The following is a 57671-nucleotide window of genomic DNA, read 5'->3' as shown; positions in this document are numbered from 1 at the left end:
TGTTAAAAATCAGTTATGAGGTGCGTGCCGATCACTTTGTGCCAGTGCTGGAACGGCTTGTCGGTCCATGGCTGGCTAAGGTGTATGACGTGTTAATTGTCCTTTATTTATTCACGACAACGACGGTCATGATTGCTGGCGGCGGGGTGACTCTTGAGATGTATCATGTGCCTTTTTGGGTTGGCATCGGCGCGTTCTGTTTGTTTTCATTTATGATTTTTTTCTGGGATGTGAAAGGGCTTTTATCTGTGAATGCTTTCATTATACCAATTTTGGTGGCGGGGCTCATCTATGCGTTTGTTTTTTATTATATGAATCATGATCATATGTGGCGTATTGATTTTGGGCAGCAGTACAATTGGCCTGCCAGCATTGTTTTTGCTTCTTTGAATATATTATCTGTTGTGGCAGTGCTGTCTTCGGTTGGGAAAGAAATGAAGGGGCTGGGGGAAGCCAAAGTGGCGAGTATATTAAGCGGTCTCATCTTTGGTGTGATCTCGTATGTGTATAACGAAATACTGGTTGATATTTCTAGAAGCCTTTCAGCAGAGGGAATTCCTTTGTTTACAGTATTAGAAGGGGCGCCGACGTCTTTGTTTGTGTTTATGACCATTGTCCTTTGTCTAGCAATTTATACGACGACGGCAGCAGGTTTATTTGGATTATCCAGCCGAATGCTTTCTTTTGTACGAATGCCCCGCTGGCTGGTTGTATTGGTGATGCTTCTTTTGATGGCCCCTTTGACATCTCTTGGATTTGCTGATTTGATTGCGTTCTTGTATCCAATTTATAGTTTGTTGAATCTTTATTTGCTCGTCTGTTTAATGCTGTATCCGATTTTAAGTAAAAAGATATTTTCTCGTCCTAAAAAATTATATTGATAAAATAAAATAAGCACCTCTCTTTTTTAGAGCTGTGCTTATTTGATCTGAATTGAATCAATAGCTTCTTTGATATCATCATAGACAGGCATTTGCTTGAGACGCTGGAGGCGATCCTCTAATTCTGAAATGGCCTGTCCCTTTAAATGCTGGGAAATGTGTTGTTTGACAATGGTCGTCTGGTTTATCATATCTTCTGTTTTAGACAATTGATATTCCAAGTGCACGCGAGTATTTGCTAATTCGTCGTGCAGCCGCATTTTGAGCAGCCGTTTTAGATCCTTTCGCTGTCCTTCTCTGCGCATGGCCTGAATGGCGGCGATTTCTTCAGGAGACTGTGTTTGTGTGTGTGGTGCCGATTGATTTTCGAATACAGACATGGAACGGCGGGCACTCACATTTTGCAAGAAACGCTGGGCGTCACTAGGAGGCTTATTTTGATTGATCATGCGATGACTCCTTTCTTAATGAATACCCATTTGCATTGCAAGGCGTCTATCTGCCTTGGCGTAGTCATCACCCATTGTGTACATATGTCTTGAAAGGGCAGAAAGCTCTTGTTCGTAATCCCTCAGGGTGTACAAGGCATTCAACTGTTTTTCGTGTGAATAAAAGGAGGAATGCGACTGTTCCATTCTGACTTCCTCTACCAGTGCTTCCACATCACTATGACTTAATAAATCATAGTGGCCAAAGCCGACGAGTCCTTTGAGTTCTTGTTTTACATGATGGACGGCGTCTTTTACGCTTTCATCAATTCCATCGATTTTTTCAAATACAGTGTGCACTTCATGTTCAATAATACTTTGCAGATCATAGGATGAATTTTTCAGTAAATGGGATTTTATGATAATTTCAAGTCCGTTTTGTGCATATGCACGTCCAGAATGAATCTCTTGCAGCAGCATGGCTGTAAAACTTGTATTATGATCAAGCTGTTCATCTAAAATACGGGCAGATCCATTTGGATGGAATGAATATCCATTTGCTTTGAATTCTCCTGAAACGAGAGCTAAAAAAGCATTTGTATCAAAAGATTCGTTCCATTCTATATTCATAGATGCAAAAGCTGATTTTAAAAAGGTGTCAATTTCTCTTTTTTTGTATTTTACGGATTCTTGGACTGAGTCTTGCTGCCGTGGCGGTACGGTGTACTTGATTTGTCCAACTCCTTGATCATGACGATTGAGTAAACCGACGTAATGACTAGGCTGAATATATTCAGTCAACATGCGTTTATATTGACCTTGCTGCGCCTTTTGCTGAATCGAAGGCGACAGGCTGCTCCATATATTTGGGCTGTCAAAGGTGACGGCTTTTTTGACAGCTGGCTGTTCTGTTGCAATATAAGCACAAACAGCACCGGCAAGTGCTTGTCCAGTGAGATGGATACCTGCATTCGGATGCTTCTGACAGACTTTCTCTATGTATTCCTTCCCTTTAAAAAAGACATGGTCTTGATTGCCATCAAGGGACTTTCTTTCAATTGGATAGGCATAGTCAGTTTTGAGCAATGACTGTGCTGCGTTGTGTACATCTTGCTTAGATGACACCGTCATTTGATGTGGCAGCGGGCAGTGAAAAGCGACGATGAATTCATCTGTTTGTTCCGGCTGCATTGTTAAACCATATAATTTTTGGTCGATCTTTAGAAAATCGTGGACAGTGAGTGTTTGCTGACCTATTTCTATTGTATGGTGCTGCTGGTAATTGTCGATATTTCCAGCATGATCGGATATGATTTTATATTCTTTATCAGTTAATCTATCCTTTCGATTGACCATCGTACCTGCTCCCTCACATAACATTTATGCAGATATCATAAATCAAAAAATATGGAAAAACCACCGCGTTCTACCAATAAAAACCTTTTGACCTACAGTGTTTGTGACAATATTGAAAAAAAACGGAGTTTAAGTAACTATTGGTCACAAATAAAATGATCTAAAAGAAGGGTTTTTTCTCTAAAAAAGAATAGGATGAACGATTGAAAGAGACTCTTTGTTTTGTGCATTGCCCTCCATCGCCGTTTTTTTGTACAATAGATTCAATGAAGTGAGCAAGAGAGGTGAAGGCTGATGGCAGACAAAGCGTTTGGGTTACATGATGTTGTAGAAATGAAAAAGCCCCATCCATGTGGTGCCAATCGGTGGAAGGTCATTCGTTTGGGCATGGATATCCGTATTAAATGTGAAGGCTGCGGACACAGCGTGATGATCCCAAGAAGAGATTTTGAACGAAAAATGAAGAAAATTCTCGTCAAGCATGAGGAGCCAACTGCTTAAGTAGGCCTCATGCTTTTTTCATTAAATTTGTCTTTTCTACAGCAAAGCCAGATGCAATTTCTCGTTTTGAAGCATTGATTTATTCTTTTTGACGATGTTTCTTCTATTGAAAGTGCATGATGGTTAGCTTGTCTTTTCATGTAAACCTACTTATAATTGCTCTAGGTTCATATTACGCAGTATAACGAGCACGTTTGATATAGAGGAGATGAAAGAATGGCTTTAACAGCTGGTATTGTTGGCTTACCTAACGTCGGGAAGTCAACGCTATTTAATGCAATTACACAGGCTGGAGCGGAGTCTGCTAACTATCCGTTTTGTACCATTGATCCAAACGTCGGAATTGTAGAAGTTCCTGACGAGCGTTTACAAAAGCTAACAGAATTGGTGCAGCCGAAAAAGACAGTTCCCACTGCTTTCGAATTCACTGATATTGCGGGTATTGTCAAAGGTGCATCTAAAGGTGAAGGTTTAGGGAATAAATTCCTTTCTCATATTCGTCAAGTAGATGCGATTTGTCACGTGGTCAGAGCTTTTGCAGACGATAACATTACACACGTAGCTGGTAAGGTTGATCCTGTAGCAGATATTGAAACGATTAATCTAGAATTGATTTTTGCTGATTTAGAAACAGTTGAAAAGCGTTTAGCTCGTGTGAGTAAGCTTGCAAAACAAAAGGACAAGGAAGCAGTAGCTGAATTTGAGATTTTGTCGAAGCTAATGAACGCATTTGAAGCTGGGAAATCGGCAAGGTCTGTAGAATTTACAGATGAACAGCAAAAGCTTGTGAAACAGCTTCATTTACTCACATCTAAACCAGTTCTTTATGTAGCAAATGTGAGTGAGGATGAAGTAGCGGATCATGAGGGCAACGAATATGTGCAGCAAATCCGTGAGTTTGCTTCTGGTGAAAACGCTGAAGTCATCGTCGTTTGTGCAAAGATCGAGTCTGAAATTGCAGAGCTTGAAGGAGAAGAGAAGCAAATGTTCCTTGAAGAGCTTGGTATTAATGAGTCAGGGCTTGATCAGCTAATTAGAGCATCTTATTCACTTCTAGGATTAGCTACGTATTTCACAGCAGGTGAGCAAGAGGTACGTGCTTGGACATTTAAAAAAGGAATGAAAGCGCCAGAATGTGCTGGAATCATCCACACAGACTTTGAGCGTGGATTTATTCGTGCTGAAACGGTTGCGTATGAGGATTTACTAGCTGGCGGAAGCATGTCTGCTGCTAAAGAAGCAGGAAAAGTTCGTCTAGAAGGCAAAGAATATGTAGTGAAAGATGGAGACGTCATTCATTTCCGTTTTAATGTATAGGTTCTTGTCATAGGCCAAGTGATTTGTTATAATATACAATTGTGAGTAATATAATTTATTGCTCCTTGCCCGTTTAGGGCCGCTTAGACCAAAAGGAGGTGCAATCAGATGAGAAAGTACGAAGTTATGTACATCATCCGCCCAACAGTTGACGATGAGGCTAAAAAAGCAGTTATCGAGCGTTTCAATAACGTGTTAACTTCTAACGGTGCGGAGATCACTGGAACAAAGGATTGGGGTAAACGTCGTCTTGCATACGAAATCAATGATTTCCGTGACGGTTTCTACCAAATCGTAAACGTTCAATCTGACGCTGCAGCAGTTCAAGAATTTGACCGCTTAGCTAAGATCAGTGACGATATCATTCGACACATTGTTGTTAAAGAAGAAGTATAAATCATTGAAATATATATTTAAAGGTGGTCTTTCAATATGCTAAACCGTGTTGTATTGGTCGGAAGACTAACAAAAGACCCTGAGCTTCGCTACACGCCTAATGGTGCGGCTGTAGCCACGTTTACTCTAGCTGTGAATCGTACGTTTACGAATCAATCTGGAGAGCGTGAAGCCGATTTCATTAACTGTGTTACTTGGAGAAGACAAGCCGAGAACGTGGCTAATTTCTTGAAAAAAGGAAGTCTTGCCGGTGTAGACGGTCGTTTGCAGACAAGAAACTATGAAAATCAGCAAGGACAGCGTGTCTTCGTGACAGAGGTTCAAGCTGAAAGTGTTCAATTTCTTGAGCCTAAGAGCGGCGGTGCTGGTTCAGGTGGATACAGCGGCGGTGGCAATAGCGGAGGCCAGTATTATGGCGGTAGCCAAAACGATCAGAATCCATTTGGAAATGAACCAAGTCAAAATCCATATGGCAATCAAAACAACCAAAATCGTAATCAGGGAAATAGCTTTAATGATGACCCATTTGCGAACGATGGTAAACCGATTGACATCTCCGATGATGATTTGCCATTCTAATTGATCTGAAAAAATGACTAAAGGAAAGGTGTGAAAACAAATGGCAGGTGGACGCAGAGGCGGTCGTGCGAAACGTCGTAAAGTATGTTTCTTTACTTCTAACGGTATCACGCACATCGATTACAAAGATGTTGATCTTCTTAGAAAGTTTGTTTCTGAGCGTGGTAAAATTTTACCTCGTCGTGTAACAGGAACTAGCGCTAAGTATCAACGTAAATTGACTTTAGCGATCAAAAGATCACGTCAAATGGCATTACTTCCATACGTTACTGGTGAGTAAGTCGTTGACTTAAAAAGCGGAGAGCCCCGAGCTCTTCGCTTTTTTTATTTTCCTCACTGTGAATCCCATCTATTTTTGCTAGAGTTGTTTTTGACAGTCAACCTAGGGGAAGTATGTAAAAGTGACAGTTTATTCTATACAAATATGAGGTTGATCTGTCATATTGGTAGTCTAGAAAATAATTGCAGTCAGGGCGTGGGAAGATGATTGAATTTAATAAGGTATCGATGCAATTTTCTGATGAGCGCTATGCCGTTCAATCTGTTGATTTGGAGATTCAGCAAGGTGAGTTTTTTGTATTGATTGGACCTAGTGGCAGCGGGAAAACGACGACATTGAAAATGATCAATCGTCTCATTTCTTCTACAGAAGGTGAGATTTACATAAAGGGTCAAAAAATAAGTGATTTTGATATGTATGAGCTGCGCTGGGATATCGGTTATGTTCTGCAGCAAATTGCGCTTTTTCCTCATATGACCATAGAAGAAAATATTGCTGTGGTGCCAGAGCTTAAACAATGGAGCCGGAATGAGACCAATCAGCGTGTCCATGAACTCATGTTGATGGTCGGGCTTGATCCTGCTATGTATCGGCATCGAAAGCCATCAGAGTTATCTGGTGGACAGCAGCAGCGTGTCGGTGTGGCACGTGCACTTGCAGCTGATCCTGAGATTGTCCTGATGGATGAACCTTTTAGTGCGTTAGATCCACTAACGAGGGAGAAATTGCAGGATGATCTGCTTGATTTGCAGCGCCGCATACAAAAAACCATTGTATTTGTGACGCATGATATGCAGGAAGCTATGAAGCTTGGTGATCGGATTTGTGTGATGAATGAAGGAAAAGTAGTGCAGATCGGACGTCCTGAGGAATTGGTTCAACATCCAGCCAATGCCTTTGTAAAGGAGTTTGTTTCAGGGGCTGCCCGCCATGTGGGACATCAAGCTTTTGAGCTGGAAACATTGGCCCAACCGATGGCTCACGAAGCTCTTTTCCTCTATGAGGCGGTCTCAGCAGATGCCACACTGGATGAAGCCTTGTCTCTATTGGCAAAGCACGAGGAATTGGCAGTTGAAAAGAATGGAGAGCGGATTGGACTAGTGAATCGTCAAGCAGTGATTCAGTTTTTAGCTGATTCTTCTAAAGAGAGGGGCGAGTCACATGAATGATTGGACCCGTGTGTTATGGGAACGCAAAGAACAATTGGGGCACGCTTTACTAGAGCATATTCAAATTTCTTTTATTGCTTTATTTTTAGCGATTTTGATTGCCATTCCATTAGGTATCTATTTAACGAGGGTTCCAAAGCTAGCGGAATGGGTCATTGGGGTGACGGCTGTCTTGCAAACAATTCCGTCACTTGCACTGCTTGGCTTGCTGATTCCTCTCGTGGGGATTGGGCAAGTGCCTGCGATTATTGCGCTTGTGGTCTATGCCTTACTCCCTATTTTAAGAAATACATATACAGGCATTCAGGAGGTCGATCCTTCCCTGAGAGAAGCAGCGCTTGCTATGGGGATGAATCATCGCAAACGGTTATTAAAGGTAGAGCTTCCACTTGCCATGCCAGTCATTATGGCGGGTATCCGAACCGGAATGGTTCTCATTGTGGGGACCGCCACTCTGGCAGCACTGATCGGAGCTGGGGGATTAGGAAGCTTAATTCTGCTGGGAATTGATCGAAATGATATGTCGCTCATTGTCATTGGTGCGATACCAGCAGCCTTACTCGCACTTTTATTTGATGTGGTGCTGCGAACCTTTGAGAAAATTTCCTTTAAAAAGACTGTGATCGCTGTGACTGTTTTTGCTCTCATTGCAGGAGCAGTTGTCGCTGCCCCCTCGCTGTTTCAGCAAGAAAAGAAAGAAATCACTATTGGCGGAAAGTTAGGATCAGAGCCTGAGATTTTGATCTCGATGTATAAGCTTTTAATTGAACAGGATACAGATATTCAAGTGAACCTGAAGCCCGGTCTTGGTAAGACGTCCTTTGTTTTCCAGGCATTACGCTCTGGTGATATTGACATTTATCCCGAGTTTACGGGTACAGCGATTTCTGAATTCCTCAAAGAAACAGCAAAAAGCACAGATAAAAGAAAAGTGTATGAGCAAGCGCGGCGTGGATTGGAATCGTCCTTTCAGCTCCGTCTTCTTGAGCCCATGGCATACAACAATACGTATGCTTTAGCCGTGCCGCAGTCACTGGCTGATCAATATGAGGTGTCCAACATTTCAGATCTAGGTAAGGTCAAAAACCGTATAAAAGCTGGATTTACCTTAGAGTTTTCTGATCGTCAGGATGGGTATCGAGGCATTCAAAAAGCTTATCAATTTTCCTTTGACGATGTTGTGACGATGGAGCCGAAGCTTCGTTATCGAGCGATTCAAAAAGGAGATATCAATTTGGTCGATGCGTATTCGACAGACAGTGAATTGAGACAATACAAATTAAAGGTGCTTGATGATGATCAGCATGTTTTCCCGCCATATCAAGGAGCACCGCTGCTCAGGCAGGAGACATTAACTGAATTCCCTGAGATTGAGACCTCTCTCAATAAGCTTGCGGGTCAAATCACAGACGATGAGATGAGAGAAATGAATTATGAAGTCAATGTGAAGGAGAAGGATGCATTTCAGGTAGCGAAGGCCTATTTAAAAAAGAAAAAATTGCTGCAATAATCAAGGGAAAGCAGAGCTGTTTCATGCAAAGCAGCTCTGCTTTTTTAAAAGAAAAACAAAAAACATTGACATTTATTTAAAAACATCATATCCTTAATTCGAGATAAATATATTTTTTTGATCTAATATCTCGAATTCGAGATAATATAAAGACGTCAGTAAAGACATAATGAATAGGGGTTTCTTACTTAAATTAGGAGGGCATGAGAAGTGAAAAAAACAGAAGGAATTCACCATATTACAGCTATTGTAGGTCATCCTCAGGAGAACGTTGATTTTTATGCAGGTGTTTTAGGACTTCGTCTCGTGAAGAAGACCGTGAATTTTGATGATCCGGGCACATACCATTTATATTTTGGAAATGAAGGCGGCTCTCCAGGGACAATTATTACGTTTTTCCCTTGGCCGGGGGCACAAAAAGGTAAAATTGGTGCAGGGCAAGTGGGCGTGACGACATATGTTGTACCGACAGGCGCTTTCTCTTTCTGGAAGGATCGTCTTGAGCAGTTTAATGTCTCTTATGAAACGGTTGAACGTTTTGGTGAAGCTTTTCTCTCATTTGAAGATCCGCACGGCTTATTGATTGAGCTGGTAGAGCGTGCGGAAGGAAAACAAAACGAGTGGACCTTTAATGGTGTCACACCAGATGTAGCCATTAAAGGATTTGGCGGAGCTGTTTTATTAACTTCGCAGCCGGAGCAAACGATGCAGCTGCTAGAGCAAACGATGGGACTTGAACGAGTCGGAGCAGAAGGAGACTATGTGAGATTCCGTTCGTTTGGTGAAATAGGCAATGTCATTGATGTGAACATCACACCTGTTCCACGAGGACGTATGGGTGTTGGAGTTGTGCACCATATTGCATGGAGAGCAACAGATGATCAGGATCAATTAGATTGGCAAAGATATATTGCACAAAGCGGGTATCAAGTGACACCTGTGCAAGATCGAAATTATTTTAATGCTATTTATTTTAGAGAGCTTGGCGGCATATTATTTGAGATCGCTACTGATCCTCCAGGGTTTGCACACGATGAATCAGTGGAAACAATGGGTGAAGCATTGAAACTGCCACCGCAATATGAGGCGCAGCGCAGCCAGATTGAACAAATTGTGTTTCCAATTGAAGTGAGAGAAGTTAAAGGGAAAGGAGATTCATGATGAAGCATCTTTTTCGAAAAGGAAAGAATGAACAAAGACCTGTCCTGTTATTACTGCACGGAACTGGCGGGACAGAAGAAGATTTATTGCCACTTGCAGAGATCGTAGATCCTGATGCATCTGTTCTTAGTGTGAGAGGGAATGTATTAGAAAACGGCATGCCGCGTTTTTTCAGACGTTTGGCAGAGGGTGTATTTGATGAACAGGATTTGATTGAGCGTACTGAGGAACTATATACATTTATCGGTGAAGCAGCTGATGAATATGGATTTGATCGTCACAATGTGGTAGCTATCGGATATTCCAATGGGGCAAACATTGCTGGAAGCTTGTTATTCCATTATGGGGATGCCCTAAAAGGCGCCATCCTGCATCATCCAATGGTTCCAAGACGCGGAGTTTCATTGCCTTCATTAGCAGGGAAACAAGTCTTTATAGCAGCAGGTGAAAATGACCCAATGTGCCGTCCAGAGGAATCACAGGAGCTGGAGCAATTGCTGCAGGGTGCAGGTGCATCGGTTACACTTCATTGGGAAAATCGCGGACATCAGCTAACGAGAGAAGAAGTCGATGCTGCGGCTTTATGGTATCGTCGTCAATTTTAAATAAGGTGGGGAATACAGGTGGGATTTTTACAGAAGCTTTTTGGGCAAAACAAACAAAAGGAGCTGGAACAAATGGAAAACGTAAAATTAGCGATTATTTATTATAGTTCAACAGGTACAAACTATCAGATGGCGAAATGGGCTGAAGCTGGAGCAAAAGAAGCTGGCGCAGAGGTCAAAGTATTAAAGGTTGCTGAATTGGCACCAGAAGCAGTTGTCGCTTCAAATCCAGCATGGAAAGCACATTTAGACGAAACAAAGGATGTGCCAGAGGTTCAATTAAGTGATTTAGAGTGGGCAGATGCCATCATCTTTAGCATGCCGACACGTTTCGGTAACCTGCCAGCTCAAATGAAGCAGTTCTTAGATACGACAGGCGGCTTGTGGTTCCAAGGTAAATTGGCAAACAAAGCAGTGAGCGCGATGACTTCAGCTCAAAACGCAAATGGCGGACAGGAGCAGACGGTTCTCAGCCTATATACGACGATGTTCCACTGGGGAGCCATTATTGCCGCTCCTGGATACACAGATGATTCCTTATACGGTGCAGGGGGCAACCCTTATGGCGTAAGTGTCACTGTTGACCAAAATGGAAAAATCCAAGAGGATGCAGAAGCAGCTGTGAAACATCAGGCAAAACGTACAGTCAATGTAGCAGAATGGATCAAAAAAGGTCAAAACGCTTAATAGATGTAAATAAAAAGAATGCAGCCTCGCCGCTGCATTCTTTTTTTCATTAATAAGGATCTGATGGTGTGCTGTTGTTGATGGCATCGTCCACGGCTTCGGCAGCGCCTGTAGAGCCGATAGGTCCGCTTGGCTGCTCTTGTTTAAAGGCTTTTAAGCCGTCAGCGACACGCTTTCCGTAATCAGGGTCTGCTTTTGTAAAGTTTTCGATCATTTGGTCTTGAATGTCCTTTTGACATGTGGCAAGGGTATTGACTAAGTTCTTAATCAGTTCCTCACGCTCCCAATCATTAAAACGGCGATACGTTTCTCCTGCTTGTCCAAAGTTGTTTGGGCGGTCAATGGCTTCTCGTTTGACTTCACCCTCTACAAAAGGCGTATGATCCTTTCCATCCTGTTTGGCTTCTTTTAATCCCCCGAGGATCGACGGTTCATAATTCACATGGGGATTTTGCCCTTTGCCTTGATCGACATGGTATTCCATTTGCCCGTCTCTCTGATTGGTGGCGACATGCTTTTTCGGTGCATTGATCGGCAGCTGTAAATAGTTTGGCCCTACACGATATCGCTGCGTGTCAGAGTAGGAGAAGGTACGGCCTTGAAGCAATTTATCATCTGAGAAATCCAAACCGTCTACGAGTACACCAGTCCCAAAGGCAACCTGCTCGACTTCTGCGAAATAGTTTTCTGGATTTTTGTTTAATACCATCCGTCCGATTGGTTTCCATGGGTAGTCATCCTTGTACCAAAGCTTTGTCGGGTCTAGCGGGTCAAAATCGAGGTGAGGGTGGGCATCATCTTCCATGATCTGTGCATATACCTCCCATTCAGGATGATCACCTTGCTCGATGGCTTCATATAAATCCTGTGTGGCATGATTGAAATTTTCTCCTTGGATCGCTTGCGCCTGTTCTTGGGTCAGGTTGCGAATGCCTTGTTTCGGTTCAAAATGATATTTAACCAGCACGGCTTTTCCTTCATGGTTTACCCATTTGTACGCATGGACACCTGAGCCTTGCATGTGCCTGTATGTTGCGGGGATGCCCCACGGTGAAAAGAGAAATGTCACCATATGCGTCGCTTCAGGTGATTGTGAGACAAAATCAAAAATACGCTCGCCGTCCTGACGATTGGTGACAGGATCTGGCTTAAAGGCATGAACCAAATCAGGGAACTTTAAAGCATCTCGGATAAAGAAAATCTTCAGGTTGTTCCCCACGAGATCCCAGTTGCCTTCCTCTGTATAAAATTTAATCGCAAAACCTCTCGGATCACGTAATGTTTCTGGCGAATGACCGCCGTGAATCACAGAAGAAAAACGAACGAAAACAGGCGTCTTTTTCCCTTTTTCCTGAAATAATTTCGCTCTCGTATAGGTGGAGATGGGTTCATCACCAAATGTGCCGTAGGCTTCAAAATAACCGTGAGCTCCAGCACCGCGTGCATGAACGACACGTTCAGGGATGCGTTCACGATCAAAATGACTGATTTTCTCTAGGAAATCGTAGTTTTCAAGCGTAGTGGGTCCTCTATTCCCAACAGTTCTCATATTTTGATTGTCTGTTACGGGATGACCTTGCCGATTCGTTAACGTTTCTTCTGACTCTGAAGATGATTTAGGCTGTTGATCTTCTTTCAATTCGAATCCCTCCTTCAATATCTCCCTAACAATATGGTCATGTTGCTCCCTATTTCATACAAGGATTGATATAATGATTGAAAACTTTCACGAGGAGCAAACCAGATGATTCGATTACACTGCCTTCACGCCCATCCATCCAATCAGTCATATATAGAAGATGTTTTTGGTGATACAGATGTTGATTTGCATCACACAGTCGATTCATCATTTATAGAACGCGCCACTCAAGATCCTGCATTTGATCAATACAAGCAGCAAACGTATGCTATCAACAGATTAAAGCAAGAAAGTGAAGCCGATCTCATTCTGCTCACGTGTACACAATACATTGCTGCTCTAGGTGATCAGCAGCACCATTTCAAACAACCGATTGTTCCGATCGATGAACCGTTATTTGAGATGATTTGTGAGAAACAAGGGCCTCTTCAACTGGTGTTTTCCAACCCAGATACAGTGGAAGGGACGATGCAGCGGCTTGAATCATATGCCACAGAGCGGGGCAAACAGGTTGAAGTGGAATTGGTTGTGATGGAGGATGCCTTTCATCTCTGTCTAAACGGTGATATGCAAGCCTATGATGAACAAATCAAGGAGCAGCTGAGAAGATGTATGAAGCAAAAAGGGAAAGACATTTGTGTGATGCAGCTTTCGATGGTTCATGCGGCACAGCAGATGGAGCAGGAGACAGGCGTTCCTATCATTCATCCGCTTTCTTCACTAAAACAGTTTGTTCATCAAACACTATCCGCTTGGAAAGAGTGAACCCATCAGGTTCGCTCTTTTTGTATAGGAACGTAATGCGATGACATGTTAAAAAAATAACCAAGCGCAAACTATTTTCAAAAGGTGCGCGTCTATCCAATGTAAGAAATAACAGATGCGCATTTAAGATAAAGGAGCTCTTTGTAAAATGAAGAAACGAAAAATAGACGATCAATTTGCGGATTACGTCATGGAACATAAACACAGTTTTTATCGGTTGTCCTATAGTTATGTCAAAAACCCAGAAGATGCTATGGATGTTGTTCAGGAGGCCATTCATAAAGCACTCAAATCTGTTCACCGATTAGAGGATGCGAGCAAAATGCATAGCTGGTTTTATAAAATCGTGGTGAACGCTGCCCTAGACTTTTTACGAAAGAAGAAACGGGTGCAGGTGACAGATGATGATACGCTTGAATTCTTATCTCAGGGCGAATCAGATGTATACGAGGATCAAGACGTCAAACGGGCTATAGAGGATTTGCCTGAGATGTATCGGGTCATCATTATTTTGAGATTCTTTGAAGATTTAAAACTAGAGGACATCGCCCAGATTCTCGATGAAAATGAAAACACCATTAAAACAAGATTATATAAGGCGCTGCGGCTTTTAAAAGTAGAATTATCACAGGAGGAAATATAAATGGATAAGTATTTGGAACATTTAAAAGATGAATATTTAGAAATCCCTATTCCACCGGAATATGATGCGATGGTTGAACGAACGTTAAAAAGAAAAAATAAAAAACCTCATTTTCAGCAATGGACAATAGGACTTGTTGCGGCGGCAGCTCTTTTTGTCACAACGGTTAATGTCAGTCCACAGGCAGCAAGAGCGATTTCAGAGGTGCCTGTCATTGGCGAGCTGGTGAAAGTCGTAACGTTTACAGAATTTAAAAAGAGCGATCAAGGAACGAATATTGATCTTAAAACACCACACGTTTCAGGACTTGGGGACGGAACATTACAAGACAGCCTGAATCAAAAATATTTAGCTGAAAACAAAAAGCTGTATCAAGATTTTGAAAAGGAAACAAAGGGGTATAAAAATGGTCATTTAAGTGTTGAGAGCGGTTATGAAGTGAGAACGAACAATGATCAAATCCTTTCACTAGGCCGATACAAGGTGACGACTCAGGCTTCTGCGGCAGAGGAAATGACATATGATACGGTTGATAAGAAAAACCATGTCCTCATTACACTACCAAGCCTGTTTAAAGATGACCGTTATATTGATGTAATTAGTGAAAATATTAAAGAACAAATGAAGAAACAGATGAAAGAGGATTCAAACAAAATGTATTGGATTGGCAAGCAAGATATGGCGGAACCATTTAAGAAAATTAAGCCGGATCAAAACTTCTATATCAATTCAAAAGGAAAGCTTGTGATTTCCTTTAATGAATATGATGTGGCACCTGGCTACATGGGTGTTGTTGAATTCACGATTCCAACAAGTGTGCTAAAGGATGTTCTCGTTAGTGATATGTATATTCATTAAAAAGAATATAGACAAAAAAGACTGCTGAATGATTCAGCAGTCTTGTCGTGTTGATTAAGAAAGTGCGTCTGTCAGCGCTGGTACGACTTGTTTCTTTCTTGATACAACACCTTTTAGTAAAGCTGTGTTGTTTTTAAGCGTGACGTTAAATGCTTTTTCTACTTTTGCTGCTTCAGCACCGAGTGCAAGAGCAAGGGAGTCATTTTCTAAAATGTCTGTGATGACTAAAACAAATAGATCAAGACCTTTTGCTGCAATGACTTCATTGATTTTCGCTTCAATGTCAGCCTGTCTTGCTGTCACTTCAGCAATATCTACTGTATTGACTTGTGCAATTTCGACTTTGCTTTTGCCTAGTGCGAATTCTTTTGCATCAAGTGTAATTAATTCTTGAACCGTTTTTTGGCTTAGATCAGCGCCTGCTTTGAGCATATCTAGGCCGTAAACTTCTGGATCTACCCCTGCGATTTTTGCAAGCTCATGTGCAGCATCAATATCTTGCTGTGTGCATGTTGGGGATTTGAATAATAAGGAATCAGAAATGATCGCAGATAAAAGCAAACCAGCGATTTCTTTTTCAATCGTCACTTGGTTTTCTTTATACATTTTGTTTAAGATCGTTGCTGTACAGCCTACAGGCTCTGCACGATAGTAAAGAGGTTCACTTGTTTCAAAGTTGGCAATACGGTGGTGGTCAATGACCTCAGTTACTTGTACTTGATCAATATCGCTTACACTTTGCTGGAATTCGTTATGATCGACAAGAATGACTTGCTTTGTTTCATTTGCAGCCGTTTCAATGAAACGAGGTGCTTCTTGTTTAAAGAAATCTAATGCGTATTGTGTTTCTCCATTGATTTCTCCAAGTCTGACGGCTTCTGCCTGAACGCCGATTTTGTTTTTCAGATCAGCGTAAGCAATAGCAGAACAAATCGTGTCTGTGTCAGGATTTTTGTGTCCGAATACGAGTGTTTTTCCCATGTGAATTCTCCTTCTTACATTTATTGATGATGTTTCTATTCTAACAGCTTTTGACCTTGAATTCAGGGTTTATAGCTAAGAATAATCTAAAAAATTGTAACATGCTGTTTGAAAACTTGCATGTTCGGTTCCCTATCGGTGTTCCACGTGAAACGCTCCCAGGACAGCCTGCATTTTACTTGAGATTTACCGCTATGGTAAAATAAAGGTTGGGGCAAGACATGATGGAGCTGACATCATACGTATACATAGAAGTACACATTGAGCAAGATATAGACAAAAGGATTGGATAGAGGTGAAGGTGTGAAACAAACAAAAGCGTTAGTAGAGGGCGCAATCATGATGAGTATTTTTGCGGTCATGATGCTGTTTTATTTGTATGTGCCGCTTTTATCTATTATTTTCTTTCTAGCTGCTCCGATTCCGATCATCCTCTATACAATCAGACACGGCTTGAAAAAAGGAATTGCTGCTGGCGCTATTGGCATAGTGATCAGCTTTTTAATTGGGTCTATGGCTGGACTCATGAGTGCACCTATCTTAATTGCCGTCGGATTGGGCATGGGTGTTTTCTACAGCAGAAGGCAGCCTGGGAATGCCATCATTACAGGTGCGCTGCTTTATTTATTCAGTATTCTCATCTCCTTTGTTGTCAGTGTCCAGCTCTTTCAAATCGATATTATGAATATTGCGAAAGAGTCGATTGAGCAAATGATGCCGATGGTAGAGAGTGTTTTAAAGCAATCCGGGGCTTCTGAAAAGGACATAGCTAAACAGCTCAAACAGTTTAAAGAGATGCAGGATACGGCATTAAGTGCTTTACCTGTAGCGTTATTGATTTTGGTGACGCTGATGGCTTTTGTGAATCACTGGTTCGTGCGGCCTTTGCTCAAACGGTTTGTTTCAGACATGCCGTCCTTGAAGAAATTTAAGGATATGCGGCTGCCAAAAAGCATGGTATGGTATTATTTACTCACATTGCTTTTGATGCTGATTCAGACGGAAAAAGGCAGCTTTTTATGGCTCGTTCAAACGAGTGCGTTTCAAATTTTATTTATACTGGTGCTTATTCAGGGATTTTCTTTTCTCTTCTATTATTGCCACGAAAAAAACATCTCAAAAGCGGTACCCATTTTCGCTGTCGTGTTAACGGTTTTCTTTCCGCCAATCGGTGTGATTGTGCGAATTATAGGGATTGCTGACATAGGCTTTGATTTAAGAGAAAAAGTAAAAAACAAATAATTCACTCTGAATGTTGAGGAGTTGATATCAGTGCCAAGCTTCTATAGAAAACCTGTCATCAAGTATCCGATCTTCGCGTTAATTGTTCTTGCGGTGGTCACAGTCCTCCTCAACCTTTATTTCAATTGGATCATAGGAGCAGTTGGTCTTATCGTCCTTGCAGGTGTGCTCTACTTCTTAAAGTGGGCAGATACGCAAGTGCAGAAAGAGATTGATTCATATATTTCAACATTATCCTATCGAGTCAAAAAGGTTGGAGAAGAAGCATTAATGGAGATGCCAATTGGTATTATGCTGTTTAATGACCAGTATTATATCGAATGGACCAATCCGTTTCTCGCTTCGTGCTTTCATGAAAGCACACTTGTCGGCAGATCCTTGTACGATACATTCGAGTCTATTGTGCCTCTTATTAAACAAGAGGTCGAGACCGAAAATGTGACGCTGAATGACCGGAAATTCAAAGTCATTATTAAACGGTCAGAGCGCCTTTTATATTTCTTTGATGTCACGGAACAGGTGCAGATTGAACGACAGTACGAAAATGAACGAACGGTGTTATCTTATATCTTTTTAGACAACTACGACGATGTCACGCAGGGCCTTGATGATCAAGTGCGCAGCGCGATTAATAGTGAAGTGACGTCTTTGCTCAACAATTGGGCACAAGAATACGGTATTTTCCTGAAGAGAATTTCGTCTGAACGATTTATGGCGGTTCTAAATGAGAGCATTTTAGCTGAGCTTGAAGCGTCAAAATTCTCCATTTTAGACGAGGTCCGTGAGAAAACAGGGGCACATAGTGCGACGCTTACTCTAAGTATCGGGATCGGTGCGTCCGTTCCTTCCTTGAAAGAGCTTGGAGCACTTGCCCAGTCGAGTCTTGACCTTGCCCTCGGACGAGGCGGGGATCAGGTCGCCATTAAACAGCCGAATGGAAAAGTGAAATTCTACGGTGGAAAAACGAATCCAATGGAGAAACGGACACGCGTACGCGCACGGGTCATTTCTCATGCTTTAAAAGAAATTGTATCTGAAAGCGGTAATGTCATGATCATGGGGCATAAGTTCCCAGACATGGACTCGATCGGTGCATCCATTGGGATTTTAAAGGTCGCCCAGGCCAATGGAAAAGAAGGCTATATTGTCATTGATGCCAATCAGATTGGCGACAGTGTTCAACGCTTAATTAGTGAAATTAAAAATTATGAAGAGCTTTGGTCACGTTTTATCACCCCAGAGGAAGCAATGGAGCTTGCAAAGGATGACACATTGCTTGTCGTCGTAGACACACATAAACCGTCTCTCGTCATGGAGGAACGGCTGCTGAATAAGATTGAAAATGTCGTGGTCATTGACCATCATAGACGCGGCGAGGAATTTATCCGTGATCCTTTACTTGTTTATATGGAGCCGTATGCTTCATCTACAGCAGAGCTTGTGACAGAGCTTTTAGAGTATCAGCCGAAGAAATTACGGATTAACATGATTGAGGCGACTGCGCTTCTGGCTGGGATCATCGTTGATACGAAGAGTTTCTCCCTGAGAACGGGGTCAAGAACGTTCGATGCAGCATCCTACCTTCGTGCAAAGGGAGCAGATCCTGTCCTTGTGCAAAAGTTCTTAAAAGAAACCGTCGATCATTACATCAAACGAGCAAAACTCATTCAGCATACAGAACTGTATCAAAATCAGGTGGCCATTGCTTCATTGCCATCTGACAGGTCGGAGTATTATGATCAAATTACGATTGCCCAGACAGCGGATTCCCTGTTGTCAATGAGTGAGGTAGAAGCGTCATTTGCTGTCGCTAGACGAGATGACGACACAGTATGCATTAGTGCCAGATCATTAGGGGAAATCAACGTTCAAATTATTATGGAAGCATTAGACGGCGGCGGTCATCTGACTAACGCTGCTACCCAGATTTATGGTATAACCATTGAAGAAGCGGTAGGGAAATTAAAGGCTGCCATAGACGAATATTTCGAAGGAGGGGTTCAAAGATGAAAGTCATCTTTCTAAAAGACGTAAAAGGCAAAGGGAAAAAAGGCGAAGTCAAGAATGTAGCTGACGGATACGCGCACAACTTTCTCATCAAACAAGGGTTAGCTGTTGAAGCAACTCCAACGAACCTAAGCGCATTGGAAGGGCAGAAAAACAAAGAGAAAAAGAATGCCATCCAAGAGCTTGAACAAGCAAAACAATTAAAAGAAACACTTGAGGCGTTAACAGTGGAACTCACTGCAAAATCAGGTGAAGGCGGCCGTTTGTTTGGCTCGATTACAAGCAAACAAATCGCTGATAAATTGCAAAAAGATCATCAAATTAAACTCGATAAGCGTAAAATCGAGCTGAATGACGCCATCCGTGCATTAGGTTACACAAATGTACCGGTGAAGCTTCATCCAGAGGTACAAGCAACGTTAAAGGTACATGTGACAGAGCAGGCATAAGTAGAAAAGAACCCGTCTCACGAGGAGGCGGGTTCTTTTTTTATGAAGGATCTGAAATATAGACACTGCGTCCAGCACGCATACCGGATAAAAACATGAAAAATAGGATGATGATAAAGATGATAATCGCTGGTGTCCATGTATGTGTGGAATCAAAAAGGATACCAATCATGAACGGCCCAACAGCAGCTAATAAATAACCGAGAGACTGCGCCATTCCAGAGAGGGCAGCTGCTTGTTCCATATTGGTTGTACGTAAACCGATAAATGTGAGGGCAAGACTGATACTGGCCCCTTGTCCAATGCCGATCAATAGAACAGAGATGACAAGGATAGGCGTCGATCCTCCGAGGAGAAGTCCAATCATGCCGAGTAAATACACAAGGACAAGGCCGGCGACAAGCGGTCTTTGCGTTTTTAATTTTTCTGCAAAAACGGGCGTTAAGAAGGTGGATGGCAGCCCAACAAACTGCATAATGGACAGCATCCATCCAGCTGTCGACAGGTTCATTCCATGGGATGTTAAGATATCAGGAAACCATGCGATGCTGCTATAGAAAAGGAATGACTGCAACCCCATAAAAAAGGTCACCTGCCATGCAACACGTGAACGCCATATTGGCTGCTCTGTAAGAGAAATACTTTTGACGGCCGCTGTATTCTGATGAAGAAGCTGCGGCGCCCAAACCATCATGGCGAGAAGGGCAAGTCCAGCCCATACAAGGAATGATGTATTCCAGCCGCCAGGCATCGTATGACTGAGCGGAACACTGACACCTGAAGCAAGTGCAGCGAAGACGGACATTGAAGTCGTATATACACTTGTCATCAAGCCTGCATGTGCAGGAAATTTATGCTTCACAAGCCCCGGTAAGAGCACATTACAAATCGCAATTCCAACGCCGACCAGCGCTGTTCCAATCATTAAGAAGGTGATGGAGCCAAACGAGCGAATCACAATCCCAAAGAGAAGGACGGCAAGTCCAAGCCAGAGGGTTCGTTCATTGCCAAGTCGTTTTCCGATTTTAGGTGCAATTGGAGAAAGCAATGCGAATGAGAGCAGTGGTAATGTCGTAAGAAAACCCGCCAGTCCATTTGAAAGCTGTAAATCGGAACGAATCGCGCCGATAACAGGGCCAACGGATGTAATGGCAGGCCGAAGATTAAATGCAATGAGCAAAATCCCAGCAATCAGCAGGATGGTTTGTCCTGTACTGCGAGGATGTAATGTTGATTTTTCTAGTTGTTGTTCCATGAATGTAAACTCCTTTATTTCTTTAAGAAGAACGATCTTTCTTCTGTTCAAGCTCCGCTAATTTAGCTAATAAGATATGCTGCGGCATATGCATGATTTGTTCTAACGGTACATTGAGTGATGCAGCAAGCTTTTGTGCGGTATCGGCTGAGATTTGTAAAGGTCTCATGCGCAAATCCCTCCTCTTTCAATCTATACGTTCCAATATATCATATCGGCTTTGTGCCATGCTGATAAAAAATTAGCGTTCTCTTTGATAAAACCACTTTAGGGCCGATAAGAAATTTTTTTGAAATTGTTTCAGATGATGGCCCTCCCCTTGTTCGATGTGATATTGCAGCTGCCTTTCTTGCATCCCTTTCTGTAATAAAAGGTCATGCAGTTGTTTGTTGAATAAAGGCATGTGCTGTTGAGCAGATGTTTTGCCTTTCCCTTCTTCACTGCCTACAGACAAATAAATAAAGTGATCCACACACTGAATGCTTTGTTGTTTAGCAAACGGTAGAAAATCTTGATACCAAAATGACCCGGAGATCGATGCGATGTTTTTAAAAAGATCAGGGTGCATGAATAAAGTATAAATAGCAAACAGCCCGCCTAATGAAGCACCTACGTGGCTATGTTCATGACAGGTCTCTTGAACTGGATATTCTCTTTTGATATATGGGAGTAAGTCATTCGCTAAAAATGACACATACGTCTGTGCCTCACCTTTAAAGTCAGGAAACCCAGATCGCAGTGATGACGCCTTCCATGGTGTATATTCGTCAAGTCGATTGAATGGGTGTATGCCGACAATGATGATTGGTGAGATGGTTTTGGTTTCGATCATTCTTTCGATCTCTAGCAGGTGTGTTCTAAACAAAGAAGAGCCATCTTGTACAAAGACAGCTGGAACATCAATAGAGGTGTCCTGTGGGAGGTAAATATCAAGCTGACGCCCATTAAACTCATCATATAGAAACGTTCCGTTCATGTGTATCCTCTCCTAAAGGTTTTCAACTGCGTTGAAAAGAAGACAAAGGGCTAAACAATTTAGCCCTTTGTCAAAAATCTGATCACGCATCTGTTTAGTTGTTTTGATCTAACCATTTGACAGCCTTATCAAGGAAGGTTGTTTTGCTTAGTGCTGTTCCTCCTTGAAGCATAGGATCAACGGCATTTTCATTGATGTGCCCATTTTTCACAGCTTTTAGGCTTGTCCAAATTTTATTTTTCTCTAAGTCCTTCAATGCATTTGGATTCGAGGAGTTTTCCTCTTTAGAGAACTGAACAAAAATATAGTCAGGATTGAGTTCGCCTAGGCGCTCCAATGAAATCAATGCTTGTGCTTTGGCTTTTTTGATATCACTTGGTGCTGTAAATCCTAAGTCCCCATATAAGGTAGAGTTGAAGTATACGTCTTCAGGGTAAACGTACAGGTCGCCCTGTCTAATGCGCAAAATGACAGCTGTTTTGTTGCTGCTTTTGTCTTTCAGGGTTTCTTTCGCTTGTTTGAGATCTTTCTGATAATCAGAAATGATGTTTTTCGCTTCTTTACTTTTTCCAGTCAGTTCACCGAGTAATAATAGATTGCTTTCCCAGTCAGAAGAGACATGGGATACTGGGATCGTCGTTTGGACTTTATCCAATTTTTTAATTGTTGCAGGCGGGAACTTGGTTGATCCGAGTATGACATCTGGTTTTAGTTTTAGGATTTTTTCCAGGTTCGGTTCTGTTTTTTCACCGATACCTTCTGTTTTCGCTGTAATGTCTTTAAATAATTCAGGGAATGTGCCGCCTACAGTAGAAGCACCAATAGGCTCGATACCAAGTAATTTTGCATCTTCCATTGATTCAAGGCTTCCAGCAATGACAATTCGTTTCACTGGTGTTTTGAGTTTGTACGTTTGATCTAAGTAGTTGATATTTGTTTCTGCTGTTTCAGCTGACTTGCTTTTGGTCGTGTTTGAAGCAGGTTTATTTTCTGCAGCACCACAGGCTGCTGCGGTGATCGTCATGATACAAAGGATAAGCAATGCGAACCATTTTTTCATTTGTTTTCTCCTTTAACTGATAATTGTTCTCAATTAAAGATTGTAGTAGTCTTTTGTCCTTTTATCCATAGACAATGATCTGTCAAATGATGGACTTTTTACGGAAAAAAAGATAAAAGGTCCTGAATGACTCGTTGATGACTGGCTGCTGTGTATTCACGCCAAGGGTCAGACGTAAGTGGATAGACGGCTTGCTGCGTCACAGCCTTGAGATTTTGCCAAGACTCCTGCTGCTTTAACTTTTGATAAAAAGCAATGGTTTTTGGCTCCTTATGCAGGAAGAGGAAGATGGCGTCTGGATCTAGCTGTTGTATAGAGCGAATGCTGATTTTCTTTTCTATTAGCTGGCCGTCATTCTGAAAAGCTGGCAGAAGGCCAATATCTTGAAAAATTACTTCTGACATGGTGCGATTCACAGACAAATAGAGCTGATCTTGAAAGATACGAAGAGGCAGGACGGTTTTTGGTGGATGATCAAAAAGGCATGCCTTTTTCGCTTGAATGACGAGTTCCTCGTAATGAATCAGCCATTCTTCTGCTTCGTTCGCTTCATTTAGGAACGTAGCTGTTTGTTTGAATTGAGTGCGCCAATCTAATTGTGTGAATGGAACAAAGTGAACAGGACAGATGGTTTTTAACACTTGTTTTTCTTCCTCTGTCACATGATCATTGGCAATGATCAGCTCAGGTTTTGTTTCTTTTAATAGTTGTAAATTGGCTTCAGCGTGCTCGTTGATCCGATGTGCACTCAGGTGAATCGGAATTTCTTCTGCATGATGCTCAAAATCATGTGCTGTCCACTTAGGGTGAAGAGGGGCAGCATATGGGATGATATGAATGGGTGTGAGCTGGCCGAGTATGGAATGGCCATAGGCTGCAATTTTCCGCTGACGGCTTTTCATATAAGTTGAAGGGGTTATGCCCGTTTTTTTCTTAAAGATGCGGCTGAAGTAATACGGATCTTGATAGCCGATTTCCAGTGCAATGTCTTTGAGCTTTGCGTTGCCTTTTGCCATTAATTGTTTGGCTCTAGCCATCCTTTTTTTGGTGATATAATCACTGACACTCACATCAAAATGCTTTTTAAATAGCTCGCTGTAATGATTGGCGCTGATGCCAGCCATATGAGATAGACTTGTCAGGCTGAGGGGTTCTTCGGAATGTTGATCGATATATTGTTTTGTTTTGAAAAGGGCATGTGCCGTGTCACAAATATCTTCTTTATACAGTGTGAAAAGCTGCATAATGAGCTGCTGAAAAAGAGTTTGGCTTCTAAAAAAGTTAATGGATTCAGGTCTTTGCCATTCCTCTGTCATATCGGACAATAAAGAATGAATATGTTCAATCGAGCTAATATCGATAAATTGCCATTTATTCAGTAAAGAACGGGCATGTTCCGTTGATACTTCTCCTATGTTTTGATTTTGCAGCGTGTAGAGCTGAAAGCGAAACAGATAGAGCTCGTGTTTTTGATAAGGCTCTGTTTTTAACATAAATGTTTCCCCAGGCATGATTGTATAGAGGGTCAGATGTTTCAATCGCCATTTTTGATCGTTCAATGTGAGTAAACCGCTGCCGCTTATGCTGAAGAGGAGGCAGAATGTATCTGATAGCTGCTGCTCTGTATGTGGAAGCTCTGCATTATTTATTTTTTCAGTATATGTTAATCGGTAGATGAATTGTTCGGCATTTGCCAATGTACGTAATTGATTGTTGTTTCCCATAAAACCACCTGATCTCTTATTGATTGATAAACATTCTCAATTAAATTGTAGCAGAAAGAGCTGAAAGATGGTGATGTTTATTCTGTCAAAAAAGCACCCTGATGGAGATCAGGGTGCGGTGATTTATTCCGTTTTTCCATGTGCTAGCGCAGGTTCTTTTGTTAAGCTTAATGGCCGCAAGTCCTGCCAGTGTGTCTGGATATAATCGATGCAGGCATTTCTAGTGTCTTCACCAAAGACCTTTTCCCATCCATCTGGCACTGGTGCAAATGATGGCCAAAGTGAATGCTGTCCTTGTTCATTGACCAGCACAAGAAATACACCGTCTTCACGATCAAAGGGATTTGTCATTTGTCATCTCTCCTTTATTCTTAGTGCTTTTGTTTAACCCGATGCAGTGCGTTGTCTAAGATGACACCAATTTCTGCTAGGGGTTTAGGCTGGCACATGTCTTTGTGCCGGCAATGAATGTCGTGCTGTTCGATTGTTCCGTTGATATAAGGTGCCCATGCTTCGGGATCAATTGGTGTAAACCAATCTGGGATAATGGTAGATCTAAAGAATAATATGTCCCCCTGATAAGTTTTTGGCTGATATTCTCCGAGCAATCGAACTGAATTCACATAGGTTTCTTTTAGATTTCTAATGGCATCTTCACTTAAGCTTGCTAGTGCACTGCCATCTTTTTTCAAAATGTCGACGGCACTTTTCATTGTGAGCGGTTCACCTGTTAAGGTATCTGGATCATAACCGCCAAGCGCAAGAAGAGCGATTAGTGCTTCTTCTTCATCTGGTGCTGCTTTAATCGGTAAGAAATGGTTCGGATAGGCATCCAGCATCGCAACGAGTGCGATTTCTTCACCTTGCTGCTGGAGCTGTGTAGCCATTGCCTGAACAACGTTTCCGCCTAGTGACCAGCCAAGAAGATGATAAGGGCCTTTTGGCTGAATCGTTTGGATGTGCTTGATGTAATCCGCAGCCATATCATCTAGTGTGTGCGGGTAGTCATCTTTTCTTGCGATTCCTCGAGCCTGTAATCCATAAATAGGGATGTTTTTTTCTAATGTATTCAAGAGACCTGCATAGCACCAGCTAAGACCACCTGCCGGGTGAACACAAAAGAGAGGATATCTTTCTCCATTTGTTCGCAGTGGCAGCAGGATTTCTAGTGCGTTTTCATCGCTTCCTGTTTCTAGTTTCTCTGCCAAACTTGCCACATTTGGTGCTTCAAACAACGTTCCGATGCTTAGTTTGACACCAAGTGCATCACGAATGCGGCTGATTAAACGAACCGCAAGTAAGGAATGCCCGCCAATGTCAAAAAAGCGATCGTCTATGCTGATTTTAGGTAAATCAAGCACCTCTTCAAAGAGATGACATAGGATTTCCTCTTTCGGGTTTCTTGGGCCGCGGCCATCTGCTTGCTGTATATGCAATTGAGGTGCTGGCAGTGATTTTTGATCAAGCTTCCCGTTTGCTGTAAGCGGCATGGTGTCAATTTGTACATATGCCGCGGGAACCATGTAATCAGGAAGACTGGCTGCTGCAAAATGACGAAGGGTTTCAGTATCGAAACGGTCTTCTTCAGTTGTGACGATATAGGCGACTAAGCGTTTGTCGCCAGGCTGATCCTCTCGCATCATGACGGCAACTTGTGCAACTGCATCGTGGCGTGCCAGAACGGCTTCAATTTCTCCAAGTTCAATGCGAAATCCGCGTATTTTAATTTGATGATCAGCTCTGCCAATGTAATCAAGATCCCCTTCTTCTGTCCAGCGCGCAAGGTCGCCTGTACGATACATCCTTGTGCCAGGTGCTCCATAAGGATCGGCAGGGAATCGATCTGATGTCAGGTCAGGTCTGCCTAGATAACCTCTTGCAAGGCCAGCTCCAGCTACATACATTTCACCTGTCGTCCCAGGGGGAACAGGCTGTAGGTATTCATCTAGTACGTACACGTGTAAATCAGGAATCGGTTCGCCTATTAAACTGCTGGAGTTCTTTGTGATCATCTCTCGATTGAGTACATTATACGTAACGTGAACGGTGGTTTCTGTAATGCCGTACATGTTGATTAGCTTTGGTTTACAGTCTGAGTGACGGCTGTACCAATCTTCTAATCTGCTAAGCTCTAATGCTTCACCTCCAAAGATGACATAGCGGAGTGATAATGCTTGACCAAGTGTTTGTTGTTCCTTGTCTATCTGCATGAGCTGATAGAAGGCAGAAGGTGTTTGATTAAGCACAGTCACACCTTCCTCGACTAGAAGCTGCAGCATCTCTTCTGGAGAGCGAGAGATGGTATGAGGTACAATGACAAGCCGGCCGCCATATAAAAGTGGTCCCCATATTTCCCATACTGAAAAGTCAAAGGCATAAGAATGGAACATTGTCCAAACATCTTCTTCATCAAAATGGAACCAATGTTCAGTAGATGTCAGAAGACGGATGACATTTTGGTGTGGGATGACCACTCCTTTTGGTTTCCCTGTAGAACCGGATGTATAAATAATATAGGCCGGATGCAGAGAAGATAGCGGCTCAATTCTGTCTATATCAGCCGGATTGTGATTTGGCATTGTCAGCAATTGATCGCTCGTTTCCTTTTCGTCTAACAAAATCAAATCGCAATCAGCTGGAAGATGCACTGCATCTGCTTTTGTTGTGATGCTGCAAACGGGTTTGGCATCTTGTATCATGTATGCCAGTCTATCTGCTGGGTAATCTGGATCAAGCGGAACATAGGCTGCGCCTGCTTTATGAACGGCTAATAAGCTTACGAGCATATCGATTGATCTAGGCAGGGCAAGTGCAACGAACTGTTCTGGTCCAACGCCTTTTTCTATTAATAAATGAGCAAGACGATTGGCTTTGTTGTTTAACTCACCATAGGTCAGCTGCCTATTGCCATACGTTACAGCCACTCGATCAGGGTATTGCTGCGCCGTTTTTTCAAATAAAGCCGGGAGACTATGTGCTTGGTCTAACTGAGCAATTGTCTTTTTGTCAGGGAGAAATGTTTGCCGCTCTTTATCTGATAAAATATTCACTTGGCCAATCGGCACATGTGGGCGCTCAGTCACTTCAGTTAAAAAGCGCTTCATTCTGTCAGCGATTGCTCGAATGGTGCTTTCTTTAAATACATCTGTACTGAATTCAAACAATCCTGTTAAACCTGCTGCTGACCCAGTTTCCGTTCTTTGTTCTGCCAATTCGATGGTCAGATCAAATTTAGCTGACCCTACTGGTTTCACGTAGAGGTTTGAGTCAAGTTGTGTCAGCTTCATTTCTGCCTTCGGTGTATTTTGGAAGGCTAGCATGACCTGGAACAATGGATTTCTTGATCTGGACCGGGTTGGGTTTAGGATTTCAACTAGCCGTTCAAATGGCAGATCCTGATGCTCATAGGCTGCTAGGTCAACGTCTCGCACTCGCTTCAATAGCTCACTAAAGGTTGGATTACCAGCTGTATTTGTACGTAATACTAGTGTGTTCACAAACAAGCCCACAATATCGTCAAGTGCATCGTCATTCCGTCCAGCAATTGGACTGCCGATTGGGATATCTGTACCGGCCCCAAGGCGTGTCAGTAATGCTGCAAGTGATGCTTGAAGCACCATGAACAAACTCACTTGATGCTGCTTTGCAAGCTCAAGGAGGTTCTGATGTAAAGCGGGTTCAATCGTAAAGTCTATCGTCGCACCGTTGAAGCTTCCTTCCTGTGGACGCGGGAAGTCATAAGGCAGTTCAAGTTCTTCAGGCAGGTCATGTAAGGCACCTTTCCAATAGCTGAGCTGCTTGGCAAATAGACTATCCGCCTTTTCTTCACTGCCCAACAGCTTCTGCTGCCAAATAGCATAGTCAGCATATTGAACAGGTTCTGCTGGCAAGGAGATGGATTTTCCTTGTATACGGGCTTCGTAAGCAGCAGCTAAGTCTCGTGTCAATGGTGCAAGTGACCAGCCGTCACCAGCGATGTGATGCAGCAATAGAAGCAGTACGGATCGGTTTGCATCAAGCGTGAATAATTCAGCTCGAAGTGCAGGTTCTTCTTCAATCTGAAAGCTATAGCGAATGGCTTCGTTTAACTGATTCTCAATTTGTTGATCGCTTGAAGCTGTGACATGGAGTTCAGGCTGAACACTTTTCGGGTGTAAAATGACCTGTCTTGGCATGCCGTTCTTATCTGGAAAAATGGTTCTAAGGGTTTCGTGTTTTTCAGTGATATCTGCCAGTGCACCAATGAGAGCTGTTTGATCTAGTGTACCTGTCAGCTGAATGACAAGTGGAATATTGTAAGTTGGACTTGGCCCTTCAAGGCAATGAAGGAACCAGAGCCGTTTTTGGGCAAAGGATAATGGAATTTCATCTGGTTTGTCTTCAACCTGAAGCGGCGGCCGAATGTCCTTCGCTTTGTCAATGTGCTGCGCAAGCTCAGCAACTCGAGGTGATTCAAAAATGGTACTCATACTTAGGTCTGCACCAAGTGTATCGCGTATACGTCGAAGCAGGCGAGCGGTGAGTAAGGAATGTCCTCCTAAGTCAAAGAAACTATCATCTATGCCAATTTGAGATAGGCCAAGGGTTTCTGCAAATAAACTACATAACATGTCTTCTTGTGGTGTTCTAGGTGTACGCTCAGAACTAACTAAAGACATATTTGGTGCTGGTAATGCTTTGCGGTCGATTTTGCCGTTTGGTGTAAGTGGAAGTTCTGGCAAAACGACAACAGCAGAGGGCACCATGTAGTCAGGAAGTAATGCAGCCGCAAACTGCCTGAGCTCTGAAGGGTGCAGAGAAGACCCGTCTGTCAGCACAACATACGCACAAAGCAGCTGCTGCCCAGGTTGATCCTCACGAACGATAACAGATGTATGCTTTATGGCTTGATGCTGCATCATCACTGTTTCAATTTCACCTAGTTCAATACGGAAGCCGCGGATTTTAATTTGATGATCGGCACGGCTGATATAATCAATTGAACCATCTTCACGCCATCTGGCTAAATCACCAGTACGATACATTCTCGTGCCTTTTGTGCCGAATGGATCAGCGACAAAACGTTCAGCCGTTAAATCATATCGCCCAAGATATCCTCTGGATACTCCTTCACCTGCAATATAAAGCTCACCGATTGATCCTGCTGGGACTGGGTTTAGTCCTTCATCTAAAATGTAAATGCTCGTATTCCAAATGGGTTTACCAATTGCCGGTCCACTATTTTCTCGATGTGCTGTGACATTTTCCATCGTAGACCAGATGGTCGTTTCTGTAGGTCCGTACAAATTAGTAATGTCACATTGAAGAGATTGCAATGTGTGCAAAAGGGAGGCAGGGAGTGCTTCACCTCCAACAAGAACACGCATACCTGTGATCACATCAGGGTATTCATCTGCCAACGCATGCCACAACGTTGGCGTTGCCTGCATGATTGTGACATGATGAGAACGAATCATGTCTGAAAGCTTTGCTGGTTCTTGTATGGTTTCTTTTTTTGCCAATAAAATAGCAGCCCCATGTAAAAGCGGTAGGAACATTTCCAGCCCAGAAATATCAAAGGCAATGGTCGTTACCGCTAAAAGCTGGTCTTCTTGATTTAATAAAAATGAATCTTGCATGGACAATATAAAGTTGATCACATTTCGTTTTGTTACAACAACACCCTTTGGTTTGCCTGTCGATCCTGACGTGTAGAGGATGTAAGCTGGGTGATGTGGAGAGCCCTCGCTCCAAGCCGGATTGATGTGCGGACTGTCTGCTATCTCCTGATGAACAGTTGAATCATCCAGCTGAACGATGTGCGGATGGTCCAAACCGTCTGCTGTCTCTTTGACTGTGAGCAAGCACGCTGGTTTGGCATCTTCTAGCATATAGGCGACACGATCGTTAGGATAATCAGGGTCTAGTGGCAGATATGCGGCTCCCGTTTTGACGACGGCTAATAGACTTACGACCATATTGATGGACCGAGGCAGAGCAATTGCGACAAATTGTTCTGGTCCAATGTCATGTTTTTTCAAATAATGAGCTAATTGATTAGCCCGGTTATTCAACTCCTCATAGGTCAAAGTAATTCCTTCAAACTGTAATGCTTTTGCTTGTGGTGTTTTGCTCACCTGTTTTTCAAATAGTTCCCGTAAAGATTCCTTTGGTAATTCTCGTTTTGTATCATTCCAGTGCTTGAGGATGTTCTCTTTCTCTTCAGACAAAAGAAGGTTGAATTGACTGATCGTTTGCTCTTGCTCTAGTCCGGTTATTTCCTCCAGCAATTGCAGAAAACGCTGCTGATGAGCGTCAACTGTTTGCTCTTTGTAAACGGCAGGGTTCGCATCAAAGTCGATTTGAAATCCGTTCCCATCCGCGCGGTCGTATATGTTGATCGATATATCATCCACGGGTCCTGCTGAGAGGTTATGTGCTTGACCCAAGCTCTGATCGAACATGAGATCATAATCAAATGGCATGATATTGATCTGCGGGCCAAATAATCGCTGATTTCTTCCAATAAGTTTAAAGTCTCTCCGCATGTCCTCGTGGCGATATCTTTGATGAGGGCGAATGGCTTTTAGTTCATCAGATACTTGGCGAACAAGTGCTGATAGCGTCATTTCTGGTTTGCATGTTAAACGAAGCGGTACCAGGTTCATGACCATTCCGGGTGTTTGTAAAGCGCACGATCCAAGGCGCATCATCACAGGTAATCCTAAAACAATATCATGTGCACCAGTCATACGATGCATATATAAAGCGGATGCAGCAAGGATCATTTCATGCCACGTACCACCGAAGGCTTGAGCATTTCTTTTCATTTTGCTTACCTTTTCGGCATCGAAGCCAGCCGTTTTGCGAATAAAATGATCCGACGTTCTTGGTGCAAGCTCAGCAAGGCTGACAACTTCAGGTTGATCAGCAAAGCGATTTTTCCAAAACGCTTGATCATCTTCATATCGATTAGACTGTTGATAGGTGAGCTCCTCTTGGACTACGTCATGTAAGGATCCAAATGTTTGAGGGGGCATAGGTGTCCCATTCGATAGGGCTGAATAGACCTCAGCAACACGACGCGCAATGAGCGAAAAGGCGAATCCATCAATGGCAATGTGATGAATGCGCTGATACCAAATAAATCGGTCGTCAGCAAGCTGAAAAAGTACTTCACGGAATAATACATCTTTCTCTAAAGAGACTGGTGTTGAAAGATCGGCTTTCATCCATGCTTTAGCCGCATCAAGAGGCTGTTTTTCATTTTGTAAATTAACATATTGAAATGGAATCTCTTTCTTAGATGTCATCCATTGCTTTGGACCGTCAGTATCCTCAACGAATTGCATATACAAGGAATCTGCTTCTAAGACAGTCTTTCTAATGGCTGCTTCAAATTGTATGGGATCAATAGGACCTTTAATCTCTATATACTCAGCTGTATTGAAAATAGGATTAGCTGGATCAAGCTGCTGCGCGTACCAAATGCCTGATTGGGCACCGGTTAGCGGGAATGAATCGACTGACTGGATCGACAAGGGTCTATACCTCCTTTACAAGTAATCGATATTTGGGATAGATGGCTGCTTTTCTGGGAAAAGAAGAGTCCGCCAATGAGCGAGCGTTGGATTTGCTGCAAGCTCAACGAAATTGACTGTCGCTCCTTGTTGCCTCCACTTTTCCGCTAGGCTCATCATTCTAATAGAATCAAGTCCAAGGTAGACGAGATTCTCGTCAAGCGGTATTTCATTCGGCTCGATTTGGAGATACTCAGCTACTTGGTGAACGATGATCTCAAAGGATAAATCATCACTGTTTGCTTCTTGTCCTGTTAAACGATTGATGATTTGGTTTGTCGTTGTGGTGACTGCACAGCGTTCAGCTGCATAGGTCATGGCCATTTTGTGATGTTTCAGTGAAAAGTCAGCGACGGCATCGGCGACAAAAAAGGTTTCAATATCGAGCATGAATGCTTCTGCGGCTGTCAGCATACAGCCAATATGTGCATATACGCCAGTAATGATTAGTTGATCACGCCCGCCTTCTTGAAGGATATCCAAAAAATTAGATTTCTTGAATGCGCTATAACGCCATTTTGTCAGCATTGTATCTGCCTCAGATGGAGCAAGCTGATCAATGATTTTTGTCAATGCTTCATCATCACCAAGTCCAGGTCCCCAAAAATCTGTTAATAAGGCACGATCCTTCGGGTCTTGGTCACCAGGTTGCGCTGTATAGACGACGGGGATTCCAAGTTCATTGCATGTATCACGTAATTGTTGAATATGCTGCACTAACTCTGTGATCGGTGATGTATCTTGTTGAAATGCATTTAAAAAATATTGTTGCATGTCATGTATCAGCAGAACAGCACGTTTCGGATCTGGTATCCAGTTCACTTTATTTTCGGGTAAATCTTGTGTGCTTGGCATTGGATATGCAGGAATAGTAGGGATTGCCATGGTTTTCACTCCTCTTTTTTATACGTTGGCAGTATGGGTTGCAGCTAATTCTCTTAATGCTTTTTTACTGACTTTGCCTACACCTGTTTGTGGGAACGCATCGATCCATTCAATGCGGTCGGGAATTTTAAAGGCTGCGAGCCCGCGTTCTCTTAGAAATGATTTTAAGACGTGCGGTGCTGGTTTGTTGTTTCCTTTCGCGATAACAAAGGCACATGAGCGTTCGCCAAGAAATGGATCTGGCATAGACACCATGGCGGCATCATGAATGTCAGGATGCGCAAGTAAATGGTTTTCAACTTCTTCAGCGGCAACTTTTTCGCCGCCACGATTGATTTGATCCTTGTCTCTGCCTTCTACAACAACATTTCCTTCTTTGGTTAATCGCACGATGTCACCTGTTCTGTAAAAACCATCGGGTGTAAATGCTTTTTTGTTTTGTTCATCGGCTTTATAGTAGCCGCGAATCGTATAAGGCCCTCTTGTTAAAAGATGTCCAGCCACTTCATGCGGAACGGGCTTGTCCTCATCATCTACCACTAGTACCTCATCATATTCAGACATCGGGCGTCCTTGTGTATGAATTATGATATGTTCAGGATCATCTAATCTGGTATAGTTGACCAGACCTTCTGCCATGCCAAAAACTTGCTGTAACTTACATCCAAGGGCAGGCTTCACTCGTTTTGCTGCCTCAGCACTGAATTTAGCACCACCGACTTGTAAGACTTCAAGACTCGATAAGTCATCTGATCGATGAGGAGCGGCCTCTAGCCAAATCAATGCGATAGGTGGAACGACAGCGGTAATGGTCGCCTGTTCTTTTTCAATGAGTGGAAAGACGACATCAGGGCTTGATCCAGGTGCAAGAACGACTCTTCCGCCTGCGTATAACGTTCCAAGGACGCCAGGCGAGCTTAATGGATAGTTGTGCGCAACTGGAAGTGCAGCTAGATACACACTTTCTTGTGTGAGCTCGCACACCTCATTGCTTTTCCAAAGACTATAAATATAGTCATCATGTGTACGAGGAATGAGCTTTGAAAGGCCTGTGCTGCCTCCAGATAACTGAAGAAACGCAATATCGCTTGCCTCTACATGAATTTGAGGATCAAGTGCTGGGTCCTTTCGCAGATCATCCAAGCATAGGAATTCCTCAGCTTCTCCTGCAACAATGACATGAGGTAATGAGGGAAGCTTTTCTTTCACTTGACGTGCGAGTGATCGATAATCAAAGCTGCCATCAATATCTGGTATGACATATGCATCTGCTTCGGCAAACTCAATAAAATAAGTGATTTCACTGCTTCTATGAGATGGCAGAGAGAACACGGGTAAAGCACCGATTCGAAATAAAGCGAAAATGACTTCAAAAAAAGCAGGAATGTTAGGAAGCTGCACGACAACTCGACTGCCTTTTTGAATTCCAAGCTGATGAAAACCGGCAGCAAGACTGCTGACGCGTTCGTCAAGTTCTTGGTAGCTTATGTGTGTATCAGCGTATGTAATGGCTGTTTTATTTCCTAACGATGCGGCGCGTTCACGAAGCATACCGCCAAAGGTTTCCCCACGCCAACAGCCGTTTTCACGGTAGCGCTTTACAAATTCTTCTGGCCATGTAGGTGGTTGAACAAACATGTTTTTGTCATCTCCTATTTATTTTTATCACTGATGGATGCCCATCGCGTGAAGCATCGTGTTGAATTTTGCAGATGTTTCAGCTAGCTCTTCTTCTGCCTTTGATCCTTTGACCACTCCTGCACCAGCAAAGAGACGGAGAGAATGACCCTCAGCTTCTGCACAACGAATGGTGACAATCCAATCACCATCACCATTTGTATCTGCCCAACCGATCATTCCTGTGAAAAATCCTCGATCGAAGGGTTCAATCGCTTGAATGGCTTCACGTGCATCTGCTGTAGGTGTGCCGCATACTGCGGGTGTTGGATGAAGGCTAAGTGCCAAATCAATTGAGGACACACTGGAATCTATTAAGTCACCTTTGACCACAGTAGATAAATGCCACATCGTTTCTGTTTGAATGACGGATGGTGATGCAGGCACATCTAGTGTATGACAGTATGGAGTAAGCGCTTTAGTGACAGCTTCAACAACCACTGCGTGCTCGTGTAAATCCTTCGCTGAGGTAAGGAGTTCATCTCGGCGGCGCTGGTCTTCTACTGGATCTGAACTGCGCGGCCGAGAACCAGCGAGTGGATTGGAAATCACAGATGAACCAGTTTTTGAAAGAAGCAGTTCAGGGCTGGCTCCAAGAAGTGTGCGCTTTTGGGAAGCCTTCGGGTCAGCTATATTTGCAGCAAACGTATAGCCAGTCGTATTATGACGAGCCAGTCGTTCGAGTATTGTTTTTGTATGAATATCTCGATTTGCTTTGAGATGGAGAGATCGAGAGAGTACGATTTTGCTAAGCTCTCCGTTCTCAATTTTAGCTAATCCTTCGTTCACACCATTCATGTAGACCTCTGGAGAGGGGACAGGTGTCACCTCATAGGATGGCGATGCCGCTTCTGACTCCTCATCACCTTGTTGAAATTCGAGTGGATCACTAAACTGTACATGGACTGGTACATTTAAACGAACGGGCTGCGCCGGATCAAATGGGACAGCACCAGCCACAATCGGTGTTTGGATACCAGCTTGTTTGGCATCGTCAAATACATGCGCTACCCTTGTGGATAGTTCATTTAGCTGATTGGTCTCAATATGCTGGAAAATCCCTTCGGCAAGTATCGTGCGTTTAGGTGAAGCAAGAAAAAAAGCGCCTGGCTGATAGTCTTGAAGCAACTGTATTTTTTCTTCTGACGACAATAATGAATGTTTCATGAAAAGGCCTCCTTTTAAATGAAATGCTAGATTCCGAGTGTTGCGCCGCCATCAATCGTGAGGTTCTGCATCGTAATATGACTGGATTGCTCAGATGCAAAGAAAATGACTGCATCAGCGATATTTTGAGGATCAGCGATTTTTTGTAAAGGAATACCGGTTTTATACGTCTCTAGTGAACCTTTAATCACCTGATTTTCTCCTTGTTTATCAGGCCATAAAGCCCATTGCATAGGCGTTGCGGTAGACCCAGGAGAGACGACGTTGCACCTGATTCCATAGGCAGCCAGTTCTAATCCAAGCGTTTTTGTAAATGAAGTGGCTGCTGCTTTTGAAGCGGCGTAGGCAGCCATATTCATTCTAGGAATGGCACCTGCGTTAGAGCTGACGGTCACAATGACCCCTTCTGATCTTTTCATCATGTATTTGGAGACAGCTTGAGATACGTAAAAGACACCATGTGTGTTGACTGCGAAAGTTTGTTGCCAGTCATCTGCACAAAGCTGGTCAATAGAACCCATTCGAAGAATGCCTGCTACATTGACCAGTAAATAAATGGGGCCAAGCTGCTTTTCAATTTGATCGACTATGTGCTGAACAGATGCTTGATCGGTAATGTCACCTGGATAGGCAAAGGCACGTATGCCTTCATCCTTCATTTGCTGGACGGTGCTTTGCAGCTGATCTTCTTTTACGTCAACTGCTGCAATAATCGCACCTTCTTCGGCTAGTCTTTTTGCGACTGCTTGTCCAATACCCTGTCCTGCGCCTGTGATAAGGACAACTTTTTGAGATAGACCACTGTGTTTCATGTGTTCACTGCCTTTCCTTCATGTCTGTGGTTGTGAAAGGATCATCATGATAGAGTGCAAATCGAAAAGCGTCATTCATCAGCACCGGTAAAACGGACGTATGTCCTTCTTTAGGGAATTCGTGATAGGCTGTATGCAAGCCATATGGGGATAAGGGCAGCATACGATTTGCTAGTGAATTTGCATGATCATTCATTTGACACGGATGATGTTTTTCTAACTCACCTACACCTACAAGCAGCCTGACATCCATAGGCATCTGACGTATATGGCTGGTGAATTGGTGTTCTTTTTCTAGAAATAATTTTTTGTTCCAGTGGATAGAAGGACTGCCTGCAATATATGTTTGATAAGCATCAGGGTGCTCAAATAGTGTGTGTAATACAAAAAGACCGCCAAGAGAGTGCCCAAATAGTGTTTGACGACTCTGGTTGATCGGAAAGCGCTGCTCGATATAAGGCTTTACAATCTTTTCTAAAAAAGAAAAGAACGCAGAGGCGCCGCCATATGTATGGGTGGAGAAATCCTTTCTTTTGCCACCAATGGAAGCGTCAGGGCCGGTTAGAGTGAGATCATAATGCCTGAGCGGATGATAGGGCGCTTCTGTCTGATAGCCAATTCCAACAATGATGGCAGGTACAACACCTGTTTTTTCGGGTCTTCTTGACTGTAAACTAATGGCTTCGACCATTGTGCCAAAAAGTGAATTCCCATCAAGCACGTACATGACTGGAAAACCAGCCGCTGGAGGAGTAGTATTCGGTTTAAATATAAAAAGTCTGTATGGGTGTGCTGTGATATCCAGTTGCTCCGTCCCGGGTATAAAAAAAGGACGGCTTTCTCCGAAAAGAGAATCCTCAGTACCCATTCCTTCAGGGCGTTTGGACATGTGTAAAAAATCCCCTTCCTCAAATTGACTCTCATATGCTGATAAAAGCAGGCTTGCGGATATAGGATGAGTGTAGAGATTGAAGAATGGTCCCTTCAAATGAAAATGATTCTCAATTATCACGCAAGCAAATCAAATGATAATGGTTATCAATTATGAAGTCAAATGTTCATTAAGTGGTGTAATTGATAATTTGATCTAAATTTTCGGAAAATAAAGGACTAAATAACTACCAAATGAATGGAAATAGGGAATGCCGGACTGAGTCATTTAAAAAGAGGAGAAATGCCAAAAGACCTTGACCGTCACGGGATATTTACCATTTTCTTCTGTTTGATTCAGGAATATATATAGGTTTTTCTTCTTGAAATCATTTTGAGGAAAAATAAGTCTATAGACCTTCTTGTATTTTTAGGAAAAAAGAGGAGAATTTTTCGAAAAGCTGGTGAGCATATCTCACAACTTATTCAATCTCATGCGTAAATTCATATACAATTTTCTAAGTAAAACAAGATCGAAGGGAATGTAGGCAGAATGAAAACTCCATTAGGAAAGCTAAGGCTAAAACTGCTTGAACATCAGCTCAAACTGAAAAATACGTTTACAGTGGAAGAATATCAAGAAATGAAGCAATCATTACATGAAATACGGATGACATTTGCGGCCTATGAACAATGGGATTTATACCAGCGGGCCACCGATATGATCACCATCCTCCTCTTTCAACACGCCCTCAAGCAAAACCACCATTAACACCTTCACTTTTTATGAGCAGCGTATTTCTTATGAAAGGACGGTGCTGTTTTAAAGTTGGCCAAATATCATATAGCATCAAAAATGCGGAAATGAAAAAAGTAAGGGATGTCCCCTTACTTTTTGATCAATTGGTGTACATGTCTGTAAACACCATTCAATTAGAATCCATCTGTGACATCATATTCGTAACGGATATCGGCTTTGACATTGCTCATAGTAGATCTCGCAGTAGCCTTTGCGTTGTACTTAAAGCTCCATTTTTGAGCCACTTTTAATTCATCTTCCAGTGAAATACGATAGGACCCACTTGTTGCAGATGAAAAAAGTGATTGGTTCCAAATCTTGTTTTCATCAGCCATCAGTTTGTGTGTGACATTTCCTTGGTTAGGCGATTGGGTACTAGTTGTTGAAATCGATTTAACGATTGCATTTTTAGGGATAGAAGAATTGTTCGTTAAATCCATTGTAATGATAGAAGAATCAACTCCTAAAAAATTCAAAGAAGTATTCCCCAGGTTGGTAGCGGTCCCCGTAAAGTTGAATGTACTATTTCCAGATTTAATTCGATCTTGAATGGATACAGTAAAATACATATTTCCTGTATATGTGCCACGAGTTACTTTCACAAAATAAGTTTCTGAAGTTGAAGTAACTTCATCAGTATTGGCAAAAATAAACGGCGTAATTGAATCAGGGTTAATCACCCTACTTCTTTCATCTGAACTTTTCGAATTATACACCTCGATTTTCATCCCTGTATATTGCTTATTATACGAACTTCTGACATAAACTCTTTCACCTTTATTGATCGTAAACTGATAATACGCTTCATTTTCACCTTCAGGTAAGATTGTTGTATCTGGGCGACTATTTTTCCAATATCCCATTGAGCTTGCTGTGTTAGGGCTGTTATTCCCCGTAATCGCTGCTTCTGCTGAATTAGGTGCAAAAAAACTAGTAACAAGCACGAATACCAATGCAGGTAACAAAAAACGTTTGAAGATAGTATTTGTCATATTTTAACCCTCCTTGTAATAATTACTATATCGGATCGAAACTAACAAATTTTAACTGAATTGCCGATATATTTAATAATCACTATTTTTTTAAAAAAGGAGAATCAAAATGAATATTAACTCGTCATACACGGCAGTTGCTTCAAACAATCAGAACCGAATAGACTCTAAAGATCAATCAGCTATTAAAAGTACAAACGAGGTGATGACCGAAGCTGATAGAAGAATGAAAATTTTAGATGAAAAATACCAAAAAATAAATGAACAAAATAAACGATTCAAAGATCCTCATGGTCATATATTTGATAAGTATCGAAATCCAAACTCCCCTTATTTCAGAAATGATTTAACTAAACCGGAAAGAGAGGCGGCTTACTCTATTGAAATTGGATGGGCTAATAGTGGAACAGGAGGACATTTTAATTCTAATGATGCCGCCTTTCGTAATGAAAAACGGTATGACCCTACCCAAGAAAGTGTAGAAAAGAAAATACTCAATCGCCAAAAAGTGAACGAACAAATACAAGATTTATTCTCTAAAAACGGGATATCCCTTCCTAAAAACACAAATCTCACTTTTACCATTGACCCGAACAATTTTAAATTGGTGGTAAGTGGTTCAAAAGACGAAACGCTGATGAAACAAATAGAAGACTTATTAAATACAACCAACAATACAAGAGAATTATTTTTCCATATCATGAAAAGCAGAAATGATGATTCTACTCAATTCACACCGGATTCTCTGGCCAAGTTCCATCTTGTTAATCAAATCAAAACGGTCACAGGCTACAATTTAAAGGATTTAAGCATTGTAAATGGTCAATTTGTAACGGATAACGGAACGAATATTTTTGATCTATACAAAGAAGAACTTCTTAAAAATCCATATACAGCAGAAAATGCGCGCATTGCCGCTTCACATTACGGAGCACAGCTATTTGATCTAGCGAAAAACGGGTTTGACTCTATTCCCGATTTAGTTTTATCTATTGGTTATCAAAACGGTTCCTTATATGACATTGGACAAAAGGTGAATTACGGAGTATTAAAGTGAAGATAAATACATCGAATACGACAGCTGTTCTAAATAAGCAGAACCTTCCGGACTTCAATAGCCATCCAGCTATTAAAAGTACAAATGAGGTGATGACCGAATCTGATAGACGGATGAAAATACTAGATGAAAAATATGAAAAAATAAATGAACAAAATAAACGTTTCAAAAATCCTCATGGTCATATACACGATAAGTATCGAAATCCACGCTCGCCTTATTTTAGGAGTGATCTAACTAAAGTAGAAAGAGAAGCTGCATATACGATGGAGATTGGCTGGGCTAATTCTGGAAAAGGTGGACAATATGACTTTAATGACGCCATCTTCCGTAACGAAAAACGGTACGATCCTACTCAAGAAAGCGTAGAGAAAAAAATATTCAATCGGCAAAAGGTCAACGAACAATTACAAGATTTATTCTCTAAAAACGGGATATCCATTCCTAAAAATACAAATCTCACTTTTACCATTGACCCGAACAATTTTAAATTGGTGGTAAGTGGTTCAAAAGACGAAACGCTGATGAAACAAATAGAAGACTTATTAAATACAACCAACAATACAAGAGAATTATTTTTCCATATCATGAAAAGCAGAAATGATGATTCTACTCAATTCACACCGGATTCTCTGGCCAAGTTCCATCTTGTTAATCAAATCAAAACGGTCACAGGCTACAATTTAAAGGATTTAAGCATTGTAAATGGTCAATTTGTAACGGATAACGGAACGAATATTTTTGATCTATACAAAGAAGAACTTCTTAAAAATCCATATACAGCAGAAAATGCGCGCATTGCCGCTTCACATTACGGAGCACAGCTATTTGATCTAGCGAAAAACGGGTTTGATTCCATTCCAGATTTGGTGTTATCTATTGGTTATCAAAACGATTCTTTACAAGACATTGGGCAAAAAGTGAATTATGGGGTTAAGAAAACGATAGATTAACAAAACTTGAACGATGACGGATACAAAATCATTAGCGATAACGAAAGACTCTATAACAATTGATGTTACAGAGTCTTTTCTATTGAAATGCGCTGGTTTGCACAAAATATCAACATGGTAATTTTGACTATAGTCGATGTTTTTCACTTTTTTATTGATGAAAATGTTAAAATGATGAGTAGCGTATTTTTTTATGAAAGGACGGTGCTTGGCATGACGGAACTTCTCGATGACCGGCTGCCGCCGCAAAATATAGAAGCCGAGCAGGCCGTATTAGGTGCTGTTTTTTTAGAACCATCTGCGCTAACGCTCGCTTCTGAGGTATTAATTCCAGAGGATTTCTATAGAATGTCGCATCAAAAGATTTACAATGCGATGCTTGTACTTGGCGATAGAGGAGAACCGGTCGATCTTGTCACGGTGACATCTGAGCTTGCCAATACAGATTTACTAGAAGAGGTAGGCGGGATTTCGTATTTAACCGATATTGCGAACTCTGTCCCAACTGCCGCAAACATTGAATACTATGCAAAAATTGTAGAAGAAAAATCCATTTTAAGACGTCTGATCCGTACGGCGACAACCATTGCACAAGATGGATACACACGTGAGGATGAAGTAGAGGACCTGCTGAGCGATGCGGAAAAGACCATTATGGAAGTGGCGCAGCGTAAAAACTCAGGAGCCTTTCAAAACATTAAGGACGTTCTTGTTCAAACATACGATAATATTGAACAGCTTCATAACCGTAAAGGCGATATCACAGGGATTCCAACAGGTTTCTCTGAGCTTGACCGGATGACAGCTGGATTCCAGCGAAATGATTTAATCATTGTAGCGGCTCGTCCATCAGTAGGGAAAACCGCCTTCGCATTGAACATTGCCCAAAATGTCGCGACCAAAACGGACGAAAGTGTTGCTATCTTTAGTTTAGAGATGGGTGCTGAGCAGCTCGTTATGCGTATGCTTTGTGCAGAGGGGAATATCAATGCACAAAACCTAAGAACCGGTAATCTGACAGAAGAGGACTGGGGCAAGCTGACAATGGCGATGGGCTCGCTGTCAAACAGCGGAATTTTCATTGACGATACACCTGGAATCAGAGTAAGTGAAATTCGCTCGAAATGCCGCCGATTGAAGCAAGAAAATGGTCTTGGCATGATCCTGATTGACTACTTGCAGCTCATTCAAGGGAGCGGGCGATCAAGCGATAACCGTCAGCAGGAGGTTTCTGAAATCTCTAGGGCATTAAAATCGCTGGCAAGGGAGCTTGAAGTTCCGGTTATTGCCTTGTCTCAGCTTTCCCGTGGGGTAGAGCAGCGTCAGGACAAACGTCCGATGATGTCTGATATTCGTGAATCAGGAAGTATCGAGCAGGATGCCGATATCGTGGCATTCCTTTATCGTGATGATTACTATGACAAAGAATCAGAGAATAAGAACATTATCGAAATCATTATTGCCAAACAGCGTAACGGTCCAGTTGGTACAGTATCACTGGCGTTCGTCAAAGAATATAACAAATTCGTCAATCTGGAAAGAAGATTTGATGATGCGGGTGTTCCGCCCGGTGCTTAAAGCCCAGCTCAAGAAGCTGGGCTTTTTTGATTGATCTACATCGAAAGAATGATTGAAAAAACAATCAAAATGAGGAGGAGAGAGAAAAAGAGAGAGCGTATACTAAAAGGAGAAAAGGAGTGAAGACTGATGAAATTTCAACAGTTTGAAGCCGCTCAATTACGTATCGCACGCCCAACCGTCAACATGAAAGAGGTTGTTTCCTTTTATGAAGAAGGCTTAGGGCTCAAACGAATAGGCTCATTTGATCAGCATGAAGGGTACGATGGTGTGATGCTCGGGCTGCCTCACCAGCATGTTCATTTAGAAATCACCAAACATGAAGAAGAAGAAAGCCTGCCCGTCCCGCATCCAGAACAGCTGCTTGTTTTCTATATTCCGGATGCAGAGGAATTTCAGCAAATGAAAGAGAGATTGATCTCATTTGGCGGACGGCATGTCACCTCAACGAATCCATACTGGGACCGGGGAGGAGCAACCATTGAAGATCCAGATGGGTATCGAGTTGTGCTGATGAACACAGATGGTATTACACCCGTTTAAAAAAGACTCCCCTAGCGTGTAGACACCTCTCGCATTCGGTGTCAGGACTGCGTGCAGGTGCTCGTCTTTCCTAGCCTTCAAAGGTTTTCTATCACGCTGAAATGAAGGAAAAGGCTAAAACAAGACCTTTTTCAACATCTGAAGACTCCCAAATAGGGAGTCTTTACTTTTATGAACGGGGCGTGATTTGCAGTTTCAGCTCTTTCAATCCATACACTTTGCTGCTTGTGATCGGAACTTAAGAGAGGAGTTCTAGTGACTCATATCGTTCCATTAAGGCCTTCATAGCATTATGCTTCGAGGCGGGCCAGTGGTGGGCCTAGACAGAAATGGATGCCGTGTCCGAAACCAATATGAGGGTTAGGGTGGAGGTGTAGATTAAATTCATTTGAGTGGGAGGGGGTGTTTATCTCAGATAACTATGAAGAATATAATTTTAGAAAAGGTTTTTAAAAATAAGCGGATGAATTTCTAATTTTATGTTAAAGTGGAATTAAATGCTTAAAGGGGAAGGAGACCTAATGGACAGAATAACAAAGAACTATTTACAGGAGTTTATTAACGAGAATTCATTAGAGAGTTTAAATGATTCTGAAAAGTTCGAGCATTTTTCAGGTGCCATAGTTACATCAACTCATTACACTGAACTGTTTTCAAGTTTCGATATTTCAATCGGTGGTGGTGATGATTGTGGCTTAGACTGTTTTGCGATATTAATTAATGGATCACTAGTAAACGATGTTGATGAAGTACAGAACTTATATGAAACTAATGGTTTTATAGAGTGTACCTTTGTAATTACACAATCTGAGTCATCAAGTAGTTTTAATTCACAGAAAGTTGGAGCAATTGAAAATGGTATAATGGATATTTTTTCTGAAAAACCTGAAATGCCACAAAATAATGCTATAAAAACGAAAATTCAAATTATAAATAAAATTTACTCTCTTAGTAGTAAGTTCAGAAACGGAAATCCCTCTCTGTATATTTATTATTTAACAACCGGGAGCTGGAGTGAGGATAGAAACTTAGTACAACGAAAAAAAAGATTGATAAAAACCATTTCAAGTTTGACTTTATTTAAAGATGTCAGCTTCGAATATCTAGGTGCTTATGAAATTCAAAACCTGTATCGACAAATGAGGAATTCTATTGAAAGGGAAATTCAATTTATTAATAAAACTACATTGCCAGATTTGCCTCCAGAATATGAAGTTCAGCAAGCGTACAGCGGTTTTTTACAGATCAATGAATTTTTGAAATTAATTCATAATGATAGAGAGGAAATTATACATTCAATTTTTTATGATAATGTTAGAGATTTCCAAGAGTGGAATGGTATAAACATAGATATAAAAGAGACTTTAACAGATTCAAATAAATATGTATTATTTCCCCTCCTTAATAATGGTATTACACTAGTCGCTAAAAAAATCGATGTAACAGGAAATAAGTTTCTGATTAAAGATTATCAAATAGTAAATGGTTGTCAAACTAGTCATGTTATTCACTCTTCAAAGGATGAGCTTATAGAAGGGATGTTAATTCCCATTAAACTAATAGCGACAGAGAATGAAGATGTAAAAAATAGTATTACTAAAGCAACAAATAGACAGACTGAAATAACTGAAGAGCAGTTATTTGCATTATCAGATTTTCCTAAAAGACTCGAACAGTATTTTACAACTTTTACAGATAATAAAAAATTATATTATGAAAGAAGATCCAAACAATATAATTTTAATCCAGATGTAGAGAAAGTTCGAGTTATCAACTCTACAATTTTAATCCGTTCATTTGCAGCAATGTTTTTAAATTTACAACATAGGACAACTAGAAATTATAAACTGCTACAAAAACAAATAGGTAAGGATATATTTAAGGATGATCATAAACTTGAAATGTATTATATATCAGCTTATGCCTATTACAAGATGGAATATTTATTCAGGTCACAAATATTAAGTCCTACTCTTAAGGCCGCAAGATTTGCATTGCTAATGATTTTTAAAGAGTTAGCAATGGATAACTTAAAACAGCCTCAGTACTTCAATTCCAGAGATATGGAAAGATATTGTAATCAAATGATGGATATACTATGGGATAACGAAAGATGTAAAAATTTATTTATTGAATCATCTAAGATAATCTTAGAAATTTCCGGCGACAATTATAGTACCGATTTTGTACGTACAGATTCTTTCACTAATCTCATCATTAGTTACTTTAAGAAAGAAAAAGTAATTCAGTAGAATATGAGGCCACCCTTATTAAGGGTGGCTTTATTATTCAGTTATTGATCCCACAATTACATAATTTTGACGGGTGAATACTTTTAGAGTTGAAAAAAAGAGCGCGCTGCATATGTATATATTTTTCACTTTTATCAGCATTTGCAGGAACATGAAGAGGAGTATCAGACTCTCTTAAAAAGAGGACGAGAGCTCAATATTCATCAGACGGTGAATGCCTATTTTGAAGAAAGCTTTTCTTTGGAGGCAGAAGAGGCCGCTGTTACAAAGCCTGACGCGAATCTCGTTTCTATTGACATGCAGAAGCATTTTGTCATTTCTACTTATGTAGGTCCGGCTGAGTGGTGGCTGAGGACTAAAGGCCTTACTCACCTGACTTTATGGCAAGATCGATGATTCAATTAATTGAAAATCATTAAAAATAGGGAATTAGTTGTTTTTGCTCAAAATCTCCATTTTTAAGCACTGGAAAAGTGATTAAAGCGCTTTTCTCTATATTTAAAACGAACAAAATTCGATTTCGAGATATTAATGTTCGGATTTCACGTTGACTTTTTCGGTGTGCATTGATAAAATAAATGTGTTTGAAAGAGATAACGTTTTGAAAGGTTAACGGAGGTGCACGATATGTCTTCAGTAGTCGTAGTAGGTACGCAGTGGGGTGACGAAGGGAAAGGGAAAATTACCGATTTCCTTTCAGAAAATGCAGAGGTGATTGCCCGTTATCAAGGGGGAAACAATGCAGGTCACACGATCAAATTTGATGGAGTGACTTATAAGCTACACCTCATTCCATCCGGTATTTTTTATAAAGAGAAAACTTGTGTCATCGGTAATGGAATGGTGGTTGATCCTAAAGCGTTGGTCACTGAGCTTGCGTATCTTCACGAACGGAATGTGAGTACAGATAACCTCAGAATCAGCAATAGAGCCCATGTTATTCTGCCTTACCATTTAAAATTGGACGAGGTAGAAGAGGAGCGGAAAGGGGCTAACAAGATCGGCACGACGAAAAAAGGAATCGGGCCAGCTTATATGGACAAAGCAGCCCGCATCGGTATCCGCGTCGCAGATCTATTAGATCGTGAAGTATTTGAAGAGAAGCTTGCACGTAATCTAGAAGAGAAAAATCGTCTTTTAGAGAAAATGTATGACACAGAAGGCTTCAAGATTGAAGATATTTTAGATGAGTATTATGAATATGGCCAGCAAGTGAAAAAATATGTCGTAGACACATCTGTTGTTTTGAATGATGCACTAGATGAAGGCCGCCGCGTGTTATTTGAAGGCGCACAAGGGGTCATGCTTGATATCGATCAAGGGACATACCCATTTGTGACGTCATCTAACCCAGTAGCTGGAGGCGTAACGATTGGTTCTGGCGTAGGACCAACGAAAATTCAACATGTGGTTGGCGTGTCAAAAGCGTACACTACACGTGTTGGAGATGGCCCATTCCCGACAGAACTTCATGATGAAATTGGCGATCAAATTCGTGAGGTTGGCCGTGAATACGGTACGACAACTGGACGCCCGCGCCGTGTTGGCTGGTTTGACAGTGTTGTTGTCCGTCATGCGCGCCGTGTGAGCGGAATTACAGATTTATCTCTTAACTCCATCGACGTACTGACAGGGATTGAGAAATTGAAAATCTGTGTCGCTTATAAATTGAATGGAGAAATCACAGAGGAATTCCCAGCAAGCCTAAATGAATTAGCGAAATGTGAGCCTGTCTACGAAGAAATGCCAGGATGGACAGAGGATATTACAGGCGTGAAGAACTTAAGTGAGCTGCCTGCAAATGCCCGCCATTATTTAGAGCGCATTTCACAATTAACAGGTATTCCACTTTCCATTTTCTCAGTCGGACCAGATCGTTCACAAACGAACGTTGTCCGCAGCGTGTACCGTCCATAAGAATAGATTGATGAAGCGCCAGTAAAATCTCGCATTTTGCTGGTGTTTTTTTGTTTAAATATTCCTTAATTTCACTAGAACGGACTTCCGGTCATTACCAAAATATGATAACTGTATAGGAGGGAAGGAGCGTTCTAGTGAAAGAAAGAATACGATTATTAGATATTTTACGAGGTTTTGCCATACTAGGCACCTTGGGAACGAACGTCTGGTTTTTTGCGTATGCAGGGGATACCTTTGCGACAGATCAGATTGCGGATGAATATGAAAATGGCAGTTTTCTAGAAAGTCTTGTCTCCATGTTCGTTTATGGAAAAATGCTCTCGCTGCTCACGATCATGTTTGGTGTTGGATTGGAGCTGAAATACCAGCAGGCAAAAAGGAAGGACATGCCTTGGCCGGGTACTTATTTGTGGATTCTTTTATTTTTATTTATCGAAGGCTTTGTCCATTTTACGCTTGTGATGGAATATGATGTGCTCATGAGCTATGCCGTTACGGGGCTGCTTGTGGCTTACATTGTACGGGGAGGAAGCAGGCGCATCAAAAAGGGCATGGTTTTCTCAGGTGTGATTCATCTGCTCGTGATGTCATGTCTGATGCTGTACTCCCTCTCTGAAATGGAGTCAGCGACTGATGATCAAAGCGGTGAAACGGCGCTGGAAGAGCAGCTGCCAGAGACATGGATCTCGCAGATTCAAGAACGGTTACAATACTTCTTCATGTATCGAGAAGAAGCGATCTTTATTATTCCAATGAACACATTTCTGTTTTTATTGGGTGTGCGGATGATGAGAGCCGGTGTATTTTATGCAAATGAACGCGGACAATCTCTCCGGAAAATATTGTTCCGAATCGGACTGTGGATTGGTCTGCCGCTGAATGCACTAGTTTTCGTATCGAACGATTTAGTGGAATTTGTGGTTCGCTACGTCTTTTCACCATTCCTCTCTATTTTCTATATAGCTGTCATTGCGAAGCTCCTCGCGCGCAAGGAGTCTTGGTTCATGTGGACTTGGTTTGAATATGTAGGGAAAATGGCGCTTAGCTGCTACATCCTGCAAAATGTCATCTGTTCCATTCTTTTTTATAGCTGGGGATTTGGTCTTGGCGGTCAAATCAATGCGCCCCTGATTGTGTTGGCATGGCTGTTGACTTCACTTCTGCAAATTGCGATTTCAGCATGCTGCTTAAACGTCTGGGGAATCGGGCCAATGGAATATATCCGTTCACGGGCACTTCGCCGGGTGACGATGAAAAAAGTAGCATAAAGGGGACAGCATTATGTTTTTTAAAAAAATGACGAAAAGAGAACAAGCGAATACACATAAAGCTGCTGTGCCGGCATTTGTCTTTTATCTTCTGGCATTAGGAGGGCATGCGCTGTACGCGTTTTTCCAAGGTGACAGACCACCGGTTACTTTTGTCATTTTAATGGCGGGACTCCTTGTTTTTTTCTCAGCTGACTGGCTATTTAACAAAAAACGTTCATAAAAAAGCCCTCATCACGAGGGCTTTTTCCTTACTTCAGGCTTTTATATTGGCCTTTTAAATTTTTACGGATGTACTGGATGATTTTGCGTAGTTCGTTGGCGTGCGGTCTGCCAAACGGACTTGTTTGTCTTTGCTGATAGAGCACTTGCCCTTTTTCATTTAATAAGAAATAGGCGGGTTCACCGTGCACCCCGTGGTCTTCATAAGGGGCATCTTCCCCGTGATAGTGGACTTCATATGCTTTTAATGACGTGAGATCATGGTCATACATGATCGGGAAGGACAGTCCCTCTTTATCCGCAAATGCCTTCAAATCATCAGGGTTATCCGTTGAAATCGCCATCAAGTGAATATCCTTGTCCTGAAAATATGACTGCTGCTGTTCGAGCTCTTTTAATTCTTCTACACATACCGGGCACCAAGATCCTCTAAAGAAAACGATCAGGTGCCAGCTTTGATGCTCCTCTAAATGTTTGTCGAAATCAATGTGATCGCCCTGTATTGTTGGAAGTGAAAAGTTGGGCATTTTATCTCCTAATTTGAACGAACTCATACTGCTTCCTCCTTTTTCAATAACAATGTCACTTGTTTCATGTATAGCCATTTTTGAGCGGCCTGAAACGTGTCTATGTGTTTGAGTAGGCAGAGGTCACCCGAAAAGGTGCATCAAAATTGAAGGCGGTTGCAAAAATGGGGGCTTTGGCAGGAGATTTCAAATCCGACACTTTTTTTAAAAAAATGTCGAAAAACGTATTGCCATATGTAATTATTCTATGATATTATAAATCTCGTTGTTGCAAAGGTCTCTGAAACTTGTTAGGATGCGATGTTCCAGCTTTTTTAAAGCGATTGGTTTGGCGCAATATTAGCTTCTTCAGATTCACTTTTCACAAACCGAGAGCCATTAGCTCAGTTGGTAGAGCATCTGACTTTTAATCAGAGGGTCGAAGGTTCGAGTCCTTCATGGCTCACCATGTATTGGCCCGTTGGTCAAGCGGTTAAGACACCGCCCTTTCACGGCGGTAACACGGGTTCGAATCCCGTACGGGTCATTGATTTACTTTAGCGTTAAGCTAATTTTTTCCTCACTTGCTTGAAGGAGCACCACGATTGCTTTTTCGGGCAAGTTACTGAGGTCCGGTAGTTCAGTTGGTTAGAATGCCTGCCTGTCACGCAGGAGGTCGCGGGTTCGAGTCCCGTCCGGACCGCCATTTATACATATTCATCTTTTTGATGATGGCTCGGTAGCTCAGTTGGTAGAGCAACGGACTGAAAATCCGTGTGTCGGCGGTTCGATTCCGTCCCGAGCCACTTCCAAACGCATCTGCAATCGCAGGTGCGTTTTTATTATGAAAAGAAGGCATAAAAAGGGAGAAGCCGGACCTAGGTAGGGCCCGGCTCCATAAGAAGAAGACGTTACATCTATATAGACGGCTGGAGATTGGAAAAGTTTCAATAAAAAAGGAAAAAGTCATCAATTTTTTTGAGCGGCGCCTTCCTATCCAACGTTTACTAGAAAAGAAAGCCGTTATTATTTTTATCTTTGCCTCGTAAAACGTTATAATAGACAGTGAGCCTTTTTTCCGCAAACGGAAAAGGCGTAATGTGACATGCAAAATGGAATGACATAGATGCTAAAAATGCAGGAGGAAATCACAATGGAAAAAAAGATTCTTGTCGTAGATGATGAAAAACCGATTGCTGATATATTGGAATTTAATTTAAGGAAAGAGGGCTATGAGGTTCATTGTGCATATGATGGAAACGAAGCCCTTGAAATGGTAGAAGAAATCAAGCCGGACATTATTCTGCTCGACATTATGCTGCCGAATAAAGATGGTGTGGAAGTATGCCGTGAAGTGAGAAAGAAATATGACATGCCGATTATCATGCTGACAGCAAAAGACTCTGAAATTGATAAAGTCATCGGCCTTGAGCTTGGCGCAGATGATTATGTGACAAAGCCTTTCAGCACACGTGAGCTGCTTGCCCGCGTGAAAGCGAATTTGAGAAGACAAACCGCTGCTCCGCAGACGGAGGAAGAATCTGAATCAAATGATATTGAGGTTGGATCACTTGTTATTTATCCAGATGCGTATGTGGTGTCTAAGCGCGAGGAAACGATTGAATTGACGCACCGTGAGTTCGAACTGCTTCATTATTTAGCGAAACATATCGGACAAGTCATGACACGTGAGCACTTGCTGCAAACCGTGTGGGGCTATGATTACTTCGGAGATGTCCGTACAGTAGACGTCACAGTCCGCCGTCTTCGTGAAAAGATTGAAGACAACCCTAGCCACCCGAGCTGGATCGTGACAAGACGAGGCGTCGGCTACTATTTAAGAAACCCAGAACAGGACTAAGATTCTTATGAGTAAAGTAGGTTTTTTTCGCTCGATTCACTTCAAATTGACCTTGATTTACGTGCTGCTGATCATCGTCGCCATGCAGATCATTGGCGTGTACTTTGTGAAGCAGCTAGAGCAGTCCTTAATTAATTCATATGATAATTCCTTGAATCAGCGAATCTACTCGTTATCGTATTACCTAGAACAAGATTCATCGAAAAGCAAAGCAGAATTAAAAGAGGATGCTCAAAAGATATTAAACGATTTTAACAACAAAGATGAGTCTAATGAAATCTCTGAAGTCAGCTATATTGACGAAAGCAGAGAGGTCATTGCTTCTGTAAATAACGGCAGCCAAGAGATTGCCGGCAAGAAAATCACTGATCAAATCATTAGCCGTATTTTCGCGGTCGGCAAAGACTATGAGAAAAAATTCTATGACCCTGAGTCAAATAAAAGGGTGCGTATTTCTGCGACAGCCGTAAAAAATGAGAACCAAGAGACCGTTGGTGTGATTTATGTTGTGTCTTCAATGGAAAGTGTTTTTAACCAAATGCGAACCATTAACACCATTTTAGCAACTGGGACACTGATTGCACTTGGGACGACTGCTCTACTTGGTATCTTCATCTTCAGAACGATCACTCATCCTATTTCAGATATGAGAAAGCAGGCGATCGAGCTTGCCAAAGGGAACTTCTCCAGAAAGGTCCGGAAGTATGGACATGACGAGATTGGCCAGCTTGCGACAACCTTTAACCATCTGACGAGAGAGCTGGAGGAAGCTCAGCTGATGACGGAGGGGGAGCGGAAAAAGCTTTCTTCTGTTATTGCCTATATGACGGACGGTGTCATCGCAACGAATCAAAACGGTGCAATTATTCTATTAAACAGCCCTGCATTAGAGCTGTTAAATGTTTCACGTGAAACAGCACTAGAGATGCCGATCACGTCTTTGCTTGGTTTAGAGGAAACTCATACATTTGAAGATTTAGTCGAAAATCAAGATTCCATGCTGATAGAAATTGAGCGCGAAGATCAGCTGTCTGTATTGCGTGTGAATTTCTCCGTCATTCAGAAAGAGCATGGGAAAATTGATGGCTTAATTGCGGTCATTTATGATGTCACAGAGCAGGAGAAAATTGATGCTGAACGCCGTGAATTCGTCGCGAACGTATCGCATGAGCTGCGCACACCGCTGACGACGATGCGGAGCTACCTTGAGGCGCTTGCTGAAGGTGCAATTGGTGATAAAGAGCTTGCACCAAGATTTCTCAGTGTCACGCAAAATGAAACTGAGCGCATGATCCGGCTTGTCAATGACCTGCTGCAGCTGTCTAAGTTCGACAGCAAGGATTATCAATTCAACCGTGAGTGGACGAACTTTATCAGGTTTATCTCGCTCGTCATTGATCGTTTTGAAATGACGAAGGAGCAGCATGTCGATTTTATCCGCAACCTGCCGCAGCGTGAAGTATATGTGGAAATCGACCAAGATAAAATTACTCAGGTGCTCGATAATATCATTTCCAATGCCATGAAATACTCACCAGAGGGTGGACACATCACGTTTACCGTCGATCTGGATGAGGAGAAAGGCCTTGTGTTATTCAGCGTGAAAGATGAAGGAATCGGTATTCCGAAGAAGGATATGGATAAAATCTTTGAACGTTTTTATCGGGTAGATAAAGCAAGAACAAGAAAGCTTGGCGGAACCGGCCTCGGCCTTGCGATTGCAAAAGAAATGGTTCAGGCTCATGGCGGAGATATTTGGGCTGACAGCATTGAAGGAAAAGGGACAACGGTGACCTTTACCCTTCCGTACAATGAAGAACAAGAGGATGATTGGGATGAAGCGTGAGACCTTTAAAACCATAATATTGACAATCCTAATTGCGATCAGTCTTGTATTTACGTGGAATATCTGGATGTTCCAGCCCGTCATGCAGGATCAGGCAGATACCGGCACACAGGTCGTGGAAACGAAGAAGATTTCAAGCGACGAGCCTAGAAGTCTCATTGATGTCGTGAAGCCGCGCGAGATGTTCATCCATTCAAATGGGGAGCATTTTAAAGTGGATCAAAAGGAACTCTTTCAAAACTTTTGGAATGATGTGAGCCTTTGGGATGTCAAAGAGATTAACGATGTGTCAGATCAATATTCCGAGCAGAAATTTAAGAATTTCTTCTATGGACGCGAAGGACAAGGGAAGACATTGGATCTTGTCTTCAATGATCCGATTCCGATTGATATTTTCCAAGCGCTCTTTAAATGGCCGAACAAGTCCATTGAATACAACTCGTTTGATCGGATGATCGTGCCGTTCGCCCAGCAGGATAAGGCGAATAAAAAAGTGTATTTGGTCTCATACAGCAAGGAGACGGTGCTTGAGCTGACAATTGAGTCCGCCAACTACCGTAATCTAATGAACAGTATCGCAGCCGCTCAAAACGAGATGCCGCGCTATGATCTTTATACATTCTCAACGAATTCTAAACGAGATTTCCTTCTTCCGAGAAAGCAAAAGCAGCTTGAAGCGAAGATGTTCTTTATCGAAACGATTAAGACAAACAAGTTCAAAGATGCTTTGTTTACGGACCCGAGCCTTGTCGGTGAGGAATCTAATTTAAACCGGACGGTGTACACAGATGGCACAAGCCGCCTTGAAGCCAATCAAAAAGACCACCGCATTCAATATCAGCATCGCAATATCAATTCCAGCACTGTTTTCCAAACGGGGGATTTGATTAAGCGAAGTGTGAAATATTTCAATGATACGGGAAGCTTTACTGATGACTATCAATATTTTGGCATCAACAGCAACCAGCAGCTGTCCTTTAATATGTTTATGGACGGTCTGCCGATCGTGAACAGTACAAAGCATCCATTTGGGATGACCTCCCTTGAAGTACAATGGGCGAATGATGACATTTTGAATTACAAGCGCCCAAACTATATTCTTGGCAATAAAGCGAGTCAAAGTGAACAGGTCAAGCTGATGAACGGGACAGAGCTGAAGGACTTGATCATCAAGCAGACGAAATATGATGATCTGGAGAAAATTGAACAGATTTTCCCTGCATATCAAGCTGCTTCAACCCTATCAGATCAAGATCAAGCGATGTTTGTCTGGCTGGAGCCTGTATGGTGTATGAAGTATAACGGCAAAACCGTGATTCTATCGAATGATCTTTTGACAGAGGGGAGCGAGAATCATGGAGTGGAATAAGACCAAAACGATCTTTATCCTAGCCTTTCTCGTTCTCGATATCTTTCTAGGTTTTCAATACTTTGAAAAACGGTCAACCGATCATTTTGCGATTATCGAAAAAACGGATACGCTGGAAGAAATGAAGGCAGACGGGATCAAATATGGCAATCTATCAGATGAAGCGAAAATTGGATACCGCATTACAGCTGAAAAGAAGCAATATACAAAAAAGGATGTCGACGGATTAGCTGATCAAAAGGCGAAAAGCACATTCCCGAAAACAGAAAAAGATGATCCTGTCACGCTGCTTGAAATGACCTTCAACAAACCCGTTGCCTTGCCGAAAAAGGATATCAAAACAGCGGCGACGAACCTTGTGAACCAGCGTTTGCTGGATGGGAAGAATTATAAGCTGTGGAGTATAGATGAAGAGACAGGGAAAATCGTCTTTTTCCAAACGTATAAAGGGAAATACATCTTCCAAGAAGGCCTTGATGACACCGAAACCATCGGGCAAATCACCTTAAATCTCAACGATCAAAACGAAGTCGTCTCATATCAGCAATCAATGGTGACATCGATTAATGAAGTGAGAAAAGAAACCCTTGTCCCAGCACTTGAAACCGTGAAGGACTTATATACGCAAAATATGCTGAGCCAAAACACGACCGTGAAAAAGGTAGAGCTTGGCTACTATACGCAATACCCGGGGGCAAGCACGCAAGTCATGGTACCTGTATGGCGGGTGGAGCTTGAAGGCGTATCAGCAGGTTCAAAGAAAAAGACAGAAGAAGAATATTTGATCAATGCCATTGATGGCTCAACACTTGATCATATAGAGAAAGATGACAAATCTTCAATGGAGTGAGAGAACATGAGCTTGCAGTTCAGTGTACTAGCGAGCGGAAGTACGGGGAACGCTTTTTATTTAGAAACAGACGAGCATGCCTTTTTGGTGGATGCTGGTTTAAGCGGCAAACAGATGGTCGAGCTGCTTAGCCAAATCGACCGCAAGCCTGAGGACTTGGACGGCATTTTTGTGACACATGAGCACTCCGATCATATTAAAGGGCTTGGTGTCATGGCAAGAAAGTACAAGCTTCCTGTCTATGCAAATGCGAAAACATGGAAGGCAATGGAGTCTCATATCGGAAAGATTGACACAGAGCAGAAATTCCATTTTGATATGGAGACCGTTCAATCCTTTGGCGGCCTTGATGTCGAGTCATTTGGCGTCTCACACGATGCGGCAGAGCCTATGTTTTACGTGTTCCATTATGGAGGGCGTAAACTTGCCCTCATGACGGATACAGGCTATGTGAGTGACCGCATGAAAGGCATTATTAAGTCAGCCAATACGTTTGTGTTTGAGAGCAATCATGATGTCGGGATGCTGCAAATGGGCCGCTACCCATGGAGCATTAAGCGCAGAATTCTGAGTGATGTCGGACATGTATCAAATGAAGATGCTGCTCTCGCGATGACAGATGTCATTGGAGATGCCACCTCACGCATTTACTTGGCTCACTTGAGTCAAGACAACAACATGAAGGATTTAGCCCGTATGGCGGTCCAGCAGACGCTTGAAATGAAGGGCTTTGTTGTGGGGGACGGCTTTGATTTATTTGATACGGACCCGAAAAAAGCAACCCCGCTTTGCGCCGTATGATTTTTATAATCGTATGATTAAGATAAGAGCTTCTTACCAACACTATATACATCATCTATTCACTGAAAGGAAGGAAACATAGTGGATTATCGCGATGTAGAGTGGAAGCCGAGACGAAGCAGAAAAGGATATTTTCTTTCTGGTTTGATCGGTGTATTGGTAGGAGCTTTTTTAATGGGGTTCTTTTTCCCCTATGTATCTGGACAGAGCGGCAGTCCCTTTGGATGGCAGCAGAACGGTGATGGACAAGCATCTCAGGGCCCTTTAAAAACTGTGAATGTAAACGTCAATGATGCAGTCACGAAAGTGGTGTCTAATATGTCAGATACGGTGGTCGGCGTCATTAATATCCAAAAGTCGAGCTTTTGGGAGGAAGGCGGAGAAGCAGGCAGCGGGTCAGGTGTGATTTATAAAAAAAAGGGTGACACGTTTTATATTGTCACAAACCATCACGTCATCAAAGGCGCCAACCAGCTTGAAGTGAGCCTCCATGATGGGACAAGAATTAGTGCCAATCTTGTTGGCAGCGATCAGCTCATGGATTTAGCAGTTCTCACTGTCAAAAGTGATAAAATCAAGAAAACGGCAGCCTTCGGTAACTCAGATCATGTGAAGCCGGGTGAGCCAGTCATCGCCATTGGAAATCCATTAGGGCTTGAATTCGCAGGCTCTGTCACACAAGGAGTCATTTCAGGCACAGAGCGTGCGATCCCTGTTGACTCAAATGGAGACGGACAGACGGATTGGAATGCAGAGGTACTGCAAACAGATGCCGCCATCAATCCTGGAAACAGCGGTGGTGCCTTGATCAATATGGACGGAAAGGTGATCGGCATCAACTCAATGAAGATTGCTGAATCAGAGGTAGAAGGAATCGGGCTGTCTATTCCAGCGAATCTGGTCATTCCTGTCATAGAGGATTTAGAGCGCTACGGAGAGGTAAAGCGTCCGTATCTTGGCGTCGGCATGAAATCATTAGCGGATATTGCGAGCTATCACTGGCAGGAAACGTTGAAACTGCCATCTAAGGTTACATCTGGGGTCGTTGTCATGAGTGTTGAGCCGTTGTCTCCCGCAGGAAAAGCGGGACTAAAAGAGCTGGATGTCGTGACCTCCTTTGATGGCAAGAGTGTACAGAATATCGTAGATCTTCGTAAGTATTTATATCAAAAGAAGGTCGGCGACAAGGTAAAGGTGCAGTTTTATCGAAGCGGAAAGAAAAAATCAGCAGAGATCAAACTTTCCCAAACCGACCGATATGGCGGCTAACCAGTTCCAGTAAGGGACTGGTTTTTTTGGCATGACTGACATATGATGAAGGAAAGGGGGGTGTAAGATTGGTTACACTACAACGGATGTCACAAACCGATTACGATGTATTGATAGAGAAGGCCATTCAGCGGTACGCGGAAGAA

Annotated in this window: 51 protein-coding genes and 4 tRNA genes (2 of these 55 running past the window's edge); 37 read left to right on the top strand and 18 right to left on the bottom strand. The window is 42.2% G+C overall.

All coding sequences use genetic code 11. The features are described from left to right. Nucleotides 1–881: the 3' portion of a hypothetical protein gene (locus NST65_RS18900; protein WP_342489382.1), read on the top strand. It extends 160 nt beyond the left edge of the window; only the last 881 of its 1041 coding nucleotides appear in the window; the start codon falls outside the window, past its left edge; its stop codon occupies nt 879–881. Between the two features lie 38 nt (nt 882–919). Here the strand turns inward: NST65_RS18900 and NST65_RS18895 are convergent, their stop codons facing one another. After that, the gene (locus tag NST65_RS18895) at nt 920–1330 is read right to left on the bottom strand and encodes a hypothetical protein (protein WP_034283636.1); all 411 of its coding nucleotides are present in this window, start codon (nt 1328–1330) and stop codon (nt 920–922) included. A 15-nt stretch (nt 1331–1345) separates the two neighbouring features. Further along, the gene (locus NST65_RS18890; protein ID WP_046312551.1) at nt 1346–2665 is read right to left on the bottom strand and encodes a hypothetical protein; all 1320 of its coding nucleotides are present in this window, start codon (nt 2663–2665) and stop codon (nt 1346–1348) included. A gap of 294 nt (nt 2666–2959) precedes the next feature. Here NST65_RS18890 and NST65_RS18885 point away from each other — a divergent pair, with 294 nt between their 5' ends. The 10 genes from NST65_RS18885 to wrbA all read left to right on the top strand — a co-directional run bounded on the left by NST65_RS18885 (nt 2960) and on the right by wrbA (nt 10870). Then, nucleotides 2960–3166, top strand: a complete 207-nt coding sequence (locus NST65_RS18885) for a DUF951 domain-containing protein (protein ID WP_008347561.1) — start codon at nt 2960–2962, stop codon at nt 3164–3166. Between the two features lie 216 nt (nt 3167–3382). Continuing rightward, nucleotides 3383–4483, top strand: coding sequence for a redox-regulated ATPase YchF (gene ychF, locus NST65_RS18880; protein WP_111927501.1), 1101 nt, complete (start codon nt 3383–3385; stop codon nt 4481–4483). A 108-nt stretch (nt 4484–4591) separates the two neighbouring features. Beyond that, nucleotides 4592–4879, top strand: coding sequence for a 30S ribosomal protein S6 (gene rpsF, locus NST65_RS18875; protein ID WP_024424058.1), 288 nt, complete (start codon nt 4592–4594; stop codon nt 4877–4879). Between the two features lie 36 nt (nt 4880–4915). Next, entirely contained in the window at nt 4916–5458 is a 543-nt protein-coding gene (gene ssbA, locus NST65_RS18870) for a single-stranded DNA-binding protein SsbA (RefSeq protein ID WP_007497456.1), read from the top strand. Between the two features lie 40 nt (nt 5459–5498). Further along, nucleotides 5499–5738 (top strand): 30S ribosomal protein S18, encoded by a 240-nt coding sequence (rpsR, locus tag NST65_RS18865; protein WP_008359105.1) that lies wholly within the window; start codon nt 5499–5501, stop codon nt 5736–5738. 203 nt (nt 5739–5941) lie between these two features. Further along, the gene (locus tag NST65_RS18860; protein ID WP_111927500.1) at nt 5942–6907 is read left to right on the top strand and encodes an ABC transporter ATP-binding protein; all 966 of its coding nucleotides are present in this window, start codon (nt 5942–5944) and stop codon (nt 6905–6907) included. Then, complete coding sequence (opuFB, locus tag NST65_RS18855) at nt 6900–8417, top strand: osmoprotectant update ABC transporter permease/substrate-binding subunit OpuFB (protein WP_111927499.1); 1518 nt, start codon at nt 6900–6902, stop codon at nt 8415–8417. The genes NST65_RS18860 and opuFB overlap by 8 nt, the downstream gene beginning before the upstream one ends. Before the next feature lie 210 nt (nt 8418–8627). Further along, nucleotides 8628–9578, top strand: a complete 951-nt coding sequence (locus NST65_RS18850) for a ring-cleaving dioxygenase (protein WP_111927498.1) — start codon at nt 8628–8630, stop codon at nt 9576–9578. Next, nucleotides 9575–10183 carry an alpha/beta hydrolase gene (locus NST65_RS18845; protein WP_034283629.1) on the top strand — a complete coding sequence of 203 codons (609 nt, stop codon included), beginning with the start codon at nt 9575–9577 and terminating at the stop codon, nt 10181–10183. The genes NST65_RS18850 and NST65_RS18845 overlap by 4 nt, the downstream gene beginning before the upstream one ends. Nucleotides 10184–10255: 72 nt before the next feature. Continuing rightward, nucleotides 10256–10870, top strand: a complete 615-nt coding sequence (gene wrbA, locus NST65_RS18840; RefSeq protein WP_034283654.1) for an NAD(P)H:quinone oxidoreductase — start codon at nt 10256–10258, stop codon at nt 10868–10870. Between the two features lie 49 nt (nt 10871–10919). Here wrbA and katX read toward each other — a convergent pair whose 3' ends face one another. After that, the gene (gene katX / locus NST65_RS18835) at nt 10920–12509 is read right to left on the bottom strand and encodes a catalase KatX (RefSeq protein WP_034283627.1); all 1590 of its coding nucleotides are present in this window, start codon (nt 12507–12509) and stop codon (nt 10920–10922) included. A 105-nt stretch (nt 12510–12614) separates the two neighbouring features. On the opposite strand from katX, the gene NST65_RS18830 reads away from it, so the two are divergent. The 3 genes from NST65_RS18830 (at nt 12615) to NST65_RS18820 (ending at nt 14775) form a co-directional block, all read left to right on the top strand. Beyond that, the gene (locus tag NST65_RS18830; protein WP_034283626.1) at nt 12615–13274 is read left to right on the top strand and encodes an aspartate/glutamate racemase family protein; all 660 of its coding nucleotides are present in this window, start codon (nt 12615–12617) and stop codon (nt 13272–13274) included. Between the two features lie 148 nt (nt 13275–13422). Then, nucleotides 13423–13917: an RNA polymerase sigma factor gene (locus NST65_RS18825; RefSeq protein ID WP_034283625.1), complete on the top strand. Its 495-nt coding sequence runs from the start codon at nt 13423–13425 to the stop codon at nt 13915–13917. Beyond that, the gene (locus NST65_RS18820) at nt 13918–14775 is read left to right on the top strand and encodes a DUF3298 and DUF4163 domain-containing protein (RefSeq protein ID WP_034283623.1); all 858 of its coding nucleotides are present in this window, start codon (nt 13918–13920) and stop codon (nt 14773–14775) included. Nucleotides 14776–14829: 54 nt separating this feature from the next. Here NST65_RS18820 and NST65_RS18815 read toward each other — a convergent pair whose 3' ends face one another. Continuing rightward, nucleotides 14830–15756 (bottom strand): manganese-dependent inorganic pyrophosphatase, encoded by a 927-nt coding sequence (locus NST65_RS18815; RefSeq protein WP_034283622.1) that lies wholly within the window; start codon nt 15754–15756, stop codon nt 14830–14832. 303 nt (nt 15757–16059) lie between these two features. Here NST65_RS18815 and NST65_RS18810 point away from each other — a divergent pair, with 303 nt between their 5' ends. Genes NST65_RS18810 through rplI form a run of 3 tightly spaced genes read left to right on the top strand, consistent with a single transcriptional unit; the run spans nt 16060 to nt 19454 of the window. Further along, the gene (locus NST65_RS18810) at nt 16060–16998 is read left to right on the top strand and encodes a YybS family protein (protein WP_034283621.1); all 939 of its coding nucleotides are present in this window, start codon (nt 16060–16062) and stop codon (nt 16996–16998) included. A 30-nt stretch (nt 16999–17028) separates the two neighbouring features. Continuing rightward, the gene (locus NST65_RS18805; protein WP_041118447.1) at nt 17029–19008 is read left to right on the top strand and encodes a DHH family phosphoesterase; all 1980 of its coding nucleotides are present in this window, start codon (nt 17029–17031) and stop codon (nt 19006–19008) included. Beyond that, nucleotides 19005–19454 carry a 50S ribosomal protein L9 gene (rplI, locus tag NST65_RS18800; protein WP_008359128.1) on the top strand — a complete coding sequence of 150 codons (450 nt, stop codon included), beginning with the start codon at nt 19005–19007 and terminating at the stop codon, nt 19452–19454. Before NST65_RS18805 ends, rplI begins: the two co-directional genes overlap by 4 nt. A 40-nt stretch (nt 19455–19494) precedes the next feature. On the opposite strand, the gene NST65_RS18795 is transcribed toward rplI, so the two are convergent. The 12 genes from NST65_RS18795 to NST65_RS18740 form a co-directional block, all read right to left on the bottom strand. Beyond that, on the bottom strand, nt 19495–20709 hold the full coding sequence (locus NST65_RS18795; RefSeq protein ID WP_034283619.1) for an MFS transporter: 1215 nt from the start codon (nt 20707–20709) through the stop codon (nt 19495–19497). A 22-nt stretch (nt 20710–20731) separates the two neighbouring features. Beyond that, nucleotides 20732–20878 (bottom strand): YycC family protein, encoded by a 147-nt coding sequence (locus tag NST65_RS18790; protein WP_064498621.1) that lies wholly within the window; start codon nt 20876–20878, stop codon nt 20732–20734. A gap of 72 nt (nt 20879–20950) precedes the next feature. Further along, on the bottom strand, nt 20951–21685 hold the full coding sequence (locus tag NST65_RS18785; protein ID WP_034283617.1) for an alpha/beta hydrolase-fold protein: 735 nt from the start codon (nt 21683–21685) through the stop codon (nt 20951–20953). Nucleotides 21686–21779: 94 nt separating this feature from the next. Further along, nucleotides 21780–22745, bottom strand: coding sequence for an iron-hydroxamate ABC transporter substrate-binding protein (locus NST65_RS18780; protein WP_034283615.1), 966 nt, complete (start codon nt 22743–22745; stop codon nt 21780–21782). Nucleotides 22746–22843: 98 nt separating this feature from the next. Then, a complete protein-coding gene (locus tag NST65_RS18775; RefSeq protein ID WP_111927497.1) occupies nt 22844–24469 on the bottom strand; it encodes a helix-turn-helix domain-containing protein in 1626 nt (541 codons plus the stop codon). A 123-nt stretch (nt 24470–24592) separates the two neighbouring features. Continuing rightward, nucleotides 24593–24820 (bottom strand): MbtH family protein, encoded by a 228-nt coding sequence (locus tag NST65_RS18770; RefSeq protein WP_025093680.1) that lies wholly within the window; start codon nt 24818–24820, stop codon nt 24593–24595. A 20-nt stretch (nt 24821–24840) separates the two neighbouring features. Beyond that, on the bottom strand, nt 24841–31989 hold the full coding sequence (locus NST65_RS18765; RefSeq protein WP_111927496.1) for a non-ribosomal peptide synthetase: 7149 nt from the start codon (nt 31987–31989) through the stop codon (nt 24841–24843). 15 nt (nt 31990–32004) lie between these two features. After that, nucleotides 32005–32913, bottom strand: a complete 909-nt coding sequence (locus tag NST65_RS18760) for an isochorismatase family protein (RefSeq protein ID WP_070326258.1) — start codon at nt 32911–32913, stop codon at nt 32005–32007. An 18-nt stretch (nt 32914–32931) separates the two neighbouring features. Continuing rightward, on the bottom strand, nt 32932–34551 hold the full coding sequence (locus NST65_RS18755; RefSeq protein WP_111927495.1) for a (2,3-dihydroxybenzoyl)adenylate synthase: 1620 nt from the start codon (nt 34549–34551) through the stop codon (nt 32932–32934). A gap of 27 nt (nt 34552–34578) precedes the next feature. After that, complete coding sequence (gene dhbC, locus NST65_RS18750; RefSeq protein WP_111927494.1) at nt 34579–35757, bottom strand: isochorismate synthase DhbC; 1179 nt, start codon at nt 35755–35757, stop codon at nt 34579–34581. Nucleotides 35758–35783: 26 nt separating this feature from the next. Beyond that, nucleotides 35784–36569: a 2,3-dihydro-2,3-dihydroxybenzoate dehydrogenase gene (locus tag NST65_RS18745; protein ID WP_111927493.1), complete on the bottom strand. Its 786-nt coding sequence runs from the start codon at nt 36567–36569 to the stop codon at nt 35784–35786. Between the two features lie 4 nt (nt 36570–36573). Then, the gene (locus NST65_RS18740) at nt 36574–37458 is read right to left on the bottom strand and encodes an alpha/beta hydrolase-fold protein (protein WP_111927492.1); all 885 of its coding nucleotides are present in this window, start codon (nt 37456–37458) and stop codon (nt 36574–36576) included. A gap of 534 nt (nt 37459–37992) precedes the next feature. On the opposite strand from NST65_RS18740, the gene NST65_RS18735 reads away from it, so the two are divergent. After that, nucleotides 37993–38211: a hypothetical protein gene (locus NST65_RS18735; protein WP_024424038.1), complete on the top strand. Its 219-nt coding sequence runs from the start codon at nt 37993–37995 to the stop codon at nt 38209–38211. Nucleotides 38212–38372: 161 nt separating this feature from the next. On the opposite strand, the gene NST65_RS18730 is transcribed toward NST65_RS18735, so the two are convergent. Next, nucleotides 38373–39230, bottom strand: coding sequence for a hypothetical protein (locus tag NST65_RS18730; protein WP_111927491.1), 858 nt, complete (start codon nt 39228–39230; stop codon nt 38373–38375). Nucleotides 39231–39339: 109 nt separating this feature from the next. On the opposite strand from NST65_RS18730, the gene NST65_RS18725 reads away from it, so the two are divergent. From NST65_RS18725 to NST65_RS18690, 8 genes are all read left to right on the top strand, one after another. After that, entirely contained in the window at nt 39340–40287 is a 948-nt protein-coding gene (locus NST65_RS18725) for a DUF4885 family protein (protein ID WP_052712404.1), read from the top strand. Continuing rightward, nucleotides 40284–41240, top strand: a complete 957-nt coding sequence (locus NST65_RS18720) for a DUF4885 family protein (protein ID WP_342489215.1) — start codon at nt 40284–40286, stop codon at nt 41238–41240. Before NST65_RS18725 ends, NST65_RS18720 begins: the two co-directional genes overlap by 4 nt. A gap of 213 nt (nt 41241–41453) precedes the next feature. Next, complete coding sequence (gene dnaB / locus NST65_RS18715; RefSeq protein WP_003214779.1) at nt 41454–42818, top strand: replicative DNA helicase; 1365 nt, start codon at nt 41454–41456, stop codon at nt 42816–42818. 129 nt (nt 42819–42947) lie between these two features. After that, a complete protein-coding gene (locus NST65_RS18710) occupies nt 42948–43361 on the top strand; it encodes a VOC family protein (protein ID WP_073980031.1) in 414 nt (137 codons plus the stop codon). Between the two features lie 521 nt (nt 43362–43882). Next, nucleotides 43883–45613, top strand: coding sequence for an AIPR family protein (locus NST65_RS18705; RefSeq protein WP_176544464.1), 1731 nt, complete (start codon nt 43883–43885; stop codon nt 45611–45613). A 627-nt stretch (nt 45614–46240) separates the two neighbouring features. Then, the gene (locus NST65_RS18700) at nt 46241–47530 is read left to right on the top strand and encodes an adenylosuccinate synthase (RefSeq protein WP_034283601.1); all 1290 of its coding nucleotides are present in this window, start codon (nt 46241–46243) and stop codon (nt 47528–47530) included. Nucleotides 47531–47667: 137 nt separating this feature from the next. Next, nucleotides 47668–48801 carry a DUF418 domain-containing protein gene (locus NST65_RS18695; RefSeq protein WP_111927721.1) on the top strand — a complete coding sequence of 378 codons (1134 nt, stop codon included), beginning with the start codon at nt 47668–47670 and terminating at the stop codon, nt 48799–48801. 13 nt (nt 48802–48814) lie between these two features. Next, on the top strand, nt 48815–49024 hold the full coding sequence (locus NST65_RS18690) for a hypothetical protein (RefSeq protein WP_034283597.1): 210 nt from the start codon (nt 48815–48817) through the stop codon (nt 49022–49024). Nucleotides 49025–49052: 28 nt separating this feature from the next. Here the strand turns inward: NST65_RS18690 and NST65_RS18685 are convergent, their stop codons facing one another. Next, entirely contained in the window at nt 49053–49577 is a 525-nt protein-coding gene (locus NST65_RS18685; protein WP_024424031.1) for a peroxiredoxin family protein, read from the bottom strand. A gap of 345 nt (nt 49578–49922) precedes the next feature. Here NST65_RS18685 and NST65_RS18680 point away from each other — a divergent pair. From NST65_RS18680 to NST65_RS18630, 11 genes are all read left to right on the top strand, one after another. Then, a tRNA-Lys gene (locus NST65_RS18680) sits at nt 49923–49998 on the top strand. Between the two features lie 6 nt (nt 49999–50004). Then, nucleotides 50005–50076 (top strand) — tRNA-Glu (locus tag NST65_RS18675). A gap of 82 nt (nt 50077–50158) precedes the next feature. Continuing rightward, nucleotides 50159–50235: transfer RNA gene (locus NST65_RS18670), tRNA-Asp, on the top strand. A gap of 27 nt (nt 50236–50262) precedes the next feature. Continuing rightward, nucleotides 50263–50335, top strand: a tRNA-Phe gene (locus tag NST65_RS18665). Between the two features lie 347 nt (nt 50336–50682). Continuing rightward, a complete protein-coding gene (yycF, locus tag NST65_RS18660; protein ID WP_024424030.1) occupies nt 50683–51390 on the top strand; it encodes a response regulator YycF in 708 nt (235 codons plus the stop codon). A gap of 7 nt (nt 51391–51397) precedes the next feature. Then, on the top strand, nt 51398–53236 hold the full coding sequence (walK, locus tag NST65_RS18655) for a cell wall metabolism sensor histidine kinase WalK (protein WP_024424029.1): 1839 nt from the start codon (nt 51398–51400) through the stop codon (nt 53234–53236). Beyond that, nucleotides 53226–54605, top strand: a complete 1380-nt coding sequence (yycH, locus tag NST65_RS18650) for a two-component system activity regulator YycH (protein ID WP_046312600.1) — start codon at nt 53226–53228, stop codon at nt 54603–54605. The genes walK and yycH overlap by 11 nt, the downstream gene beginning before the upstream one ends. After that, nucleotides 54592–55455, top strand: coding sequence for a two-component system regulatory protein YycI (yycI, locus tag NST65_RS18645; protein WP_111927720.1), 864 nt, complete (start codon nt 54592–54594; stop codon nt 55453–55455). Before yycH ends, yycI begins: the two co-directional genes overlap by 14 nt. 6 nt (nt 55456–55461) lie before the next feature. Beyond that, nucleotides 55462–56256 (top strand): MBL fold metallo-hydrolase, encoded by a 795-nt coding sequence (locus NST65_RS18640; RefSeq protein ID WP_034283589.1) that lies wholly within the window; start codon nt 55462–55464, stop codon nt 56254–56256. A gap of 81 nt (nt 56257–56337) precedes the next feature. Further along, nucleotides 56338–57525 (top strand): trypsin-like peptidase domain-containing protein, encoded by a 1188-nt coding sequence (locus tag NST65_RS18635; RefSeq protein WP_111927719.1) that lies wholly within the window; start codon nt 56338–56340, stop codon nt 57523–57525. 68 nt (nt 57526–57593) lie between these two features. Further along, on the top strand, nt 57594–57671 hold the 5' end (the start) of the coding sequence (locus NST65_RS18630; protein WP_024427619.1) for a GNAT family N-acetyltransferase. 387 nt of this gene lie beyond the right edge of the window; the window shows 78 of its 465 coding nt (coding positions 1–78); the start codon lies at nt 57594–57596; its stop codon lies beyond the right edge, outside the window.

Source organism: Bacillus sp. FSL P4-0248 (genome assembly GCF_038593305.1).
Lineage (GTDB): Bacteria > Bacillota > Bacilli > Bacillales > Bacillaceae > Bacillus > Bacillus safensis.
This window is presented reverse-complemented; position numbering and strand designations above follow the sequence as displayed.

Coding starts and splice junctions, on each gene's coding strand:
- ssbA (WP_007497456.1), top strand. CDS start 4,916: ATGCTAAACCGTGTTGTATTGGTCGGAAGACTAACAAAAGACCCTGAG.
- NST65_RS18820 (WP_034283623.1), top strand. CDS start 13,918: ATGGATAAGTATTTGGAACATTTAAAAGATGAATATTTAGAAATCCCT.
- NST65_RS18815 (WP_034283622.1), bottom strand. CDS start 15,756: ATGGGAAAAACACTCGTATTCGGACACAAAAATCCTGACACAGACACG.
- NST65_RS18730 (WP_111927491.1), bottom strand. CDS start 39,230: ATGACAAATACTATCTTCAAACGTTTTTTGTTACCTGCATTGGTATTC.
- NST65_RS18885 (WP_008347561.1), top strand. CDS start 2,960: ATGGCAGACAAAGCGTTTGGGTTACATGATGTTGTAGAAATGAAAAAG.
- NST65_RS18860 (WP_111927500.1), top strand. CDS start 5,942: ATGATTGAATTTAATAAGGTATCGATGCAATTTTCTGATGAGCGCTAT.
- NST65_RS18640 (WP_034283589.1), top strand. CDS start 55,462: ATGAGCTTGCAGTTCAGTGTACTAGCGAGCGGAAGTACGGGGAACGCT.
- NST65_RS18785 (WP_034283617.1), bottom strand. CDS start 21,685: ATGAACGGAACGTTTCTATATGATGAGTTTAATGGGCGTCAGCTTGAT.
- NST65_RS18755 (WP_111927495.1), bottom strand. CDS start 34,551: ATGTTTGTTCAACCACCTACATGGCCAGAAGAATTTGTAAAGCGCTAC.
- NST65_RS18690 (WP_034283597.1), top strand. CDS start 48,815: ATGTTTTTTAAAAAAATGACGAAAAGAGAACAAGCGAATACACATAAA.
- yycI (WP_111927720.1), top strand. CDS start 54,592: ATGGAGTGGAATAAGACCAAAACGATCTTTATCCTAGCCTTTCTCGTT.
- dnaB (WP_003214779.1), top strand. CDS start 41,454: ATGACGGAACTTCTCGATGACCGGCTGCCGCCGCAAAATATAGAAGCC.
- NST65_RS18740 (WP_111927492.1), bottom strand. CDS start 37,458: ATGTCCAAACGCCCTGAAGGAATGGGTACTGAGGATTCTCTTTTCGGA.
- NST65_RS18780 (WP_034283615.1), bottom strand. CDS start 22,745: ATGAAAAAATGGTTCGCATTGCTTATCCTTTGTATCATGACGATCACC.
- NST65_RS18770 (WP_025093680.1), bottom strand. CDS start 24,820: ATGACAAATCCCTTTGATCGTGAAGACGGTGTATTTCTTGTGCTGGTC.
- NST65_RS18895 (WP_034283636.1), bottom strand. CDS start 1,330: ATGATCAATCAAAATAAGCCTCCTAGTGACGCCCAGCGTTTCTTGCAA.
- NST65_RS18725 (WP_052712404.1), top strand. CDS start 39,340: ATGAATATTAACTCGTCATACACGGCAGTTGCTTCAAACAATCAGAAC.
- rpsF (WP_024424058.1), top strand. CDS start 4,592: ATGAGAAAGTACGAAGTTATGTACATCATCCGCCCAACAGTTGACGAT.
- NST65_RS18735 (WP_024424038.1), top strand. CDS start 37,993: ATGAAAACTCCATTAGGAAAGCTAAGGCTAAAACTGCTTGAACATCAG.
- NST65_RS18760 (WP_070326258.1), bottom strand. CDS start 32,913: ATGGCAATCCCTACTATTCCTGCATATCCAATGCCAAGCACACAAGAT.
- rpsR (WP_008359105.1), top strand. CDS start 5,499: ATGGCAGGTGGACGCAGAGGCGGTCGTGCGAAACGTCGTAAAGTATGT.
- yycH (WP_046312600.1), top strand. CDS start 53,226: ATGAAGCGTGAGACCTTTAAAACCATAATATTGACAATCCTAATTGCG.
- ychF (WP_111927501.1), top strand. CDS start 3,383: ATGGCTTTAACAGCTGGTATTGTTGGCTTACCTAACGTCGGGAAGTCA.
- wrbA (WP_034283654.1), top strand. CDS start 10,256: ATGGAAAACGTAAAATTAGCGATTATTTATTATAGTTCAACAGGTACA.
- NST65_RS18710 (WP_073980031.1), top strand. CDS start 42,948: ATGAAATTTCAACAGTTTGAAGCCGCTCAATTACGTATCGCACGCCCA.
- dhbC (WP_111927494.1), bottom strand. CDS start 35,757: ATGAAACATTCATTATTGTCGTCAGAAGAAAAAATACAGTTGCTTCAA.
- NST65_RS18685 (WP_024424031.1), bottom strand. CDS start 49,577: ATGAGTTCGTTCAAATTAGGAGATAAAATGCCCAACTTTTCACTTCCA.
- NST65_RS18700 (WP_034283601.1), top strand. CDS start 46,241: ATGTCTTCAGTAGTCGTAGTAGGTACGCAGTGGGGTGACGAAGGGAAA.
- NST65_RS18830 (WP_034283626.1), top strand. CDS start 12,615: ATGATTCGATTACACTGCCTTCACGCCCATCCATCCAATCAGTCATAT.
- opuFB (WP_111927499.1), top strand. CDS start 6,900: ATGAATGATTGGACCCGTGTGTTATGGGAACGCAAAGAACAATTGGGG.
- NST65_RS18745 (WP_111927493.1), bottom strand. CDS start 36,569: ATGAAACACAGTGGTCTATCTCAAAAAGTTGTCCTTATCACAGGCGCA.
- NST65_RS18845 (WP_034283629.1), top strand. CDS start 9,575: ATGATGAAGCATCTTTTTCGAAAAGGAAAGAATGAACAAAGACCTGTC.
- NST65_RS18775 (WP_111927497.1), bottom strand. CDS start 24,469: ATGGGAAACAACAATCAATTACGTACATTGGCAAATGCCGAACAATTC.
- rplI (WP_008359128.1), top strand. CDS start 19,005: ATGAAAGTCATCTTTCTAAAAGACGTAAAAGGCAAAGGGAAAAAAGGC.
- NST65_RS18825 (WP_034283625.1), top strand. CDS start 13,423: ATGAAGAAACGAAAAATAGACGATCAATTTGCGGATTACGTCATGGAA.
- NST65_RS18890 (WP_046312551.1), bottom strand. CDS start 2,665: ATGGTCAATCGAAAGGATAGATTAACTGATAAAGAATATAAAATCATA.
- NST65_RS18795 (WP_034283619.1), bottom strand. CDS start 20,709: ATGGAACAACAACTAGAAAAATCAACATTACATCCTCGCAGTACAGGA.
- yycF (WP_024424030.1), top strand. CDS start 50,683: ATGGAAAAAAAGATTCTTGTCGTAGATGATGAAAAACCGATTGCTGAT.
- walK (WP_024424029.1), top strand. CDS start 51,398: ATGAGTAAAGTAGGTTTTTTTCGCTCGATTCACTTCAAATTGACCTTG.
- NST65_RS18790 (WP_064498621.1), bottom strand. CDS start 20,878: ATGAGACCTTTACAAATCTCAGCCGATACCGCACAAAAGCTTGCTGCA.
- NST65_RS18705 (WP_176544464.1), top strand. CDS start 43,883: ATGGACAGAATAACAAAGAACTATTTACAGGAGTTTATTAACGAGAAT.